Source organism: Micromonospora sp. NPDC049044, assembly GCF_040649215.1.
Lineage (GTDB): Bacteria > Actinomycetota > Actinomycetes > Mycobacteriales > Micromonosporaceae > Micromonospora.
The window spans coordinates 1-57671 of the sequence record NZ_JBEZFA010000019.1; the positions used below are offsets into that span (position 1 = coordinate 1).

The window sequence follows — 57671 nt, forward strand, 5'->3', positions numbered from 1 at the left end:
GTTCGAGGAACGGTCGACCCGCGACCGGCGGCCGGACCGACGTCAACGGCTCCGCCTTGGTGGACGGGTGGTCGTGCAGCCGCCGCCAGGACGCCCCGCTGGCCAGGGGCGAGGGCGGCGCGGCGTGCGGCCGCGGCCCGCCGGGTAGCCTCCCCCCATGGCGGACTCCTCCACCCAGTCGATCATCATCGGCGCCGCACCGGAACGGGTGACGGCGGTCATCTGCGACTTCGCGGCCTACCCGGAGTGGACCGACGCGGTCCGCCGTGCCGAGGTCGTCGAGGAGTACGAGGACGGCTACGCCAGTCAGGTGCGCTTCACCATCGACGCCGGGGTGATGGCCGACGAGTACGTGCTCGCCTACGAGTACGCCGAGGACGTCTCCCGGATCGAGTGGCACCTTGTCGCTCCCTCGAAGATGCAGAAGTCCCAGCGTGGTTCGTACGACCTGGTGGGTAACCCGGACGGCAGCACGACGGTGACCTACACGCTTGAGGTCGACCTGTCGGTGGGGATGCTCGGGATGTTTCGGCGCAAGGCCGAAAAGATGATCATGGACACCGCGTTGAAGCAGCTCAAGCGCCGGGTAGAAGCAACCGATGCGGCGCAGTGACGGGTCCGGTGGCACGGTAGAGGAGCCGAGGGTGGGCGGAACGGATCCGGGTTCGGCCCGGGAAGAGGCGGAGCGCTTGGTCGCCACGCTGCTCGCGGGGGCGCGACTGGCCTCCGCCGGCTCGGCGGGCGGCGCGTTCGGCTCGCTGGGCGGGGTGTTGGCCGGTGTCCTCGGTCACAGTGACGACGCGGACGGGCGGCGCGGCACCGGCGGCACTTTCGCCACCGGATCGCCCGAATGCTGCGTCTGCCCGGTCTGTCGGGGCATCTCCGCATTACGTGATCCGAGTCCAGAATTCGCCGAACGGCTCGCGACCGGCGCCGGTGATCTCGCGGCGGGCGTCGCCAGCCTGCTCCGCGCGTTCTCCCCGGTGTCGGCGCCCCCGACGAGCCCACCCGGTTCGGGCCCCGAGCCGACCACCGCGCGACCGTCGGCACCCGCCGCGAGCACCGAGGACGTGCTCTCCGAGCCAGCCCCCGACGACAGGTCCCGCGGGACCGGCGACGAACACGTGTGGCGCGATGCCACCCGCAGCGGGCATGATTCTCAGCCGGCGCCGGAGCGGGATGTCTGGTCGGTCGCCACCCGGACGGCGGACCCACTCGCCCCGGCCGCCGTACCACCCGTCGACGACGCCGGGCCGGCGACCGTACCGGCACCGACCACTCATCCCGCGGTGCCCGCTTCGCGGGTGCCGGACGACACCGGAGCGCAAGCTCCGGGCGACGGCGCCTGAGCGCGGGACATCCCGACCCGGACCGGCATGCCGCCGGGACACGGGCCGGACAGTAGAGGGGAGCGGCAGCGGTGACGCTGACCATCGGAGTCGACGTCGGTGGCACGAAGGTGGCCGGCGGTGTCGTGGACGACACCGGCACGGTCCTCGTGCAGACCCGACGGGACACCCCCGCCGATGACGTCGGCAAGACCCGCGACGTCATCATCGAGCTGGTCGGCGAACTGGCGGCCGGGCGGACGATCGAGGCCGTCGGCATCGGCGCGGCCGGCTGGATCGACGCCAGCCGCTCGACTGTGCTCTTCGCCCCCAATCTGGCCTGGCGGGACGAACCGCTGCGGGAGTACGTCAGCGAGGCCGTCGGCCTGCCGGTGATCGTGGAGAACGACGGAAACGTGGCCGCCTGGGCCGAGTTCCGCTACGGCGCGGCCCGCGACGCCGACGACTCGATGATCATGTTCACGATCGGTACGGGGGTGGGTGGCGGCATCGTCCTCGGCGGCGACCTGATGCGCGGCGCGCACGGCATCGCCGCGGAGCTGGGCCACATGCTTGCCGTGCCGGACGGGCACCAGTGCGGCTGCGGCCGGCTCGGCTGCATCGAGCAGTACGCCAGCGGCAGTGCCCTGGTGCGCTTCGCCCGAGCCGGCGCCCGGCAGGAGCCCAACCGGGCCACCGCGCTGCTCGACCTGGCCGGCGGTGAGGCCGAGGCGATCACCGGGCCGATGGTGACCGCCGCCGCGCAGGGCGGCGACCCCGTCTCCGCCGAGGCGTTCGCGCAGATCGGCCGATGGCTGGGCACCAGCCTCGCCGACATGGCGCAGATCCTCGACCCGCAGACCCTGGTGGTCGGCGGCGGTGTGATCGACGCCGGTGACCTGCTGCTCGGCCCGACGCGCCGCTCGTACCTCGACGCGCTCTCCCAGCGCGGTCGCCTGCCGGTGGCCGAGGTGCTCCCGGCCGAGCTGGGCAACAGCGCCGGAGTGATCGGCGCCGCCGATCTGGCCCGCCGGATCTGAAGCGGTCCGCGATGGGTGTGCCGCTGCGCGTGGTGTCGTACAACATCCACAGCCAACGCGACGACACCGCCGCGCTGGCGGCGGTGGTCCGGGCCGCGCGGCCCGACGTGGTGATCGTGCAGGAGGGGCCGCGCCGGTTCCGGTGGCGGCAGAAGTCCGCCACGCTGGCCGAGTCGTTCGGTCTGGTGGTGGCCGCCGGTGGGCTGCCCGCGCTTGGCAACCTGCTGCTGACCAGCCTGCGGGTGCGGGTGTCGGGCACCCGGTGCCAACGCTTCCCGCTGACCCCCGGCCGGCACCTGCGCGGCGCCGCGTACGCCGACTGCCGGATCGGCGACGCCCGGTTCACAGTGGCCGGCTCGCACCTGTCCACCGACCCGGCTGAGCGGTCCGCGCAGGCCGCCGAGTTCAAGCGCGGCCTGGACGCGGCGACCAGCCCGGTGCTGGCCGGGGCGGACCTCAACGAGGGCCCGGACGGGCCCGCCTGGGCCACCGTGTCGCGTGGGTTGACCGACGCCGCGGTGGCGGCCGACCGGGCCGAGCGGCTCACCTACTCCTGCGCCGACCCGCGCCGACGCATCGACGCGCTCTTCGTCGACCCGCGGATCACCGTTGTCGACTACGACGTGGTGGACACTCCGCAGACCCGCCGGGCCAGCGACCACTTCCCGGTCCTCGTCGACCTGCTGCTGCCCACCACCGGCTGACCCCCGACCGGCTCGACAGTCGACCCATCCGGGCCAGGACTGGACATCCGGCCCGGTTGTGGAGAGGATTTCGCGGCGACCGGCACGCCTGCCGTACCAAAAGGAGATGTCCCGGTGTCCACCTCCACCGACCACGGCCGGCCCGACCCGGAGGCGACCTTCTCCGCGCCCAGCGGCGACGGCCGCCCGATCTCCGACCGGGGCGACACGGTGTGCGTCATCGGGGCCGGGGCCAGCGGCCTGACGGCCATCAAGAACCTGCGCGAGCACGGCTTCGGCGTGGACTGCTACGAACGGGAGACGGGCGTCGGCGGCGCCTGGAACTGGCGGCACGACCGCAGCCCGGTGTACGCCAGCACCCACCTGATCTCGTCGAAGCCGTTCACCCAGTTCCCGGACTTCCCGATGCCGGACTCCTGGCCGGACTACCCGCACCACAGTCAGGTGCTGTCGTACTTCGAGCGGTACGCCGACCACTTCGACCTGCGCTCGCACATCTGGTTCGGCACCGAGGTGGTCCGGGTCGAGCCCGCCGAGGGGGAGCGGTGGGACGTGACCACCCGCTCCACCGGCGGATACGGCCCGGAGCGCACCTCCCGGTACGCCGCCGTGGTGATCGCCAACGGGCACAACTGGTCGCCGAAGCTGCCCCGCTACGAGGGCCTTGAGGAGTTCCGCGGCGAGATCATGCACGCCTCGTCCTACAAGGACCCGGCGCAGTTGCGCGGTAAGCGGGTGCTTGTGGTCGGCGCCGGCAACACCGGCTGTGACATCGCCGTCGAGGCCGCCCAGCAGGCGTCACGTTGCTGGCACTCGACCCGGCGCGGCTACTGGTACGCGCCGAAGTACGTGCTCGGCCGCCCGGCCGACCAGGTGAACGACAGCCTGCTGGCGCTGCGCGTGCCGCTGCGGGTGCGGCAGTGGCTCTACCACTGGACGCTGCGGTTGACCGTCGGCGACCTGACCCGCTTCGGCCTGCCCAAGCCCGACCACCGGGTGTACGAGACGCACCCGATCGCGAACAGCCAGCTCGTCTACTACGTGGGCCACGGCGGGATCGGCCCGGTGCCGGACATCGCCCGGTTCCACCCGTACGCCGTGGAGCTGGCCGACGGCCGCGAGATCGACCCCGAGGTGGTCATCTTCGCCACCGGCTACCTGCCGCGCTTCGAGTTCCTCGACGCGTCGGTGTTCGCCGACAGCGCCGGGGCGGGCCGGCCCACCCTGTGGCTCAACGCGTTCACCCCGGGGCACCCGACGCTTGCCGTCGCCGGCCTGGTGCAGCCGGACTCCGGGTTGTTCACCCTGTCGCACTGGCAGACGGTGCTCTTCGCCCGGCTCCTGCAAGCCCGCCGGGATCGGCCGGAGCGGGCCGCCGCGTTCGCGCGGCGGGTGCGGGAGCGGGCCGGGGAGCGCTACTCCGGTCAGGTCAAGGAGAGCAGCCGGCACTGGTTCGAGGTCGGTCACGCCGACTATCTGCGCGCGGTGCAGCGCGCGCTTGTCGAGCTGGAGGGCAAGTGAACCGGACCGGTAGTCGCGAACGAAGGGCAGACAAGTGACTGAGCTGCGGATCATGCGGGGCCGGGAGTGGTCTCGTCCGGTCCGACCGGCTCGGCGGGAGGTGCTCAGCGCCGTCCCCGAGGTGGAGCAGGGGCGACCTCCGCTGCTCTTCGTTCCCGGGTTCGGGCACGGCGCGTGGGTGTTCGCCGAGCACTGGCTGGGTCACGCGGCGTCGCGGGGCTTCCCGGCGTACGCGGTGAGCCTGCGCGGGCACGGGGGCAGTGAGCCGGCGCCGGAGGCGACGCTGCGCGCGTACGCGCACGACGTGGTTCAGGTGGCCGCGAGCCTGCCACGGCAGACGGTGCTGGTGGGGCACGGCGCCGGGGCGCTTGTGGTGGCGCACGCGATGGCCCGTTATCCGGCGCGCGGCGCGGTGCTCGTGGCGCCGGTCTTCGGCGGCTGGGGAGCGTTGGGTACGGCGTTGCGCCGCAACCCTGGGGGCACGTTGCCGGCGGTGTTCGGTGGGCCGTTGCGGCTCAACAGTGGGCAGTTGTTCAGCCGCGAGTTGCCCGACGAGGAGGCCCGGAGGTACGTCGGACGACTCGGTCGGGCGGGCCGGCGGGCGCAGTGGGAGCTGCTGGGCGAGCCGGCGGCCGAGCCGGCCGTGGGCAGCCCGCCGGTGCTGGTGCTGGGCAGCCCGGACGACCGGGTGGTGCCGGCGTCGACGTTGACCCGGGTGGCCCGCCGGTACGATTCGGCCCCGTTGCTCTTTCCCGGGATGGGCCACGACCTGATGCTCGACGCGCGGTGGGTGGAGCCGATCGACGCGATCCTGGACTGGCTGGAGAAGGAACCCACCGCGCACTGAGCGCACGGGCCGGTCAGCCGCTGCTCTGGCGGATGGCCGAGCCGGCGGTGGGGGTGGCGGGTCGGGGCACCACGGCGTCGCCGGCGGAGGTGGCGGCGTCCGGGTCGACGTCGCCGGGGATGACGCCGCCGGGATCGACGTCGGTGCTGGTCAGGCGGTTGACCAGGGCGCCGTGCTCATCCAGCGCGTGCAGGTAGGAGCGGGCCCAGGCCCGGATGTCGTGCTCCTCCAGGTGGGCGCGCATGGCCCGCATCCGTTGCGTGGTGTCGGCCGGGTCGGCCCGCAACGCCGCGCAGAGGCCCTGCTTGAGCCCCTCCAGATCGTGCGGGTTGACCAGGTACGCCTGGGAGAGTTCGGCGGCGGTGCCGGCGAACTCGCTGAGCAACAGGGCACCGGTGTCGTCCACCCGGGCGGCCACGTACTCCTTGGCGACGAGGTTCATCCCGTCGCGCAGCGGGGTCACCGCCATCACGTCGGCGACCCGGTAGAGCGCGGCCAACTCGGCTCGGTCGAAGGGCTGGGTGAGGTAGTGGATCGCCGGCTCGCCGACCCGGCCGAACTCGCCGTTGATCCGACCCACCTCGCGCTCGATCCGCTCCCGCAGGATCTGGTATTGGCCGACGCGTTCCCGGCTCGGCATCGCGACCTGCACCAACACCGTGTCGCGGACCTTGACGTCGCCGCTGGCGAGCAGTTCGCTGTACGCCTTGAGGCGCTGCTCGATGCCCTTCGTGTAGTCCATCCGGTCCACGCTGAGGATGACCTGCCGGGGGTCGCCGAGGTCCTGGCGTAGCCGGCGGGCGCGGGCGGCGACGTCCGGGCGGGCGGCGAGCGCACCCATCTCGGCGGTGTCGATGGAGACCGGGAACGCGCCGATGCGCACGACCCGGTCGTCGATGCCGATCCGGCGGTCGGTGGCCGGCAGCTCAAGCACCCTGGTCACCAGTTGGGCGAAGTTGTGCGCCGCCTGCACGCGCTGGAAGCCGACCAGGTCGGCACCGAGCATCCCGCGCAGCAGTTCGGCCCGGCGCGGCAACTGCATGAACAGCTCCGGCGGCGGGAACGGCACGTGCAGGAAGAAGCCGATGCGCAGGTCCGGACGGAGCGTGCGCAGCAGACCGGGGACCAGTTGCAGGTGGTAGTCCTGCACCCAGACCACCCCGCCCTGCTCGGTGACCTCGGCGGTCGCCTCGGCGAAACGTTGGTTGACCCGTTGGTACGCCTCCCACCACCGCCGGTGGTGCTGCGGCTGCTCGACGGCGTCGTGGTAGAGCGGCCAGAGGGTGGCGTTGGCGAACCCCTCGTAGTGGTCGCGGAGGTCTTCCGGGCTGAGTGCGACGGTGTGCATCCGGACGCCGTCGACGTCCGGTAGGGCGGGGGCCGGGCCGGTGCCGCCGGCCCAACCGACCCAGGTCGCCGGAGTGTGCCGCAGGAGTGGATGCAGCGCGCTCACCAACCCGCCGGGGCTGCGCCGCCACTCGCAGGCCCCGTCGGGTGCCTGGCTGTCGTCGATGGGGAGGCGGTTGGCCACCACCACGAGAGAACTCTGTCGCATCTCGGGCATTCCGATCAGCAGAGGACTGACCGCCACGAGGAAGGGAAAACCGGTCAGTCAGCGGGGGAAGTGACGTACAGCGGTATTCCTACTGACAGTAAGTTACACCACTGTTACGCGATCGGCGGGTCTGCGCCGTCCCGGGATGCGGGCCGGGATCAGACGACGGCGCCGTTGTCCGGGTCGTCCTCGTCCTCGTCGCCGGGGCGCAGCCGCCAGATCAGCGTGACGAAACCGGCCAGGATGCCGGTGAACCCGAACAGGGTGACCGCCGAGCGGTCCACCGGGAGCAGGCCCGGGAAGAGGAAGAGCACGAACCCGACGATCACGCCGAGCGCACCGACCACCGCGTACTTGCTGACCCGGGGCAGCGGCGGCGGCGGGGGCGGGTGGTAACCCTCGTCGTCCTCGTCGTCGGGCAGGTCGGCCCCGAAGGTGTCCAACCCGTCCAGCAGCGACGGCTCGTCCGGCCGGGTGCCGCGCCCCACCGAGATCCCGGAGATGTCGGTGGCGGAGGGCAGCCGGCGGGTGTCGGTGGCGGTCGGGCCGGGCTCGTCGGTCCCCGAGCGGGTCAGCGGGCCGGCGGTCGGCTCGTCCCGTTCGTCGACATTCTCCGCGGCCGGCCACGGGTGCTCGCCGGTGGTGGAGGAGGTGTGGAAACTCGCCACGATCCGCGCCCACTCGGCGTCGATGTCCGGTTCGTCGCGGGCGGGCGGCTGCTCGGGGGTGGTCTCGTCGGCGAGCTGGGAGAGATAGTCCCGGGCGGTGGTCAGGTGCGAGCGGTCGACGTAGAGCCTGTCGACCGGCCGGGCCGGCACTGTGGTGGTGCGGGTGACCGGATTGAGATCGGCCGAGGGTTGCAGGTAGGCGGCGATCCCACCGGCGGCCAGCACGTCGAGCAGGTGCTCACCGACGCGCGGATCGACGTCGCCGACGACGGCGTACTCGTTCGCGTCGAGCCCGTTGTCCCGCCGTCCCCGGCGGGCACCACCCGCTGACACCCGGACATCCCCCTTAACGCGCCTCGCGGCGCGACCCTCGACGCCCGTCCGCACGCCGTGCTCTGAATCGTGACACGTCAGGGCATGGTTCCGGGAGTGCGTTGTGTCGCGTCTTCCAAAGTCACGGCCGCCGCCGCAGGTCGTGACCGGGGTTCTTTGTCCGTTCTTGCGCGACCAGCGCCATCTCGGTGGCCGTTGGCATACCGGCGGCCGACGCCCCGTTCGACAGCTACCGGCGGGGCCGGGACCCGCCCGCTCAGCAGGCCAGCGCCGGTCCGGTCGGGCTGATCGGCCGACCGGCCAGGGCGAGCAGGCCGGGGGCGTCGTTACGCAGCGCGAAGGTGCGTACCTCCGCGCGGGTCGCCCGTGCGCCGGCCGGGTCGCCGGCACGGGTCAGCTCCGCCGCCGCGAGCGCGAGCGCCAACACCTGGTCGCTGACGTCCGGGATCCGCCCGTAGGTCTCGGCGGCGGCAAGGTGCAGCTCGGCGGAGCGCCGGTGGTCGCCGTCCGCCGCGGCCAGGGCCGCCGTCACGGTCCGCAACGCCGCCTCCGACCAGGGCGTGCGGTGCCCGACCCGGCCCAGCATCGTGCGGACCCGCACCGCCGCGCTCCGACCGCTCAGGGCGGCGGCGTACGCGGCCGCGGCGATCCACTCGCCACTGGCCAGGGCCGGCACCGCCGACCAACTCGTGTCCAGTTCCTCGATCAGCTCCGCCGCCTCGGCGTCGCGCCCCTGCAACGCCCGACACAGCGCGGCCATGCTCAGCATCGTCCAGAGCAGCCGGTAGAACCCGCTGCGCCGCGCGGTGTCCAACGCGTCGATCAGGTCGTCCGGATCCTCGTCGTCGCGCAGCACCAACAGACAGCAGCGCAACCCGCGCACCTGCATGTCCCAACTCCCGGTGGGCGTGTCCACGAACGCCTCCGCCGCGGCGAAGAGCCGACCGAAGTCGCCGTCGAACCAGGCCCGCATCGCCTCCGCCGAGTAACTGGTGGTCAGGGTCTGCCCGCTCGCGGTCCGCGCCGGCGCGGCCGAGAGCAGGGCGTTCGACCGCAGCCAGTCGCCCTCCTCCCGGATCGCCCAGGCGAGGTTCTGGGTGGCCCGGGGCAACGCCAGCAGTTGATTGGCCCGGGCGAACTCGACGATCGCGTGCAGCTCGTCCAGGCCGGCCCGGTCTCCGGACTGGTAGCGGGCGGTGGCCGCGGTGATCCGGGCGTTGGTCTGGGTCTCGGCCAGACCCAACTGCTCGGCGATCTCGGCGGCGGTGTCCGCCGCGGCGACGGCCGGGTCCCGCTCGTAGTTGAGCATGTGCAGCCGGCCCATCTCGGCGTACGCGTCCGCCTTCTGCGGACTGTCAGGTAGTGGCTCGAACAGCTGCACCGCGCGCTCCAGGCAGGCAAGCGCGTCGCCGCGGTCGGCGCGCAGCCAGGCGGCCTGGCCGAGCAGCGTCCACGCCCGCGCCGCACAGGCGTTGTCGCCGTGCGACAGCAGCCGGTCGGCGAGGGTGTGCACCTGCTCCGGCCCACCGCCGGAGAGGAACGCGTTGCCGTCCCGGTAGAACGAGATCTCCGTGCTGAGCAGCTCCAACTGGAGCCGGTCCACCGGGTCGCTGTCGTCGGCCAGGCCGAGTGCCCGCCCCGCGTGGCTGGCCGCCGCGTCCAACCCGTGCAGCGCGTACGCCCGGCGGGCCGCCCGGTGCAGCGCCTGCCGCGCCGGCCCGGCGTAGCGGCGCACCTGCATGCCCAGCGAGCGGGCGATCTCGTGCGCGGCCCAGCGGTGGTGCGCGAGCACCTCGGCCAGGTCGGTGTCGCGGGAGTGCGACAGCGCGTCGAGCCAGTCGGCGGCCCGCTCGTGCCGGGCCACCCGTTCGGTGCGCGGCAACCGTTGGTAGCAGACGTCGCGGACCAGCACGTGGCGGAACCGGAACTCCGCCTGCCCGGCCATCGTCGACCCGGCCTGCTCGTGCACGAAGTCGCGTTGTTCGAGTCGGCGCAGCGAACGCTCGACCGACTCGACCTGTTGCCCGAGCGCGGTGGCGACCGCGCCGGGCCAGAACTGCACGCCGACCACCGACGCGGCAAGCAGCACCGCCCGGTCCTTGGCGTCCAGCAGGTCCACCCGGTTGGCGATCACCGCGTGCACGCTCTCCGGCATGGCCAGTTCGAGTTGCTTGTCCAGCGACCACCCCCGCCCGGACTGGCGCAGCGCCCCCTGCTCGATGAGCATCCGGACGTACTCGTGTGCGTAGAGCGGGTTGCCGCCGGCCACCTCGACCAACGGGGTAAGCATGTCGGCGGAGAACGCCGCCTGGCCGAACAGGTGCGCGTACAGCGCGGCGATGCCGGTGTCCCGCAGGGGCGGCAGGGTGATGGTCACCGAGCCGGTGATGGTTCCGGCCCAGCTCGGGTCCCGGTCGACAAGCTCCGGGCGGGCGGTGCAGAGCAGCAGCAGCGGCACGTCGCGGGCCGCCGCCCCGAGCAGCTCCACGAAGCGCAGCATCGCGTCGTCGGCCCAGTGCAGGTCCTCGAAGACCAGCACTGTGGGACGCTGGGCGGCCAGCGCCAGCAGGAAGCGACGCCACGCCGACTCCGCCTCCTCGGCCGGCAGCGGCGTGCCGGGCAGCCCGACCAGCGGGCGCAGCGCGTCCACCACCCGGTCCCGCTCACCCGGGCCGACCAGCTCGCCGACGGCGGCGGTCAGCCGCTGCGCGGCGCTCGTCGCCGGGTCGGTGTCGAGGATGCCGGCTTCGGACTTCACGATGTCGGCGAGCGCGGCGAAGGTGACGTTCTCCCCGAACGGCGGGCAACGCCCGGTGCGCCAGGTCAGCGGCTCGTCGACCAGCCGGCCAGTGTGCCGGTAGAGCTCCCGCAGCAGCCGGCTCTTGCCGATGCCGGCCCGGCCGAAGATGGTGACCACCTGCGGTCGCCGGTCGCGCAGCGACCGGTGCAGGGCGTTGACGAGCATCCCCAGCTCGTGTTCCCGGTCGACAAGCGGTGTGGTGTCCGGCTCCCGGTCGGTGGGTTGGCGACGCAGCGGGGACAGGGCGAGCCACACCTCGGTCGGCGACGACCTGCCGCGCAGGGTGACCGGGGGCTGCTCCTCGTAGCGGATCGCGTCCTTGGTGAGCGCGTGGGTGGTGCCGCAGACCAGCACCCCGCCGGGTGGGGCGACCGACTGCATCCGGGAGGCCGTGTTGACCACGTCGCCGGCCACGATGGCCTGTCCGCCGTCGCGGGCGGCGGCCACGTCGACGAGCGCCTCCCCGGTGGACACCCCGACCCGGAACCGCAGCTCGGCGCTGCCGGTCGGCGCGAACCGGGTGAGCACCCGTTGCAGTTCCAGGCCGGCCCGTACGCAGCGCAGCGCGTCGGTCTCGGTGGCGATCGGGGCGCCGAAGAGCGCCATCACCGCGTCCCCGATGTACTTCTCCACCACCCCGCCGTACTGACTGACCACCCGCCGGGCGGCGGCGAAGAACCCGGTCTGCATGCCACGGACCTGCTCCGGGTCGGTGCGCTCGACGTACGGCGTGAAGTCGATCAGGTCCACGAAGAGCACGCTCACCCGGCGGCGGTCCTCCTGCGGGCTGACCGCGGCCGGTCGGTCCGCGCCCGGTCGCGGCGACCCGCAGGACGTGCAGAACGTGACGTCCGAGGCGAGCGGGCGCAGGCAGTGCGGGCACACCGCGCCCAGCTCGGCGCCGCAGCCGCCACAGAAGCGGTCTCCGTCGGCGGCCGTGCGTCCACAGCGTTCACACTGCGCGGCGATGACATCCCCCCGAGAGGAACGGGTCGACGCCGACGGCGTCCCCTGACCGGAATTATCGCCCCTCGGCCGTTGCCAGCCACCAGCCTGTTGGTTTGTGGACAGTCACCGACGGTGTTGACCGACTAGATTCAGGCGGCCAGATATCGATCAGGGACCGGAGGGGACAGGGCAATGGTGTACGTCAAGCTGGAAAGTGACTGGACCGACGGCAACGGGGTCAACCACTCTGCGGGCGACTCGGTGGACGTCGACGCCGCCACGCTCGCCACGTTGGAGGCCAAGGGCATCGTCAGCGAGCAGACCCACGGCCCGGGTGGCGACGGCAAGGGCCCGGACAAGTGGGCCGGGCCGGGCAGCTCCGGGGTGTGACAGTACGTCGATGACGCCGAACCGGCCGGGTCGCCAGCGGGCGGCCCGGCCGGTTCGTGGTGTCAGTGGGTGTCAGCGGTCGTTCATGCCGGCGCGGCGGCGCAGCGCGGCCACGTCGGTCACCACGATCCGGCGCCCCTCGGTACGCAGCCAGCCCCGGCTCGCGAACGAACCGATCGCCTGGTTGACGCTCTGCCGGGAGCCACCTGCCATCTCGGCCAGTTGACTCTGGTTGAGCTCGATCGTGATCATCGGTGCCTGGCTCTCGCCAGCCAACCGGACAAGCGTCTTGGCCACCCGGCCCGGCAGGTCGAGGAAGACGTGGTCGGCGTTCTGCTCGGTCAACCGACGGATCAGCCCACCCAGTGAGCGCATCACCGCGTCCAGGATGCGGGGGTTGGAGTGCACCAGCTCCATGAACGCGCCCCGCGACAGGGCGAGCGCCGCGCAGTCCTCGATGGCCTCGGCCGAGGCGGACCGGGTGGACGCGTCGAGCAGGGAGACCTCGCCGAGCACGTCGGGTGGACGGATTACCGACAGCACGGCCCGCTCGCCGGTGGGTGCGGTGCGGAAGACGGCCACCGCGCCGCGGCGCAACACGATGAGCGACTCACCCGGGTCGTTCTCCACGAAGAGCAGCTGGCCCTTGCGGTAGGTGCGCGGAACGGCGGCGGCGATGACGCGCTGCCGCACCTCGGGCTCCAAACCAGCGAACATCTCGACACCCGTGAGCGCGTCACCCGGCTCTGGCAGGCGCATCTCCACGGCCCAACCCCTCCCCGGTCATGGACCACAAACTCGCTCACCGGGTGAACCTGATGGCCCTGACAAGGTGAACTGACACCGATTCGGCATCCGGTAGCGGTACACATCAGATCATGACGGTCCGGTCGCTTGCTGTACACCCCTCGAAGCACTTCCGTAACCGTCGCGCGTCGCGGCGGCCCGTCACCAGCGGTTCGACGGCCCCCGCCGGGCGCGGCCGGGGGACGGTGGGCGAGGATGGCCGGAATGGTCTACCGCTATTTCTACGACTGTGAGTTCATCGAGGACGGCACGACAGTCGACCTCGTCTCGATCGGTGTCGTCGACGAGTACGGCCGCGAGTTCTACGCGGTCTCCACGGAGTTCGACGACTCCCGTGCCGTGCCCTGGGTCCGGCGCAACGTGCTCGACAAGCTGCCGTCCCCGGCGGACCGGGCGTGGCGCTCGCGTGAGCGCATCCGCGACGACCTGTACGACTTCCTCGTCGAGCCGATCCGGGACCGGCCGGGGGAGCAGTTGGAGCTGTGGGCCTGGTACGCCGCGTACGACCATGTGGTGCTCGCCCAGCTCTGGGGTGCGATGCCGGCGCTGCCCCGGGAGATTCCCCGCTACACCAAGGAGCTGCGGCAGCTCTGGGACGACCGCGGGCGCCCGACCCTGCCGGACGCGGACGCGGCCCGGCACGATGCGCTCGTCGATGCCCGGCACAACCTGGCCCGCTGGCGGGCGATGACGCCTGGCGGGCGGTGACGACCCGCTCAGCGGCGGCCGTACCGTCGCGGGTTTGACCGGTTCTGTCCCGGGCATCGGTTCGACCAGCCGATCCGAGGGAGAGTGCAATGAGCAACCAGCCGACAAGCGCCGCCGACGCTCGGGCCCGGGTCACCGAGCTGGCCCGGGCCGCGCGCATCTGCATGCTCACCACGACCGCGCTGGACGGGCGGCAGGTGAGCCGGCCGATGGGGCTCCAGGAGGCCGAGTTCGACGGCGAGCTGTGGTTCTTCGCCAACGCCGACTCGGCCAAGGTCCGCCAGCTCCGGGTCAACCCGGAGGTCAACGTCGCCTTCTCCGACCAGAAGCACAACGCCTGGGTGTCGATCTCCGGCACCGCCACCGAGGGGTTCGACCGGGCGCGGGCCGAGCGGTTGTGGAACCCGCTGCTCAAGGCATGGTTTCCTGATGGGCTGGACACCCCGGGCCTCACCTTGATCAAGGTGCACGCCAGCTCCGCCGAGTACTGGGACTCGGCCAGCAGTGCCGTGGTCAACCTGCTCGGCTACGCGAAGGCCGCCGTCACCGGCCGGCCGCCGGAGGGCGGCGAGAACCGCGAGGTGACGTTCTGAGCAGCGCTGGTCGGCCCGTCGACCCGGGGCGCGCTGTCGTCGCACCGGCGGGCCGACTACAGTGCGCAGTGACGGCCCGCCCCGGGCCGGCAACGGCGCCGATGGTCTGATCTGACACATATCCTGGGGCAATTCGGGCTTTACCTGATGCTCCAGGAGGATGAGCGGATCATGCGTATCGGCGTGCTCACCGGCGGCGGCGACTGCCCCGGTCTCAACGCGGTCATCCGGGCGGTGGTCCGCAAGGGCGTCGCCACCTACGGTCACGAGTTCGTGGGCTTCCGGGACGGTTGGAAGGGCCCGCTCGAGGGTCTGTCCCGTCCCCTGGGCATCGCGGACGTCCGTGGCATCCTGCCCCGTGGCGGCACCATCCTCGGTTCGTCCCGGACCAACCCGTTCAAGATCGAGAACGGCGTCGAGCGGATCAAGGACAACCTGGCCAGCCAGGGCGTCGACGCCCTGATCGCGATCGGCGGCGAGGACACCCTCGGCGTGGCCACCAAGCTCTACGAGCTGGGCGTGCACGTGGTCGGCGTGCCGAAGACGATCGACAACGACCTCGGCGCCACCGACTACACCTTCGGCTTCGACACCGCTGTCAACATCGCGATGGAGGCCATCGACCGGCTGCACACAACCGCGGAGAGCCACCACCGCACCCTGGTCGTCGAGGTGATGGGCCGGCACGCGGGCTGGATCGCCCTGCACGCCGGCCTGGCCGGCGGCGCCAACGTGATCCTGCTGCCCGAGCGGCAGTTCGACGTCGACCAGGTGGCCGGCTACGTCGAGAAGCGCTTCCAGCACCAGTACGCCCCGATCGTCGTGGTCGCCGAGGGCGCCCAGCCGCTGGACGGCCAGATGGTCCTCGCCAACCAGGAGCTGGACTCGTTCGGCCACGTCCGCCTCGGCGGCATCGGCCAGTGGCTCGCCGAGCAGCTGGAGGCCAAGACCGGCAAGGAGGCCCGCACCGTGGTGCTGGGCCACATCCAGCGCGGTGGCACCCCGACCGCCTTCGACCGGGTGCTCGCCACCCGCCTGGGCCTGCAGGCCATCGACGCGGTGAACGACGGCGACTGGGGCAAGATGGTCGCGATGCAGAGCACCGACATCGTCCGGGTGCCGCTGGTCGAGGCCACCCGCGAGCTGAAGACCGTGCCGCTGGAGCGGTACGCCGAGGCCGAGGTCTTCTTCGGCAGCTGATCGACGGTTGGTGGCACGGCGGGCCGGCGGGTCCGCCGTGCCACGAACCAGACGCGAGGGGGTACGGGCCGACATGTCCGCCGGGATGCACACTGTCGCGGTCATTGGCGCGGGCAAGATCGGCGAGCTGATGCTCTCCGGGCTGCTGCGCTCGGGATGGCCGGTGGACCGGCTGCTGGCCACCGCCCGCCGGCCGGCCCGCGCCGAGGAACTGACCGCCCGCTACGGGGTACGGGTCGTCGACAATCTGACAGCGGTGGACGAGGCGGCGGTGCTCGCGATCTCGGTGAAGCCGCAGGACGCCGCCGCGCTGCTCGACGAGATCGGCCCCAAGGTGCCGGCCGACAAACTCGTCATCTCGCTCTGTGCCGGCCTGACCAGCAGCTTCTTCAACCGCCGGCTGCCCGAGGGCACCCCGGTGGTCCGGGTGATGACCAACACCCCGGCGGTCGTCGACGAGGCCATGACGGCGATCTCGGCGGGCGCGTACGCCACCGGGGCCCACCTGGCGTTGGCCGAGGAGATGTTCAAGCCCCTCGGCCGGACGATCAGGGTGCCCGAGTCGCAGCAGGACGCGGTCACGGCGCTCTCCGGCTCCGGACCGGCCTACTTCTACCTGCTGGTCGAGGCAATGATCGACGCGGGAATCCTGCTCGGCCTGCCCCGACAGGTGGCCCACGAGCTGATCGTGCAGACCGCCATCGGTGCCGCCGTGATGCTGCGGGATTCCGGGGAGCACCCGGTCAAGTTGCGCGAGGCGGTCACCTCGCCGGCCGGCACCACCATCTCCGCGATCCGCGAGTTGGAGAAGCACGGCGTACGGGCGGCGCTGCTGGCCGCGCTGGAGGCCGCCCGGGATCGCGCCCGGGAGCTGGCGGCACAGGCCGACTGACTCCGGTCGCCGGGCCGGGGTGATTGGCCGCATTCCGCGTGGGTGGCCGTCGGGGTGCGTCGCGGGGCCGGGTGTGCCGCATACTTGCCCGGTGTTCACACTTGCCCAGGCCCGGCACCTGGTGGCCACCCTCCAGCCGCGCGTCGACGAGTTGATCCGGGTCCGGGCCGACCTGGCTGAGCTGCGCGTCGACCTGGCCGACCACGGGGTCAGCGCGCTCGGCGGGCGGGCCGAGGTCAAGGGGCTCGAAGCTCGACTGCACGCCATCGTCGACGAGCTGCACCAACACGACATCCAGGTCAAGGGCATCGCCCCGGTCCTGCTCGACTTTCCCGGCGAGCGCGCCGGCCGCGCCGTGCTCTGGTGCTGGCTGGAGGGCGACTCCGACGTGCGCTGGTACCACCGCGCCGAGTGCGGCTTCGCCGGCCGCCGCCCGCTCTGACGCCACCCGCCGCTCTGCCGCCGCCGGCCGGTCTGCCCGCCCCCGGTCTGCCGCCGCCGCCCGCTCTGCCGCCACCCGCCGCTCTGCCGCCACCCGCCGCTCTGCCGCCGCCGGCCGGTCTGACGCCGTCCGCCGCTTGGCGTCGGCGCGGTGGGGGCCCGGCTGAGCGCTCGATCCACTCGGGCTCCTGCAAGTCGCGGTATCAGAGCCCGCCGGACACCGCGACTTCTGGGAAACCGAGTTGATCAAGCCGTGCGGCGGGCGTCGGGGCGCCTGTCAGCCGGCGGCGGAGTCCGGCAACCCCGCACCGGCGGCCTCGGTGACCGCGAATACCACGATGTTGTCCCGGTAGTGCCCGCTCCGCCGATCGAAGTCACCCCCGCAGGTGATCAGGCGCAGCTCCGCGCCGGGCGTCGGCCCGTAGACCGCCGCCGTCGGGAAACGGTCTTTGCGGGTACGCAGCGAGCCGGTCACCCGGAACGGCAGCCGCTGCCCGCCGCGCCACACCTCGACCCGGTCGCCGGGGCGTAGCTCGCCGAGCCGGGCGAACACCGCGGGTCCGTGCCGCGAGTCCAGATGCCCGGCGAGCACTGCCGGGCCGGTGTCGCCGGGGGCCGGGCCGCCGCCGTACCAGCCGGCGGTGCCGAAGTCGACCGGCGGGATCAGCGCACCTGCTGAGTCCAGGCCGAGCACGGTGAGGGCGGAGTCGACACCGATGCGCGGCACGCGTACCCGCGTGGGTGGACCGTGTGGCGCGGGCGCGACGGCCGTCGGTGAGCAGTCGTCGGTGCAGCCGGGGTGCCAGGTCGTTACCGGCGGCGGCGGATCGACGTCGGCCAGCCCGACGCCGGCGCCGACGGCCAGGCAGACCGCCGCGCCGGCCGCGGCCAGCGCGGCCGGCGGTATCCGGCGGTCACGGTGCCGCCGGATCGACGGGTCCGGCCCGGGGTTCACCAGGTGGTGCGCCGCCGCCGGCGCCACAGCAGCAGGGTCACCGCGACGGCCGCCGCGGCAAGACCACCGGCCACCAGGGGGTACGCGCCGAGTCCGGCACTCGCGGTGCCGCCGGCGCCGGTGTCCACCCCGCCGGCGGGAACGACGGTGCCGCCCTCGGCGTCGCGGCGCAGCTCGGCGGTGAGTCCGCCCTGCTTCGCGTCGAGCACCAGCAGCGAGTAGACCGCACCGCCGGTGAGCCGCACCTCGGCGTCGGTGCTCGGCCCGTCGGCACCCGCCAGCCGCAGCCGCCAACTGCCCGGCTCGACCTGTTCGTAGTCGGTGGTGGAGGCGAACTGCACGTCCTCGGCGATCATCGGACCGTCCGCGGCGGCCACGTCCAGCACGGGGGTGCGCACGGAAGCCTGCACGACCCGCACCTTGGCCCGGCCCTGCGCGGGCGCGCTGAGGTCGTCGTTGAGCACCCGCAAACCCAGGTCCGCGTGCCGGCCCACACCGGCCACCGTGTACGCCTCCCCGCTGGTGACCGCGACCTCGGTGGTGAGCACCGGCGGGTCGTTGGCCGGAGCGCCGGCCTCCCGCATGGCCACCGCGTACCGGCCGGGCGCCAGTTCGAGGTAGTCGGAGACCACGCCGTAGCCGACCCCGGGGAAGACCCTCGGTTTCGCGGCATTCGGCGCGGCCAGGTAGACGTCGACGGCCGGGGTGTCCGGGGAGAGGTGGGCGAGCCGGACGTATCCGACGGTGTCCGCGCCGGTCGCGGCGCCAGCCGACATCGGCGTGCCGGCGACGAGGGCGGTGCTGAGGAGAAAAGCGCCGGAGCCGGCGAGGAGCCGGCGGGGGGCGGTACGGAGCGTCAACATGTCGCCTCCGGAGGCACGTTTGGTGAGCGGGCGGCAACCCAGAGAACAGGGTCCCGTGCGCGGGACTGCGAGGCAAGTTGCCGACGAGATGTTTCTCGACGTGTCGGCCGGCGAGCGCAGCGGCGGACGCCGGGTCCGTTCCCGCGAGAGCGGCTGCCACCGCCACGGGTCACCGCGGGCGATGGTGCCCGCATATCCTCGACCGATGCGGGATCGCCGGGTGACGCTGGTGTGGACGGTCTTCGTCGTCGTCGCGCTGGTGTCCTGCGGGCTCGTCCTGCGGCGCGCGGACCGCCTCTCCGACCTGCACATCTACTACGGCGCACTGTCCGATCTGCACGCTGGCCGCCCGCTGTACGAATTCCGGGCGGCCAACGGTGGGCCGTTCACGTATCCGCCGTTCGCCGCGCTCGTGCTGGGTCCGATCACCGTGCTGAGTGAGGGCGTACTGCAGGGGATCTGGCTGGTGGCGACGTGCGCGGCGGTCGTCGCCATCGCCGGGGCGGTCGGTGTCGCGCTGACCACCCGGCCGTCCCGCCGACCGCTGGTCGTGGCGGTGGCCGCCACGGTGCTGATGCTCTCCGCGCCGGTGCAGAGCAACCTGCGCTTCGGTCAGGTGAGCGTCTTCATCGTGCTGATGGCCCTGCTCGACGGGGTGGGTGTCGGTCCGCCCCGGCTGCGCGGGATGCTGGTGGGGGTCGCCGCGGCGATCAAGCTGACCCCGCTGCTGTTCGTTGTCTACTTCCTCGTCACCGGCCGCTACCGCGACGCCGGCCGTGCGGTGGTGACGTTCCTGGCCTGTGCGGGGCTCGCCGCTGTGGTGTTGCCCGCCGAGAGCTGGACGTACTGGACCGAGGCCGTGCGACAGACCTCGCGGATCGGCGATCTCGCCTCGCTTGGCAATCAGTCGGTGCACGGGATGTTGCTGCGCGTCGGCGTCGACGAGACGACACTGCCCCTGCTCTGGGCCGGCCTGGTGGCGCTCGTGTGCGCGGCGGCGCTGCTGCGCGCTCGCCAGCTGACCGTGGGTGGCCGCCCGGGGCACGCGGCGGTGCTCGTCGGTTGCGCCACCGTCGCCGCGTCCCCGGTGTCCTGGACCCACCACCAGGTCTGGCCGGTGCTCGCCGCGATGCTGCTGATCGGCGCGTCGGGTGTCACCCAGCGGGCCGCCGGTGTGGCGCTGCTCGCCGCCACTGTCGTCTCGTTGGGTGCGGTCCTCAGCCCGGTGTCGACCCGGCCCGGCGTGCAGTTCCTCTTCGAGAACGCCCGCGCGATCGGGGTGGGCCTGCTGTGCCTGGTCGGCTTCGGCGGTGTGGCGGTGGCCGCCAGCCGGACCGCTCGCCGACCGGCCGGCGGACGGGGCTGGTTGCGGGTGGGCGTCACCGCCACTGTGGCGCTGGCGTTCTTCGCCGTGCAGCCGTTGCCCGCCGGGGCGGACCCCACCTTCAAGGCGTACGCCCTCGACGACGTGGTCAACCCGCGCTACTTCTTCGTCTGCCGTGGCCCGGCCGAGTGCGCCGCCTACGGCACCGACGCGCCGGTCACCTTCGGCACCCGCGCCGAGAAGACCAAGGTCCGGGTCAACGGTGTGGTAGCCGCGCAGGTGACCCGGCTGGAGTACTATTCCGCGCCCGGCGGGGCGCCCCGGGCCATTCCGCTGCTCGACGCGTACCCGGGCAGCCGCACGTTCTCGTTCCGCTCGGCGAACATGGCACAGGGTCGGCTCGTCGCGTACGGCGCGGACGGCCAACCGATCGCGAGCTACGACGAGGAACTCGCCGCCGCCCTCCGGACGGCCACCCGGTAGGTGGTCGCGGGGAGGGCGGCGGGGATGTTCAGCGGGTCGCGGCGGCCAGCGCGGCGCGCAGTTTCTCCGCGCCGCCCGGTGCCGGGTGCTCCCAGTCGGTCGGGCTGGCGGAGTAGAGCACGCCGTACGCCGGGGTGTCGGGCTGGTAGCGCCACCCCTCGGCGAGCGGGCCGACATCCACCGCGTCGTAGCCGATGCGGTCCAGGAAGGCCGTCACCTCGGCCTTCGCGGCGGCGTCGTCGCCGGCGATCGCGAGGGCGCTGCGGTCGGCGGCACCGGTCGGCCGGGAGAGCGCGGCCAGGCCCTTGAAGTAGATGTTGTTGAAGACCTTGACGACCCGGGAGTCCGGCAGGTGCCGCTGGAGCAGCTCGCTGCTTGTGGTCTCGCCCGAGTCCAGTTCCGGGAAGGCCCCGTCGCGCTGCGGGTAGTAGTTGTTGGTGTCGATGACGATCTTGCCGGCCAGCGGCTCCACGGGCACCGCGCGGTACGCCTTCAGCGGCACGGTGACCACCACCAGGTCACCGACCTGCGCCGCGTCCTGTGCCGTGCCGGCGCTGGCGTGCTCGCCCAGCTCGTCGACCAGGTCCTTCAGCGTCTCCGGGCCGCGTGAGTTGCTCAGCACCACGTCGTAGCCGGCGTCCACGGCCAGCCGGGCCAACGTGCCGCCGATGTTGCCGCTGCCGATCAGTCCCACAGTTGTCATGCTGGTCCCAACTCCGTCCACCCACGACGCATTCCGACAGTGGTGGCGGTCATGTCCGGTTGCCCGGCCTCGATCGGCTGCGCGGACGTGCCGGGCCGCCGCCCGTCCGGCCCAACGTACCGCTCACGCCCGTCGCCGACCGGCTCCTCCCGCGAAGGCGACCCTTCCCGGCGACGAGCGGTGGTCCGTCCGCGGCATGTTGATCAAGAGGTTCGGGTCAGGGGCGGCCCCCGGACGGGGTGCATTGCGCGGATCAAGAAATCGAAACATGCGCATCTTGACGAAGTGATGACACGGTGAGTACCGTCTCACCATCTCTTTGGAAAGTTTCCTAACAGTTCGGGAGACGCCTTATGAAAAGATCGCTCCGCCGGGCCCTCTGGGCCGGTGCCGTGGTCGCCGTGACCGTCGCGGCGGTGCCGGTGACCACCGCGTTCGGCGCCGGCAGTGTCACCACCACGTTCACCAGAGCACAGGACTGGGGGACCGGTCACGAGACGAAGGTGACGGTCACCAACGGGTCGAGTGCCACCGTCGCCACCTGGCGCATCGAGTTCGACCTGCCGTCGGGCACCACCATCAGCAGCTCCTGGGACGCCGACGTGACAAGCAGCGGCAACCACTACGTCGCGGTCAAGAAGAGCTGGGCCGGTGGCCTCGCCCCGGGTGCCTCGTTCAGCTGGGGTTACAACGGCACCGGCGCCTACAAGGCACCGCTCAACTGCACTGTCAACGGCGCACCCTGCGGTGGCGGCACCCCGACCAGCCCGCCGACCACGAGCGCGCCGACCACGGCCCCGCCCACCACGGCCCCGCCCACCACCGCGCCACCCACCACGCCACCTCCGACCACCACCCCGCCGACCACCGGCGGCAAGAAGGTCGTCGGCTACTTCGCCGAGTGGGGCGTCTACGGGCGCAACTACCACGTCAAGAACATCCAGACCAGCGGGTCCGCCGCCAAGCTGACCCACATCCTGTACGCCTTCGGCAACACCACGGGTGGCCGCTGCACCATCGGTGACAGCTACGCCGACTACGAGAAGGCGTACACCGCGGCGGACAGCGTGGACGGCGTCGCCGACACCTGGGACCAGCCGCTGCGCGGCAGCTTCAACCAGCTGCGCAAGCTCAAGCAGCTGAACCCGCACCTCAAGGTGATCTGGTCGTTCGGCGGCTGGACCTGGTCCGGCGGCTTCACCCAGGCCGCGCAGAACCCGGCCGCGTTCGCCGAGAGCTGCTACAACCTGGTCGAGGACCCGCGCTGGGCGGACGTCTTCGACGGCATCGACGTCGACTGGGAGTACCCGAACGCCTGCGGTCTGAGCTGCGACACCAGCGGCCCGAACGCGTTCAAGAACGTGATCGGCGCGCTGCGCTCGAAGTTCGGCTCCAACGCCCTGGTCACCGCCGCCATCACGGCGGACGGCAGCAACGGCGGCAAGATCGACGCCACCGACTACGCCGGCGCCATCGGCAACCTCAACTGGCTGATGCCGATGACCTACGACTACTTCGGCGCGTTCAACGCCCAGGGCCCGACGGCGCCGCACTCCCCGCTCACCTCGTACACCGGCATCCCGCAGCAGGGCTTCAACTCCGACGCGGCGATCCAGAAGCTCAAGAGCAAGGGCGTCCCGGCAAGCAAGCTGCTGCTCGGCATCGGCTTCTACGGCCGGGGCTGGACCGGTGTCACCCAGGCCGCACCGGGCGGCAGCGCCACCGGCGCGGCACCGGGCACCTACGAGGCGGGCATCGAGGACTACAAGGTCCTCAAGAACACCTGCCCCGCCACCGGCACTGTCGCCGGCACCGCGTACGCCAAGTGCGGCAGCAACTGGTGGAGCTACGACACCCCGTCGACGATCAACGGCAAGATGACGTACGCGAAGAACCAGGGCCTCGGTGGCGCGTTCTTCTGGGAGCTCTCCGGTGACACCAGCAACGGCGAGCTCATCGGCGCCATCAAGGGCGGTCTCGGCTGAGTCGGAGGCCGGCGCACCACCTACCCGGCGGGGAGGGGCCCGCACCGCCCCTCCCCGTCCGTGATCCGACGGCCCGGTCGACGCCAAGCGTCGACCGGGCCGCCGTCGTTGGGGTCCGGTCGGCTCGATGTGGCAGACTCGCGGCTCGGCAGGTCCCGATCTCACAGTCGACGGAGGTGGTCATGCGTCCGACCCACCGCAGGCTGGCGGCGACCGCCGCCGGGCTGGTGCTGCTGCCGGTCGCCCTGGTCGGCTGCGGGATCGGCGACGACGCCAAGGACGAGCCGCCGGCCAAACCCGAGCGGGCCCCCGCCGAGGAGGCCGCCGCCCGCTCCCGGGAGCGCGTGCAGGCGTACCTCGACGCGATGACCGCGAAGGACGTCGCCGCCGGCCGGAGTCAGCTCTGCGCCCTCCTGCACGACGGCTTCGACCTGGCCGCCACCGGCCCCAACGGCGACTTCGCCGATCACTTCCAGGTGCCCGAGGCGGCCATCACCGACATCCGGTCCGGTCCGCTCGGCCAGGAGGTGAGCGTCTCGGTCTCGGTCACCGCCGGCAAACGCACAGTCGCCCGGCCGTTGGTGTTCACGGTGACCCGACAGGGCGGCGACTGGTGCATCGCCGGGGAGTCGCCGGGCGGTGACCCGCCCGCCAACCCGACGCCGAACGGAGTCACCCCCGCCCCCGCGTCCTGACCGGCGTCCGGCGCGTTGATCTCCCATCTGCCGGAACCGTCCCCCTCGCCGCCCGGGCACTCCGAGCGTCGCCGTACGCTTTCTGTCATGCGCCATGAGTGGCATCAGCTGAGCCATCCCGCGGTGGGCAGCCCGGGCCTGCAGACCAGTCGACCGACTGTCGACTCCGCCGAGGACGCCGCGCTCGGTCTGGACCGATGGCGGGAGTTGCCCCGCGAACAGATCCCGCCGTGGTCCGACCCGGCGGCCGTCGCGGCGGTCTGCAAGGTCCTCGACACCGTGCCGTCGGTCGTCGCGCCCTACGAGGTGGACCAGCTCCGGCAGAAGCTCGCCCTGGTCTGCGAGGGCAAGGCGTTCCTGCTGCAGGGCGGTGACTGCGCGGAGACGTTCGTCGACAACACCGAGAGCCACCTGCTGGCCAACGCCCGCACCCTGCTCCAGATGGCGATCGTGCTCACCTACGGCGCGTCGCTGCCGGTGGTCAAGGTCGCCCGGGTCGCCGGGCAGTACACCAAGCCCCGCTCCCTGCCCACCGACGCACGCGGCCTGCCCGCCTACCGCGGCGACATGATCAATTCGCTGGAGGCCGACCCGGCCGCCCGGGTCGCCGACCCGCAGCGCATGATCCGGGCGTACGCCAACTCGGCGGCGGCGATGAACATGCTCCGGGCGTACCTCGCCGGTGGGCTCGCCGACCTGCACGCCGTGCACGACTGGAACAAGGGCTTCGTGAAGACCTCCCCGGCGGGGGAGCGCTACGAGGCGATCGCCCGGGAGATCGACAGGGCGCTTGCCTTCATCCGGGCCTGCGGGATGACCGACGACGAGGCGCTGCGGACCGTCACGCTCTACTGCTCCCACGAGGCACTCGCCCTGGAGTACGACCGGGCGCTCACCCGGGTTTCCGACCGCCGGGCGTACGGGCTCTCCGGGCACTTCCTCTGGATCGGCGAGCGCACCCGGCAGATCACCGGCGCGCACATCGACTTCATCTCCCGGATCGCCAACCCGATCGGCGTCAAGCTCGGCCCGACCACCTCCCCGGACGAGGCGATCGAGCTGTGCGAGAAGCTCAACCCGGACAACATCCCCGGCCGGCTCACCCTGATCAGCCGGATGGGCAACCACCGGGTCCGCGACGCCCTGCCGCCGATCGTCGCCAAGGTCACCGCCGCCGGTGCGAAGGTGGTCTGGCAGTGCGACCCGATGCACGGCAACACGCACGAGTCGTCGAACGGCTACAAGACCCGGCACTTCGACCGCATCGTCGACGAGGTGCTCGGCTACTTCGAGGTGCACCGGGGGCTGGACACCCACCCCGGTGGCCTGCACGTCGAGTTGACCGGCGAGGACGTCACCGAGTGCCTCGGCGGTGCCCAGGGCATCGAGGACCTCGACCTGCCCGACCGGTACGAGACCGCCTGCGACCCCCGACTGAACACCCAGCAGTCGTTGGAGTTGGCGTTCCTCGTGGCGGAGATGCTTCGTGGCTGAGGTTGCGAGACCCGCGACCGGCAGTCGAAAGGATGACAATGGCTGAGCTGTTCGTGGACCTGCGGTCCGACACGGTGACCCGACCCACCGCCGGAATGCGGGAGGCGATGGCCACCGCCGAGGTCGGTGACGACGTCTACGGCGAGGACCCGACAGTCAACGCGCTGGAAGCCGAGGTCGCCGCGCTGTTCGGGCACGAGGCGGCGCTGTTCGCCCCGAGCGGGTCGATGGCCAACCAGATCGCCCTGCAACTGCTGGTGTCGCCCGGCGACGAGCTGCTCTGCGACGCCGACGCGCACGTGGTCACCTACGAGATCGGCGCCGCTGCCGCGTACGGCGGCATCTCCTCGCGGACCTGGCCCGCGGTCGGCGCGGACATCGACCCGGAGCGGGTGGCCGCGATGGTCCGACCGGACGGCTACTTCGCCGTCCCCACCCGGGCGATCGCCGTCGAACAGACCCACAACCGCGGTGGTGGCGGGGTGATCCCGCTGGCCACTCTGCGGGACCTGCGCGAAGTCGCCGACGACGCGGGCGTCGCGTTGCACTGCGACGGCGCCCGGATCTGGCACGCGCACGTCGCCGACGGGGTGCCCCTGATCGAGTACGGCCGGCTCTTCGACACGCTGTCGGTGTGTCTCTCCAAGGGCCTCGGCGCTCCGGTCGGCTCGCTCGTGGTGGGCAGCGCGGAGAAGATCGCGCAGGCCCGGATGATCCGTAAGCGGATGGGCGGCGGCATGCGGCAGGCCGGCATCCTCGCCGCCGCCGGCCGGTACGCTCTCGCGCACCACATCGATCGGCTGGCCGACGACCACGCGCGGGCGGCCCGGCTGGCCGAGGCGGTGGCGCCGTTCGGCGTGCTGGCCACCACGGTCCGCACCAACCTGGTCGCCCTGGACCTGACGAAGCACGCCCTGGACGCGCGTGCCCTGGCCGCCGCCGCGCGGGCCGAGGGTGTCCTCGTCTCGGTGCTCGGCCCCCGCACCGCCCGCCTGGTCACCCATCTCGGCCTCGACGACGCGGACATCGACCGCGCGGTAGCGGCCCTGCCCCGCATCCTCGCCGCGTCCTGACCTCCGGCCGGCGACCGACCACCACCCGGTGATCAGGAGGTTCGGGTCAGTTTCCGGCCTCCGGACGACGCAGCCCTCCTGATCACCGAGGTGGGGTCAGGAGGGTGGCGGTCAGGCGGGTGGGGTGAGGCGGGTCAGGGTGGCGATGTCGGCGGCGTGGCCCAGCTGCTTCTCGCTCGGGGTCTCCACCACGATCGGGACGCCCGCGGTGGCGGGGTGGGCCATCAGCTCGGCGAAGGCGGGCTCACCGATGGTGCCCTTGCCGATGTTCTCGTGCCGATCCCGGGTGGAGCCGCACAGATCCTTCGAGTCGTTGGCGTGGATCAGCCGCAGCCGGTCCGCGCCGACAGTGGCCACCAGGGTGTCAAGCGTCGCCGTCATGCCGCCCTCGGCCGCCAGGTCGTGGCCGGCGGCCCAGGCGTGGCAGGTGTCGAAGCAGACCCCGAGCATGGGGTGCCGGTCCACCGCGTCCAGGTACGGCCCGAGCTGCTCCACCCGGGACGCCAGTGACCGGCCGCCACCGGCGCTCGGCTCGACAAGCAGCATCGGCCCGCCGGCATCGGCGGCCCAGTCGAGCAGCGGCAGCAACTCCCGGCGGACCTGTCGCATCGCCGTCTCGGCGTACCCTTCGTCCACCGCACTGCCGGCGTGGAACACCACCGCCCGCGCGCCGGTCGCGACGCCCCGACGGAGGGCGTGGGCCAGGGTCTGCGCCGACTTCTCGACGGTCGCCGGGGTGGGCGAGCCGAGGTTGACCAGCAGCGAGGCGTGGATGAACGCCGGGATGCCCCGCTCGGCGCACCCGTCGCGGAACAGGGCGTCCTGCCCGGGGTCACCGTTGGGCAGCGCCCAGCCCCGGGAGTTGGAGACGTAGACCTGGATCACCTGGGCGCCTGTCGCGTCGGCGTACGGCAGGGCGGCCTTGGCCAGCCCACCCGAGGTCGGTGTGTGCGCGCCCACCGGACGCGAGGTGGCCGCCGACATCAGAAGCACGTGAGGGTGACCGGGGTGCCCGGCGGCACCTGCGAATTCTCGCCCGGGATCTGGATCCGGACTACGGCGTTCGGGTTGACCGCGACCGTCACCGGGAAGCCCTGACTCTCCAACGCCTGCTTGGCCTGCTGGCACGGCAGGTCGATCACCCGGGGTACGACGACCGCGGCCGGGCCCTTGCTGACGTCCACCTTGACCTGGGTGCCCTTCTCCACGCCGGCGCCGTCGGCCGGGCTCTGGCCAAGGATCTCATCCCTGGGTTTGTCGGAGTCCTTGTAGGTCTCCGCAAGCACCAGGTTGAGCTGGGCCAGCGCGGCCCGCGCCTCGTTGAGGTTCTTACCGACCAGGTTCGGCACCGTCACCGGTGCCCGGCCCCGGCTCAGAATGAGGGTGATCTTCGCGCCGGGTTTGACCTCGGTGCCCACCTTGGGGGAGGTGTCCAGCACGACTCCGGCCGGCAGGTTGTCGTCGTAGCGGGCGGCGCCCTTCGCGACCACCAGCTTCACGTTCGCCAGGTCCGCCTCGGCGAGCTCGAACTCCTTGCCGATCACGTCCGGGACGGGGAAGCGTTCCGGGCCGAGGGAGAGGGTCAGGGTGATCGTGCCACCCTTGACGATCTTGGTGGTGGACGCCGGGCTCTGCCCCAACACGCTGTCCTTCGGGGCCTGCTCGTCGAAGCGTGGCTCGCCGTACTTCAGGGTGAGCCCGGCGCGGTCGGCCCGCGCCTGCGCCTCGGCCTTGCTCAGGCTCACCAGCTGCGGGGCGTCCGTGTAACGGCCGACGCCGAACCACCAACCCCCGATCGCGGCCACCAGGCCCAGCGTCACCACCACCGCCGCGACGGCCAGCCGGCCGCGCGGGCTCGCCAGCAGCGTGCCGCGCAGCGCCGCGAGCCGGGACAGCAGCCCCGCCGCCGCGGGTTCCGGAACGGCCCGTCGCCGACCCGGCCCCTGGCTGGCGCCCTCGGGCAGCCGCGCCCAGGCCGGACGGTCGGCCGGGCGGACGGTCGCGACCATCATGGTCGGCTGGGCGAGTGGCTCGCCGCTCACCGGGCGGAGCACCGCGGTGTGGCTGTTGGCGTCACCCAGCCGATCCCGGGCGATCTGCACCTCGGCCAGCAGTGCGCCGGCGTCGGCGGGCCGCGCGTTGGGATCACGCCGAGTGGCGCGTTGCACCAGGTCGTCGAGGACCGACGGTAGGCCGGGCACCAGCGTCGAGGGTGCCGGCACGTCCCGGTCGACGTGCTGCCAGGCGACGTCCACCGGGCGGTCCCCGTCGTAGGGCACCCGGCCGACAAGCATCTCGAACAGCACGATGCCGGCCGAGTAGACGTCGGTGCGGGGATCGGCACGGCCCTCGGTGACCAACTCCGGGGCGACGTACGCCACGGTGGCCATCAGCTGGTTGCCCTGTTCCTCGTCGGCGCTCGCCTCGACCGCCCGGGCCAACCCGAAGTCGGCCACCTTGACGACGCTGTCGACCAGATTGGCGACCCCGCCGGTGGGGGCCTCGGCGACCAGCACGTTCTCCGGCTTGACGTCGCGGTGCACCAGCCCGGACCGGTGCGCGGCGGCGATCGCGGCGAGCATCTGCTCGGTGATGGCCAGCGCCTCGTCCGGGTTGAGCCGGCGTCGCTCGGCCAGCACGTCGCGCAGCGTACGGCCGCGCACGTACTCCATCACCAGGTACGGCAGACCGGCGTGCGTGCCCTGGTCGTAGACCGCCACCACGTTCGGGTGGGTCAGCCGGGCGATGGTTTTCGCCTCGTCGGTGAACCGGGCCACGAAGTTGGCGATCCGGGCCCTGGCCTCGGGGGCCTGGGTCGGATGAATGATCTTGACAGCGACGGTGCGCTCGAGGCGTTCGTCGGTGGCGGTGTACACGGTCGCCATGCCACCACGGGCCACGCGACCGCGAATGCGGTAGCGCCCGTCGATAAGCGAGCCAAGCAACGTGTCGGCGACCTGAGTGTCCATCGGCAGGGAGTCTATGTGTCCAGGGGGTGAAGGTTGAACCGGATGCTACAGCCGGACGCCGAACGGGTCCGCCCCGCTGCGCTCGCCGCTGCCTGATCCGCAGGTCGCGGCGCTCAGGAGAGTGGGCTCCGCCCGGTCGTACGGGGTGCCGGTGGCCCGTCGCCACTGTGGCGTGGCAGGGTGGTCGGGTGACCGAACCCGTACCCGACCAGGCCGCGCCCAGCCTGGAGCTCGCCGGACCCGCCGACCCGGCCGGTTGGCTGACTCTGCCCGACGTCGCCGAGCGCCTCGACGTGTCGATCAGCAAGGTGCACCAGATGATCCGTGACCGGGAGTTGCTGGCGGTCCGCCGCGACGGCGTGCGCCGGATCCCGGCGGACCTGGTCGCCAACCAGACAGTGCTCAAGCACCTGCCCGGCGTGCTCAACCTGCTCGCCGACAACGGCTACGACGACGAGGCCGCCCTGCGCTGGCTGTACGAGCCGGACGGCACCCTCCCCGGTGGCACTCCGGCCTCCGCCCTCTCCGGCGACCAGGCCCGCGAGGTAAAACGACGAGCCCAAGCCCAAGCCTTCTAACCCCAACCCCCCTGCCCCCGCCCCCCACCCTCTGTTCGTCGATCATGAAGTTGTTGTCACGACACGCCGATGCGAGTGGCAATAACTTCATGATCGACGCGGGGAAAGGGGGGTGGGAGGGGGTGGGGGTGGGGGTGGGGGAGGGGAGCGGGGGTTAGTCGGAGCGGCGGGTTGCGGCTATGGCCAGGTCCACCAGGGCTTGGCGGGCCTCGGTGTCGAGATCGACAGCGGTCAGCGCCGCGAGCGCGGCGTCGGTGAGCGTCACGATCCGCTGCTCGGTGCGGGCCAACGCCCCGCTCGCCGTGATCAGCTCGCGGAGCCGAGCCACGCCCCGCTCGTCCAGTTCCGGATTGCCGAGTTGGCTGAGCAGCAGCTCGCGGCCGGCTTCGTCGGTGGTCTCCACGGCCGCCGCCACCAGGTAGGTGCGCTTGCCCTCGCGCAGGTCGTCCCCGGCCGGCTTGCCGGTCAGCCCCGGGTCACCGAAGACACCGAGCACGTCGTCGCGAAGTTGGAACGCCTCACCCAGCGGCAGCCCGTACGCCGAGTAGGCCGCCCGTACGTCGGCCGTCGCGTCGGCCAGCGCGGCACCGAGCAGCAGTGGACGCTCGACCGTGTACTTCGCCGACTTGTACCGGGCGACCTTGCTGGCCCGTTCCACCGAGGTGTCGCCGGTGGCCTGCGTCAGCACGTCGAGGTACTGTCCGACGGTGACCTCGGTGCGCATCTCGTCGAAGACCGGCCGGGCCCGCGCCAACGACCACAGGTCCAGCCCCGCGGAGTGCAGCAACTCGTCGGACCAGACCAGGCACAGGTCGCCGAGCAGGATGGCGGCGGCGTCGCCGAAGCCGTCCGGGTCACCACCCCAGCCGGCCTCCCGGTGCCGTGCGGCGAACCGCCGGTGCACCGCGGGCTCGCCGCGTCGGGTGTCGGAGCGGTCCATCAGGTCGTCGTGGATCAGGGCGCTGGCCTGGACGAACTCCAGCGCGGCCAGGGCGGTGAGCACCTGGTCGCCGTCGAGCCCACCCGCGCCCCGGAAGCCCCAGTACGCGAATGCCGGTCGCAGCCGCTTGCCGCCCCCGAGCACGAAAGCCTCGATCGCCTCGGCCACCGGAGCCAGGGCGTCATCGACGGCGGCGAGCCGCACCCGTTGGCCGGTCAGGAACTCGCTGAGGGCTTTGTCGACCCGCTGCCGTAGGCCGGCACGGTCGACGGGAGATACGGGAGCAGCGTGGGTCACGCACCGACGCTAGCGGGTCGCCGTGGTCCGTGCCGTACCGCCACGCATAGTCCCGTCGGTGCGACCAGGGCCGCTGCGCCCCGCCGGTCGCGTACCGGGCGTCGCCGGGCGGCCCGACCCGGGGGCGGTACGCGTCGCGCCGGTCCGGCGGGCGCCCGCGGCGGCCTCGGTGAGCGTCACCAGCGGCACGTCCAGGACCACGGCGAGCCAGCCGAGCCAGAACGCGCCGGGAACCCGACGCTGTCGTTCCCACCGGGACACCTCGTGTCGGCTCAATGTCGGCACCCCGGCCGCGGCGCACAACTCGGCGGCGGCGCGCTGCTGGCTCCAGCCACGGGCCAGCCGGCACCGGGCCAGCAGCGGGCCGAGCTGCGCCGGGCGCGGCGATCGGGGCGGGGTCATCGGTCCTCCTGGCGGGCGTCGGCGCGGTGACGACCCACCCGCCCCGATCGGACGGGACCGGCGTCACCGCGGGTAGCTGACCCCCACGCGGGACCTGGGCGCCGCCCCCGCCGCCCCTCCCACGCCACCCAGTTCTACCTCCGGGGTACGACGCCGTCCGCCCGCCGGACCCGACGGACGGTGCGGGAGGGGACCGCGAGGTGGAAAGCGTCTGGGCCGCTGTGGTGTCGCCCGCTAGAGTCGGGTCGTGGCGCTCGGTCTTCCCTCGGTACTCCCCAATCCCCAGCCGGCGATCGGGGAGCTCATCCGTGAGCGCCAGCCGACCTTCTCGTTCGAGTTCTTCCCGCCCAAGACCGAGGCGGGGGAGACGCTGCTCTGGCAGGCCATCCGCGAGTTGGAGTCGTTGCGCCCGTCGTTCGTGTCGATCACGTACGGTGCGGGCGGTTCGACCCGGGACACCACAGTGGCGGTGACCGAGCGGATCGCCACCGACACCACCCTGCTGCCGATGGCCCACCTGACCGCCGTCAACCACTCCGTGGCCGAGCTGCGGCACGTGATCGGCCGGCTCGCCGGGGTGGGGGTGCGTAACCTGCTCGCGGTGCGCGGTGACCCGCCGGGCAATCCGGGCGGCGAGTGGGTCCGGCACCCCGAGGGCGTCGACTACGCCGAGGACCTGGTCCGCCTGGTCCGTGACGCCGGTGACTTCAGCGTGGGCGTGGCGGCCTTCCCGTACAAGCACCCCCGCTCACCCGATGTGGCGAGCGACACCGCGCACTTCGTCCGCAAGTGCCGGGCCGGGGCCGAGTTCGCGATCACGCAGATGTTCTTCGACGCCGACGACTACCTGCGGTTGCGGGACCGGGTGGCCGCCGCCGGCTGCGACACCCCGATCCTGGCCGGGGTGATGCCGGTGACCCAGATCGGCACTATCGAGCGGTCCGTGCAGCTGTCCGGTGCGCCCTTCCCGCCGGCGCTGGCGGCCCGCTTCGAACGCGTCGCCGACGACCCGGAGGCCGTCCGCCAGCTCGGTGTCGAGCAGGCCAGCGAGATGAGCCGCCGACTGCTGGACGAGGGTGTGCCGGGCATCCACTTCATCACCCTCAACCGGTCCACAGCGACCCGCGAGGTCTGGCAGAACCTGAAGGTCGGCGCGCGGGTGTGAATGCTGGTCCTGCGACACCTGATGCCCGGCACGACGGTTGATCCGTGGTGGGCACACAGCTGAACTGGGACCAGTACGCCACGGCATGGGCGCGGTTGCACGGCGGGTTCGACCCGCGGGCCGCAGCCCCGGTGGTCCGCGCCTGGCTGCGGTTCGCGTACCACGTGGGGTACGTGCTGGGGCGGCTGCGGGTCAGCCCCACCGCGGTCACCGTGGCCGGGGTGCTGCTCTGTTTCTGCGTACCGCTGCTCGTCACCCGGCCCGGCGACGGGCCGTTCCTCGGCGCGTTGTTCGTGCTGCTCGCCGCTGTCGCGGACAGCGTCGACGGGGCGGTGGCGGTCGCCACCGGCCGCACCACCCGGCTCGGCTACGTCTACGACTCGGTCGCCGACCGGCTCGGTGAGGTGGCCTGGCTGCTGGCGTTCTGGCTGGTCGGCGCGCCGGGCGCGCTTGTCGTCGCGGGCGGCGCGCTGTCCTGGCTGCACGAGTACGTCCGGGCCCGGGCGGTCGCCGCCGGCATGCGCGACATCGGCGCGGTCACCGTCGGGGAGCGCCCCACCCGGGTCTCGGTGGCGCTGGCGGGCCTGGTGGTCGCCGGCTTGGCCGGGCTGATCGAGACGGACCTGGCCGCCGGCACCATCACCATGGCCACCGCGGTGTGGGTGCTGCTGGCCGGCTTCGGCCTCGGGCAACTGCTCTCCAGCATCCGGCGGGCCCTGCTCGACGCCGGCTGAGCGGCCGGGCCAGCGGCCGCCGCGCAGAAACCGTCGCCGGCTGAGCGGCCGGCGCGCTACCAGGCCGGGCCGATCTCGTCGGCGACGATCTGCGCGGACAGGGTCACCATCGGCAGGCCGCCGCCCGGATGGGTGGAGCCGCCCACCAGCCACAACCCGTGCGCCGGGCCCCGGTTGGCGGGGCGGAGCAACCCACCGGCGGTGCCGTAGATCGAACCACCGGGTGCGCCGGTCGCCGCGCCCAGGTCGGCGGGGGTGCGCACCTCGCGGAACAGCAGCCGGTCGCGTACGTCCACGCCGCGCCGCGCCAGCACCTCCAGGATCCGGTCGGCGTACGCGTCGGCGAGCCCCGGACGTCGCCAGTCGACAGCACCCGCCGCACTGCCGTGGCGGGGTGCGTTCACCAGCACGAACCACGCCTCGTGTCCGGCCGGACGGACCATCGGGTCGTCGGCCACTGTGACGAACACCGTCGGGTCGACCGCCGGCCGGGCCCGTACGCCGCGGCCGGGGTTTCCGAAGACCGCGTCGAACTCCGCGTCGTAGTCGTCCGGGAAGAAGACGTTGTGGTGGGCCAGCCCGGTGCTGCCGGAGACACCGAGCAGCAGCACGAAACCGGCGAGGCTGCGGTCGGTGAGCCCGGCCAGCCGACCCGGGTGCGGCAGCAGGTCACGGTAGACGGTCAGCGCGTCCACGTTGGCCACCACCACGTCGGCGGGCACCGGCGCGGTGACACCGGCGAGGCGTACCCCGTGCACCCGGCCACCGGTGGCGTCGATCCGGGTGACAGTGGCGTCGGTCTGCACCACCACGCCGAGGTCCAGGCAGCGGGTCAGCAGCGCGTCGGCGAGGGTGCCCAGCCCGCCGCGCAGATACCAGCCACCGAAGGCCAGCTCGGCGTAGGGGACGGCGACAAGCGCCGCCGGCGCCCGGCGCGGGTCGGCGCCGGTGTAGGTGGCGTACCGGTCCAGCAGCATCCGCAGCCGCGGGTCGGACAGGTGCCCGCGGCCCAGGCCGCGCAGGGTGCGACCCGGGGCGATGGCGGCCAGGTCGCCGAGCCGCCAGGCCAGCGACGCGAGGTCGCGGGGTGAGTCGACGGTACGGCGCAGAATGTCGCGCTCGGAGGCCCGCCACACCCGTTCGGCGCGACGCCACAGCCGCTGCCAGTCGGCCGCCGCCCGGTCACCGAGGGCGGCCCCGATCCGGGAGGTGAACTCCACCGGGTCGGCGCACGAGTCAAGGGTCGGGCCGCCGCCGGGGAAGACGTGCCGGACGATCGGGTCCAGCGCGACCAGGTCCAGGTATTCGTCGAGCTTCGCCCCGGTCGCCTCGAACAGGTCGTGGAAGACCTGGGGCAGGGTGAGCAGGCTCGGCCCGGTGTCGAAGTGGAACGGGCCGGCCGGGGTGTCGTGCGCGTACCGACCGAGCTTGCCACCGACAGTGTCGGCGGCCTCGAAGACGGTCACCTGGTGCCCGGTGGCGGCCAGCCGGGCGGCGGTGGCGAGGCCACCCACCCCGGCGCCGACGACCACGATCCGCGCCATGCCGCGCCCTCCCTAGCTGACCGGACGGCCCCGCCAGGTCAGGCGGCGTCGCTTCCGCAGATGGTACGACCGCAGGGTCAACCAACCGAGGACCACGACCGACACGGGGTGTGCGAGCGCGTCGGGCCACCACCGGCCGCCGGTCGCCCGCGCGGTGAGCACCCGCCCGGCCACCCCGAGCAGGTAGCCGGCCAGGCCCACTGCGGCCACCCCCGGCGCGCCGGCCACCAGACCGGCCAGCGCGATCAGCGGCGGGGCGGTGTAGAGCAGCAGCAGCGCCGCCACCACTGCCGCCGCCGCGCCCGGGTGCCCGAACGACGCCCAGAGCGACTTCGAGTACCCGTCGCGCAGTTGCGGCCAGTCGTCGTACATCCGGCAGGTGGCCAGGCGCGAGCCGTCGGCCAGGGCGATCCGCCCACCGGCCCGCTTGACCGCCCGGGCCAGCTCGACGTCCTCCAGGATCTTGTCGGCGACCGCGGCGTGCCCACCCGCGGTGGTGTAGCCGGCCCGGTCCAGCGCCAGGAACTGCCCGCCCGCCGCGGCCAGTGACGGCCGCGCCGAGCGTTCCATCGCGCGCAGCGGCAGGAACGTCAACCAGAGCCACTGCAGCAGCGGCTGCACCAGCCGGTCGGCCGCCGTCGCCACCACGATCCGGGGGTACGGCGACAGCAGCGTCACGCGGGCGGCGCGCAGCTCGGTGACGGCCGCCGCTACCGCGTGCGGGGCGAGCACCACGTCGGCGTCGACGAAGACCAGCGCTGTGGCGTCCGGGTCGGCCCGGGTGGCCAACTGCCAGCAGGCGTGCGGTTTGCCCAACCAGCCCGGCGGTGGGGCGACCCCGGTGAGCAGCGTGACCCGGGGGTCGTCGCCGGCCACCGCGCGGACCACGTCGGCGGTGCCGTCGGTCGACCCGTCGTCGAGGACCACGATCCGCAGCCCCGGCACACCGCGTTGGGCGAGCAGGGCGCGCAGGCAGGGCGTGACCCGGGCGGCCTCGTCGCGCAGCGGCAGCAGCACGGCGACCGGCTCGTCGACCTCGTCGGGTCGGTCGGTGGGCCGGCGCAGCCATCCGGCGGCGTTGAGCCAGGTGTGCCCGGTCAGCGCGGCGACGGCGATCAGCAGGGCGAGCAGGACGGTCATCGGGTCGCGTCGACGCCGGGGCGGTGCGGCTGGTGGTCCTCCCGGCGGGAGTCCCGACCCCGGCGGGCCCGCAACAGGGTCACCGCCAGCGGGACGGCGGTCACCGACATGCCGGCGGCCCCCCAGAGCGCCGACGCGGGCAGGTCGAGGAAGACCGCGTGGGCCAGGATGCTGGAGAAGTACGTCCACAGGTAGAGCGCGACCATCGGGGCGTCCCGCCGGTCGGTGTGCGCGGCGGCCGGCCCGGCCAGCGGACGCAGGGCGCTCATCATCAGCACCGCGAAGAGCAGCCAGCCCAGGTAGTTGCTCACCGGAATGCCGGCCAGGCCGGGCAGTGCGGCGGTGACGTCGCGCCACCGCCAGTAGCCCTCGGCCACCATCTGCGGGTCGAGGAAGAGGTCCCAGGCGGCCAACCCCACGGTGGCCAGCGCGATCCGTCGTACCCACAGCCCGGCCGCCGACCCACCGCGGCCGGTCCGCGAGGCGCCGCCGCCGTTCGTCGCGCCGCTGCTGTTCGCGTCGTCGTCGGCCCGCGACGCGCCGCCGCCGGTGAGCCGGACCGCCGCCAGCCAGGCCGGCCAGGCCATCCAGGTCCAGGCCAGCGGAATGATCAGCGGCACGCCGGCCAGTTTGGGACCCAGCTCGCCGGAGTAGTCGTAGCTGCCGAACGGCACACCGGTGGCCACCCCGATCGCCTCGATCGCGAACCCACCGCCGGTGGCCACCGCCACCAGCGCCGCCGCGACCCGCGGGCCCCGGCTGAGCAGCGCGTGACCCACCGAGAGCAGCCACCCGAGCACGACTGTGGCCACGGTGAGCCCGGCCCTGGTGGCACCGGTGGTGAGCGGGTAGCAGATCTGGGCGAGCACCAGGACGGCGAGCAGCGTCCAGGAGATCCGTCGGGTCATGACGCCGGTGGCTCGAGCGGCAGGTCCCGACCGAGTACGCCGAACGGTCGTTCGTCACCGGGGAAGTGGAAGTTGCGCAGCACGTCGACGAAGCCGAAGCGCCGGTACAACCGCCAGGCCCGCGAGGTCTGCTCGTCGGCCTCCGGGGTGGACAACAGCGTGGTGTCGCCCTCGGCCATGCCGAGCAGCGCGCGCAGTTGGCCGGTGCCCAGACCGTGCCCCTGGGCCGGTGGCCGTACGTGCAACTCGACCACCTCGAAGCAGTGGGTGAGCCAGCGCTGGCGGGTCGGGGCGTCCAGCGCCCGGTGCACCTGGTCGTGCCACCACTGACCGGCGGCGCCCAGATAGCCGTAGCCGAAGCCGGCGAGGTGACCCTCGCTGGTCAGACTGGCGACCGCCCGGAAACCCGGCCGGCGGACGTGGGTGGCGATGTAGCCGCGCCGGGCCTCCAGCAGGTCGGTGCGGTATCCCATCGCCTCGCCGTAGACGGCCACCACGTCGTCCAGCCGCCGGACGAGATCGTCCGACGTCCAGCGCACCAACCTCATGCCCGTCCACCCTTCACCGTTTCCGGACCACCGTCGGCGGCCCATCCGAGCACCGACCGGTCACCGACCACGTCGCGCACCTCGAACCGGGCGAACAGCTCCTCGGCGTACCAGCCCGCGATGGGGGTTCGCATGATCGCCGCCCGATGCTCCGGGTGACGGTACGCGAACGCCACCAGGTCTGTCGGGTCACGCCACACGCTCACCGTGCCCTGCCAACCCAGCGGTGCCTCCCCGACCCCGAACCGGGCCAGCAGGCCGGGCGCGTCGCGCAGGGCGGCGGCCACCGGGGGGACCGCCCGCCAGAAGGTGGCCGCCCGGCGGACCCGCAACCGGGCCCGGGTCAGCGCCAGCACCGGGCCGGTGACCCGACCGCCGGCCGGGTCGCCGAACGGCAGCTGGCCGGACCACTCGCCCCGGCTGGTCAGCGGGCGCAGGTCGATCCGGGCCCGGGCGCGGGCGATGCCGGCCCAGGCGCGGCCGACCGGCGAGTCGTCGAAGCCGGCCGCAGCGGCGGGGGAGTCCCAGACGGTGAGCGCCGCCCACCGGGTCAGGTCGGCGTCGCCGGGGCCGAAGCCGGTGCCGGTCCCGGTGCCCAGCAGCTTGCCGAACCGGACGCCCGGAAGGGCACGCAGCCGGCGTGGATCCACCGCCATCCGGGTCAGCGCCCGGGGCAGCGCGCCGGGGGAGGTCCGCCAGACGTGCAGCGTGACCAGCTCCGGTACGGCGCTCGCGTCACCGCGCGGCGGCGGTGCGAGCGCCTCGCCGCTGTCCCCGCTGGTCCGCTCGCTCACGCCACCTCGGCCGGGCTGCCGGCGGTGACCCGCAGCAGCTCGGCGTAGGTGGTCGGGAAGACCGCCTGCGGTACGCCGCCCGCGGCCCAGATCTCGGGGTACGTCGCCAGTGCCGTGTCCACCAGGGTGCGCAGCGGGTGCGGGTGCCCGAGCGGGGCGACTCCGCCGATCGGCTGCCCGGTGTGCGTCCGGACGAACTCCGGGGTGGCCCGGCGCAGCCGGGTGACCCCGATCGACGCGGCCAGGCCGGCGGTGTCCACCCGGTGCGCGCCGGAGGTGAGCACGAGCAGCGGCGCGTCGTCCGCGATGAAGATCAACGAGTTGGCGATCTGGCCGACCTCGACATCGAGTGCCTCGGCGGCGGCTGCCGCGGTGGGCACCGCGTCGGGCAGCAGGCGGATCGTGCTTGGCGCACCGGTGCCGTCGAGCGTGCCGGCGGCGGTGAGCGCGTCCTGCACCGCCCGTACGTTCGGGTGTGGCTGCATCCCGCCATTCTTCCCGGTCCGCTGGTGCGCGGTTCAGCCGGCCGGCAGTTACCCGCGCGGCGGGAGCGCGTCCCCGGTCGGGCGGGTCACACGTTGCATTTTCGTCGGCGGGGAGGTGTACTGTCAGCAGCAGTTAGAACGAGTGTTCGATTGCCTCGAACGTCCGTTCCAACCAGCCGGAGTGCGGCGTTTCGCGGCGCCAACTCCGGGCGGTGCGGCGCCGCGGGCCGCACCTGGGTTTCCGGGCAGTCGCGAGCCTGGTCCCGACAGGCAGGAGCGTCGCCCGCCGCCCACGACCCCCGGGCAGCGGGCGACGCACCCGCCGGTACGCCGGCCGGGTGTGGTGTGGGGAAGCGTCCACACCCGGCCGGCCACACCCGGTGCGTCTTCCTCCGCACCACCCGACCTCGGCGTCTCGTCGGTGGCATCAGCCGCCGCAGTGACGCCTCGGCCACGTGGAGGAGAGACATCCATGCCGACCAACCCGGCTCAGGCACCGACGGTGCCGGCGCACGTGCTGCCGCACCGCACCCCCGTCCAACTCCTCACGTTGGCCCGCCGTGGGCTGGTCGAGGCCGGCCAGACCCGACCCGACGGCCTGCGTTACGCGGCTGCCCACCTGGCGGCGCTGCGGGCGGCGGCTGCCCTGCTCGCCGCCCGGGCCCGGCCCGCGCCGAGTCGTCGCAACCGGATCACCAGCGTCTGGGTCCTCCTCTGCGCCGTGGCGCCGGAGCTCGACGAGTGGTCCCGCTTCTTCGCCGCCGGGGCCAGCAAGCGCGCCGCCGCCGAGGCGGGCATTCCCCGGGTGGTCAGCGCCCGGGAGGCCGACGACCTGCTCCGCGCCGCCGAACAGTTCGTCACGGTGGTGGAGGCCGCGCTCGGCGTGGCCCACCAACCGACGCTGGACGGCCGCGCCGCCTGATCCCGCCGTGCCACCGGCCGTCCCGCGGGGGGAGCCGGGCGGCCGGTGGCACGGCGAGCCGGTCCGGAATGTGATCCACAGCAGCAGCAGTAACGACGGGGGGTTGGTCCAATGGCGGGCCGCATGGTGGTCGGTTCCGCCGCACTTGCCGATCTGGTGCGCCCGGCGAGCGCACCCGACCCGGTCGGTGGTCATCGGGTGCTGCCGGTGGCGCCCGAGCTGACCGGTCTGCTGCCCAACCGGGGCCTGCGTCGGGGGAGCACCATCGCCGTTGCCGCCGGCCAACCCCAGCGCAGCGGCGGCACCTCGTTGATGCTGGCCCTGCTCGCCGAGGCGTCCCGGGCCGGATCGTGGTGCGCCGTGGTCGGTGTGCCGACGTTCGGTGCGGGTGCGGCCGCTGAGCTGGGCATCGCCCTGGACCGGTTGGCCCTGGTGCCCAATCCCGGCCCCGAGTGGGCCACAGTGGTCGCCGCACTGATCGACGGGGTGGACGTCGTGGTCACCACAGTGCCGGCCACGGTCTCCGCCTCGGTCGCCACCCGGTTGGCCGCCCGGGCCCGGCAGCGCGGCAGCGTGCTCGTCCCGTACGGCCGGTGGGACGGCGCGGACGTGACACTGCGGGTGGTCCGGGGAGTGTGGGAGGGGCTCGGGCAGGGCCGGGGGCGGCTGCGTCGCCGGGAGGTCACCGTCTCGGCGCGCGGGCGCGGGGCGGCGGCCCGACCCAAGGAGATCAAGGTCTGGCTCCCGGGTGACGAGCTGACCCGGGTCATTCCCGGCCCGGTGCGCCCGACCGTGGGCCGACCTGCCGCACCGCTTGCCCTGGTCGGTCGGGGGTGACCGGTACGCCGCCACGCACCCTGCTGTTGTGGTGCCCGGACTGGCCGGTGCTCGCCGCCGAGATCGTCGACGGGGTGCCGGCGACCGGGCCGGTCGCCGTGCTGCACGCCAACCGGGTGGTCGCCTGCTCCGAGCGGGCCCGGGCCGAGGGGGTACGCCGAGGTCTGCGCAAGCGGGAGGCGCAGGGTCGCTGCCCGCAACTCACAGTGGTGGAGTACGACCCGGGCCGGGATGCGCGGGCGTTCGAGCCGGTGGTCGTCGCGGCGGAGGAGCTGGTCGCCGGCGTGGAGGTGGTCCGTCCGGGTGCCTGCGCGGTGGCCGCCCGCGGGCCGGGCCGTTACCTCGGCGGCGAGGAGGCGGCCGCCGAGCGGATCATCGAGCACGTCGCCCAGTCGTGCCTGGTGGAGAGCCAGGTAGGCATCGCCGACGGGGTGTTCGCCGCCGGGTTGGCCGCCCGCGCCGGCCGGGTGGTGGCACCGGGCGGGACACCGGAGTTCCTGGCCGGGTTGCCGGTCGAGGCGCTCGGCCGGTCGGCGTTGGCCGACCTGCTGCGTCGGCTGGGAGTGCGTACCCTCGGCGACTTCGCCGCGTTGCCGGCCGGCGACGTGTTGGCCCGGTTCGGGTTCGACGGAGCGCTGGCCCACCGGCTCGCGGCCGGGCGCGACCACCGTCCGCTTGCCGTCCGGCAGCCACCTACCGACCTGACGGTGACCGCCGGGTACGACGAACCGATCGACCGGGTCGACGCGGCCGCGTTCGCGGCCCGCGCGCTGGCCGAGCAGCTGCACGAGGGGCTGGCCGGGCACGGGCTGGCCTGCACCCGGCTCGGCATCGAGGCGGTCACCGAGCACGGTCAGGAGCTGCACCGGGTGTGGCGCCACGATGGCCTGCTCACCGCCGCGGCCATCGCCGACCGGGTGCGCTGGCAGCTCGACGGTTGGCTCTCCGGCAGCAGTGGCCGTACCGGCGCCCGCCCGGCCCGGCCGACGGCCGGCATCATCCGGTTGCGGTTGGTCCCGGACGGGGTGATCGCCCAGGCCGGTCTACAGGCCGGCCTGTGGGGGGAGGCCGGCGAGGAGCGGGAACGGGCTCACCGGGCGTTGAGCCGGGTGCAGGGCATCCTCGGCCCGGAGGCGGTGGTCACCGCGGTGCTCGGCGGTGGTCGCTCCCCGGCCGACCAGGTGCGACTGGTGCCGTGGGGCGACGAACGCCTCCCGGCCCGCCCCGGCCCCGCACCGCTGCCCGGCGAGCCGATCACCGGCGGTGCCGACCGGGTCGCCGGTGCCGGTCGGTCCGCGGACCGCGGTGGCGGAGCGGTTCCGCCGTGGCCGGGCCGGCTACCGGCGCCCGCGCCGGCGGTGGTGCTGCCCAGCCCGCTCGCGGCGACGGTGCACGACGCCGCCGGTGAGCCGGTGGTGATCAGCGCGCGGTTGGCGGTGAGCGCACCACCTGCCCGGTTGGTGGTCGGTGCCGGCCAGCCGACGGAGATCGTGGGCTGGGCTGGCCCGTGGCCGGTGGACGAGCGCTGGTGGGCGCCGGCCGAGGCCCGCCGTCGGGCCCGGTTCCAGGTCAGCCTGGCCGGTGGCGCCGCTCTGCTGCTGGCCGTCGAGGCCGGGCAGTGGCTGGTGGAGGCGATCTATGACTGAGTCGGTGCTTTCCAGGTCGGAGCCGGATGTCCCGACGAGCGACATGACCGTCGGGCACATGTGTGACTCTCCGGTATGTCGCTCGCCGGCGGATCCGGCCGTCGGGGTCCGGCCCGTCCCGAGGGCGGCTCGATGAGCTTCCACAACCCGAATATGCCCTGGTCGGAGCTGGAGCGGGTGCTCTCCGGTCGGGGCGACGACAAGCGGGGGAGCCGGGGCGAGCGGCACCTGCACGTGGTGGACCCGCTCGCCGTGGACGCCGACGGGGGTGACTCCCCGGCGTGGAGCCGTAAGCGCCAGCAGTACGAGCCGCCGGCGCTGACCCGCCCGGACGGCGTGGTGCCCTACGCGGAGCTGCACGCGCACACCAACTTCAGCTTCCTCGACGGCGCCAGCCACCCGGAGGAGCTGGCCGAGGAGGCGGCCCGGCTGGGGCTCACCGCGCTCGCCGTCACCGACCATGACGGCTTCTACGGGGTGGTCCGGTTCGCCGAGGCGGCCCGCACGCTGGGCCTGCCGACCATCTTCGGCGCCGAGCTGTCCCTCGGGCTGCCCGGCCCACAGAACGGCGAACCCGACCCGCACGGCGCGCACCTGCTGGTGCTCGCGCACGGCCATGAGGGGTACGCCCGGCTGGCCACCACCATCGCCCGCGCCCAGCTCCGCGGCGGGGAGAAGGGCCGCCCGGTCTACGGGGAGCTGGAGGAGGTCGCCGCCGAGCTGCGTGACCACGTGCTGGTGTTGACCGGCTGCCGCAAGGGGCACGTGCCGGGCGCGCTGCTCACCGAGGGGGTGGACGCGGCGGCCCGCGAGCTGGACCGGCTGACCGCGCTCTTCGGCGCGGAGACGGTGGCGGTGGAGCTGACCGACCACGGGCATCCCGTCGACGCCGACCGCAACGACGCGCTCGCCGAGCTGGCCGCCGCGGCCGGGTTGCCGACGGTGGCCAGCAACAACGTGCACTACGCCAGCCCCGGCCGGCGTCGGCTGGCCACCACCGTCGCCGCCGTCCGGGCCCGCCGCAGCCTGGACGAGATCGACGGCTGGCTGCCCGCGGCGGCCACCGCCCACCTGCGCAGCGGCGCGGAGATGGCGGCCCGGTTCGCCGCGTACCCGGGTGCTGTGGCGCGGGCCGCCGAGTTCGGCGCCGAGCTGGCCTTCGACCTGCAACTTGTCGCGCCGCGGTTGCCGGCGTACCCGGTGCCGCCGGGGCACACCGAGATGAGCTGGCTGCGCAAGCTGACCGCCGACGGCGCGCGGGAACGCTACGGGCCGCCGCAGGCGCATCCGGCCGCGTACGCGCAGCTTGACCACGAGCTGAACATGATCGAGGAGCTGGGTTTCCCCGGCTACTTCCTGGTGGTCTACGACATCGTCGCGTTCTGCCGCGAGCAGGACATCTACTGCCAGGGCCGGGGCTCGGCGGCCAACTCGGCGGTCTGCTACGCGCTGCGTATCACCAACGTGGACGCGGTGCGGCACCGGCTGCTGTTCGAGAGGTTCCTCGCCCCGGAGCGGGACGGCCCACCGGACATCGACGTGGACATCGAGTCCGACCGCCGGGAGGAGGTGATCCAGCACGTCTACACCCGCTACGGCCGGGAGCACGCCGCCCAGGTCGCCAACGTCATCTCCTACCGGCCCCGGTCGGCGGTGCGGGACGTGGCCAAGGCGTTCGGTTTCTCACCCGGTCAGCAGGACGCCTGGAGCAAGCAGATCGACAGGTGGGGTTCGGTGGCCACTGTCGACGTCGAGGGCATCCCGGAGCAGGTGGTGGAGTACGCCAACGAGTTGCAGACGTTCCCCCGGCACCTGGGCATCCACTCCGGCGGCATGGTGATCTGCGACCGGCCGGTGATCGAGGTCTGCCCGGTGGAGTGGGGGCGGATGCCCGGGCGCAGCGTGCTCCAGTGGGACAAGGACGACTGCGCGGCTGTCGGCCTGGTCAAGTTCGACCTGCTCGGGCTCGGCATGCTCTCCGCCCTGCACTACGGCTACGACATGATCGGCGAGAGCCTCGACCTGGGTGACATGACCCTGGACGACCCGGAGGTCTACGACATGCTCTGCCGGGCCGACTCGGTGGGGGTGTTCCAGGTGGAGAGCCGCGCCCAGATGGCCACCCTGCCCCGGCTCAAGCCCCGCGAGTTCTACGACCTGGTGGTGGAGGTGGCGTTGATCCGGCCCGGCCCGATCCAGGGCGGTTCGGTGCACCCGTTCATCAGGCGCAAGAACGGCCAGGAGGAGGTGACGTTCGCGCACCCGTTGATGCGCAACGCCCTGGAGAAGACCCTTGGTGTGCCGCTGTTCCAGGAGCAGCTGATGCAGCTCGCCATCGACCTGGCCGGCTTCGACGCGGCCGAGGCCGACCAGTTGCGCCGGGCGATGGGCGCCAAACGGTCGGTCGAGCGGATGACCCGCATCGCCGACCGGCTCTACGCCGGGATGGCCGAGCGGGGCATCACCGGTGAGCTGGCCGACGACGTCTACCGCAAGCTCACCGCGTTCGCCAGCTACGGCTTCCCGGAGAGCCACGCGATGAGCTTCGCCTACCTGGTCTACGCAAGCTCCTGGCTCAAGCGCTACCACCCGGCGCCGTTCCTGGCCGCGCTGCTCAACGCCCAGCCGATGGGTTTCTACTCGCCGCAGACCCTTGTCGACGACGCCCGCCGGCACGGGGTGGAGGTCCGTCGCCCGGACATCAACGCCAGCGGGGCGTCGGCGGTGCTGGAATCCACAGCGGACACCCGGTGGGGCAGCGGGCCGGGTGAGCCACCGCACGCCTGGGGGCTGGGCGGCCCGGCGGTCCGGCTGGGGCTGTCCAGCGTGCGTACCCTCGGCGCCGACGTGGCCGAGCGGATCGCGGCCGACCGGGACTCCGGTGGGCCGTACCGGGACATGCCTGATCTGGTCCGGCGGGTCGGTCTCACCGCCGCGCAGCTGGAGGCGCTGGCCACCGCGGACGCCTTCTCCTGTTTCGGGCTGACCCGGCGGGAGGCGCTCTGGGCCGCCGGCGCGGCGGCCCAGGACCGGCCGGGCCGGCTGCCCGGCACGGTGACCGGCGCGGCGGCGCCCACGTTGCCCGGAATGGAGGCGGTGGACCGGCTGGTGGCCGACGTGTGGGCCACCGGGCTGTCGCCGGAGAGCCACCCGGCCCGGTTCATCAGGGGGCAGCTCGACGTGCTCGGCGCGGTGCCGATCGCCCGGTTGGGGCGGGTGGAGCCGGGGCAACGGATCCGGGTCGGTGGCATCGTCACCCACCGGCAACGTCCGGCGACCGCGGGCGGGGTCACCTTCCTCAACCTGGAGGACGAGACGGGGATGCTCAACGTCACCTGCTCGCCGGGGCTGTGGCAGCGCTACCGGCGGGTGGCCCGGACCAGCGCCGCGCTTGTGGTACGGGGGCGGCTGCAACGGCACGAGGGGGTGACCAACCTGGTCGCCGACCGGTTGGACGCCATTGATCCACCGGTGCGTCCCGCGTCCCGTGACTTCCGCTGATCGAGTGATCCACATTACGGTTTCCTGAGCCGTCGACCGGGAGACTCGTCCCGAGCGGGCAGAGCGGCCCGCGATCCGTAAGGGGGAAGACAGTGACGGGTAATCACGCGTACACCGGTGGAATCGCCAACGCCCGGCGGACCCGACTGGGCACCGGCTGGGTGCCGTCGCACCTCGCCGACCCCCGCGAGTACGAGGTGACGAACGGCCCGGTCGCGAACGAGCGCCGGTCCCGGGCGGAGGACGAGGCCGAGGGCACCGAGGCCTGACCGACCGCCGTACCACGCACCGAGCGGGCGTGTGGTGGGCCGGCCCGCCCGCCACACGCCCGCACCCTCAGCGGAGCGGGTGACTAGGCTCGTCCGGGTGGAGCAGACCCCAGGCCGGTTCGCCGGGCCGCCGCTGACCCCCCGTACCGCAGTGATCTGGTCGGTGCTCCGCGCCGAGTTGGAGCGGCGCGGCGACGCCGAACTGACAGTGCTCGACGTGGGCGGCGGCACCGGCGGTTTCGCCGTCCCGCTGGCCCGAGCCGGGCACCGCGTCACAGTGGTCGACGCCAGCCCCGACGCCCTCGCGGCGCTCACCCGCCGGGCCGCTGAGGCCGGGGTGGCCGACCGGATCGCCGCCGTGCAGGGCGACGGTGACGCCCTCGCCGGGCTGGTCGAGCCGGCCGGCGTCGACCTGGTGCTCTGCCACGCCGTGCTGGAGGTGGTCGACGACCCGACGCCTGTGGTGTCCGCGCTGGCCACCGCGTTGCGCCCCGGCGGCGCGGCAAGCGTCCTGGTGGCCGGCCGGGCCGCCGCCGTGCTGGGCCGGGCGATGAACGGGCACCTGGACGTGGCGACCGCACTGGCCGCCGATCCGGCCGGCACCGCCGGGGCACGCGACACGCTGCGCCGACGCTACGACGCCCCCGACGCCGCCGCGCTGCTCGCCGCCGCCGGGCTGGTCGTCGAGGAGATCCACGGGGTACGCGTCCTGGCGGACCTGCTGCCGGCCGCGGTCGCCGACGGGCAGCAGGCCGCGCTGGTGGCGCTGGAACGCGTCCTGGCCGCCCAACCGCCGTACCGGGATCTGGCCGCCCAACTGCACCTGTTCGCCCGCCGCCCGGCATGATCACCGCGCCGGATGGCCCGCCGACGCCGCTGGCGGTGCTCGGGCCGGACCACGGCGGCGGCCGGCTCGCCGAGGTGCTGCCCAGCGCCCTCGCCGTGCTGGGCGTGCCCGGCTCGGCCGACCCGCTCGGGCTGGCCCCCAGGCTCGCCGGGGTACGCCGGATCGCCGTGCTGCTTGTCGACGGGCTCGGCTGGTACCAACTGCCGACCGCCGCCCCGCACGCGCCGACGCTCGCCGGGCTCGCCGCGACGGTGGGCCGTCCGCTCATCGCCGGTTTCCCGTCCACCACCCCGACCAGTCTGGTGTCGCTGGGCACCGGCGTGCCGCCCGGCGCGCACGGGGTGCTCGGCTTCACCGTGCGGGTGCCCGGCACGGACCGGGTGCTCACCCACACCGACTGGGCCGGGGATCCGTCCCCGCTGACCTGGCAGCCGGTGACCACCCAGTTGGAGCGTGCCCGAGCCGCCGGCGTGACGACGACAGTGGTGAGTAGGCCGGAGTTCGGCGGCAGCGGGTTGACGCTGGCCGCCAACCGGGGCGGCGACTTCCGGGGCGCCGCCGGCGGGGACGCGGTGGCAGCCGCCATGCTGGCCGCGCTGGCCACCGGCGCCGGACCGACCCTGGTCTCCGGTTACCACGCCGACCTGGACCGGTACGGCCACGTCTACGGTGTCGACTCGGAACCCTGGCGGATCGCCGCCACCGAGGTGGACGCGCTCGTCGCCCGCCTTGTCGACGGTCTCCCGCCGGACGCGGCGCTGCTGGTGACCGCCGACCACGGCCAACTCGACATTCCCGCCGCACACCGTTTCGACCTGGACGCCGACCCCCGCCTGCGCGCCGGGATCCGGGTGGTCGCCGGGGAGGCCCGGGTGCGGTACCTGCACGTCGCACCGGGTGCGCTCGACGACGTGGTGGCGGCCTGGTCGACAGTGCTCGGCGCCGCCGCGCGGGTACGCACCCGCGACGAGGTGGTGGCCACCGGCTGGTTCGGTCCGGTGCCCGAGGAGCACCTGGGCCGGATCGGTGACGTGGTGGTGACCTGCAACGACACCTACGCGGTAATGGCCAGCCGGACCGAGCGGCCGATGGCGTCGAAGCTTGTCGCGTACCACGGGTCGGACACCGCGGCCGAGCTGACCGTGCCGCTGCTTGTCGTACGCGGCTGACCGGCGTGCGGTCTGGCCCGGTGGCGGCTGGTGGTGTCGTACCTCCGGGTTAACCTGCCGGGATGGGCCGCAGTCAGTCGTTGCCCCGGGGCGGTGATCCGCGCTTCGGGCCGGATGCCGACGACTCCGGCAGCCCGATCCTGCACGTCGACATGGACGCCTTCTTCGCCGCCGTCGAGGTGCGCCGCCGCCCCGAGCTGCGGGGCCGGCCGGTCATCGTCGGCGGGGTGGGGCCGCGCGGCGTGGTCAGCTCGGCCAGCTATGAGGCCCGCCGTTACGGCGTACGCAGCGCGATGCCGACCAGCCAGGCTCGGGCGCGCTGCCCGCACGCTGTCTATCTGCCACCGGAGTTCAGCGCCTACACGGCCGCCTCCCGGGCGGTGATGCAGATCTTCCGGGACGTCACCCCGCTGGTCGAGCCGCTCTCCCTCGACGAGGCGTTCCTCGACGTGCGCGGCGCCCGCCGACTCTTCGGCTCCCCGGCCGCCATCGCGCGGCTGATCCGCCAGCGGGTCGCCGACGAGCAGGCGCTCACCTGTTCGGTAGGGGTGGCGCCGAGCAAGTTCGTGGCCAAGCTGGGTTCCACCCGGGCCAAGCCGGACGGCCTGCTGGTGGTGCCCTCGGGGCAGGTGCTCGACTTCCTGCACCCGCTGCCGGTGGACGCGCTCTGGGGGGTGGGGGAGCGGGCCGCCGAATCGCTGCGCCGGCTCGGCCTGGCCACCGTCGGCGACCTCGCCGAAGCCCCCCTGGGCCTGCTCCGCAAGGCGGTCGGCGCGGCGTCCGCCGCCCACCTGCACGAGCTGGCCTGGGGACGGGACCCGCGCCGGGTCAGCCCCGAACACGTCGACAAGTCGATCGGCGCCGAGGTGACCTTCGACGTCGACGTGGCCGACCCGATGGAGATCCGCCGCGCGTTGCTCGCGCTCAGCGCCAAGGTCGGCGTCCGGTTGCGCGGCTCCGGGCAGGTCGGGCGCACCGTCGCCCTGAAGGTCCGGCTGGCCGATTTCCGGACCGTCAGCCGTTCCCGCACCCTGGATGTGCCCACCGACACCGCCCGCGAGATGTTCGACACCGCCTGGGCGCTCTACACCGCACTGGACCCGGGCGAGCGGATTCGACTCGTCGGTGTCCGGGTGGAGGGGCTCGCCCCGGCGCAGGGCGCGCCACGGCAGCTCACCCTCGGCGCGCCCGAGCGCGGTTGGCGGGAGGCGGAAGCTGCCGCCGACGCCGCCGCTGCCCGATTCGGGCGGTCCGTCATAGGTCCGGCCAGTCTGATGGGCGACCGTGACGCTCAACGAAAGGAAAATCCACAGCACCCGTAGGTCGTCCCGCTTTCCGACGCGCGACCCCCCTCGTAGACTTGCGGGTAAGCAGTCGGATGGCTGCCACGGTCTGTCGGCCCGAGTGGGCCCGACCAACGTGACCGGGGAGGAGTGCCGTGCCGCTCTCGGAGCACGAGCAGCGGCTGTTCGAGCAGATCGAGCGGTCGCTTGCCGAGGACCCCAAATTCGCCTCGGCCGTGCGCGCCAGCGATCCGCGCTTCCATGCGCGGCGTCGCCTGCTCGTCGCCGCCGGCGTCATCATCGCTGGCCTGGCTCTACTGGTCTACGGGGCGGTGATCAAGACTCCACCGCTGGCGGTGGCGGGCTTCGTCGTCATGCTGGCCTCGGCCGCGTACGCGGTCCAGTCCCACCGGCGAGCGCAGTCACCCGACCTGCACGTGGTGGGCGGCACGACAAGTCGTCGTCGTTCCCGCGGTGGTCGGTCCGGTCGCCGGTCGTCGCTGCTGGACCGCATGGAGGACAGGTGGCGGCAGCGCCCGGAGGGGCACCGCTGAGGCGGCCCCGCCGCTGAGGCGGGCCGAACGCCGCGATGAGCGGGTCGCCGGGCACGCACTCCCGGCGACCTTCGTCGTATCCGCGTGCCCAGTGCCGATCCGCGTGCCCAGTGCCGTATCCGCGTGTCCGGCGCTGCCGGGGTGCTGACCCGGTGCTGCCCGCTGGCGGGCGGGGCGGCGGTTGGTGCACCGCCACCCCGGCCCTCCCAACGGGCGTCGGTCAGCTGACCAGGTCAGCGGGCCCCTCGGTCCGCCAACAGCCGTCGAGGGTTCCAGCGCAGCAGCCGATACCGGGCTCGCCCGGTCAGCGCCACCATCCGGCCGGACGTGTCCGCCATGGTGGTCCGCCACCGCAGCAGCACCGACGGCGGCAACACGGCGGCGACCAGGCGGGTACGTCGGTCCGCCCGGGCGGCGAGCGCCCCACGGACCGCACGTAGCGCCGGCAGCAACCGCTCACCGGTGAGCGGGTCCCGGGCGTAACGGGCCCGCTCCTCTGCCTGGCCGAGCAGCAACGCCGACCCGGTCGCGGCCGTGTCGTCGCCGAGAGTGTCGCGGACCAGCCGGTCCGCGGTCGCCCGGGGCGTCTCGGTCAGGTCGACCGGGACCCGGAAGTCCACCATCGTGTCGAGCAACTCCGCCCAGGCCGCGTGCGCGTCCGCGCGGGCCCGGTCGGCGTCCACGCCGACCACCACCACCCGCGCCCCCGGCTCGCCACCGCCGGCAGCGGCGGTCACCGCGGCGCTCGCCGGTTGGCCACCCCGTCGGCGGCGCAGCGCCATCCGGCGCAGCGCGGGAATGGCGAGCAGGGCGAGCAGGGCCAGTAGGCCGGCCGTCCACCACGGCCAGACCGGTGGCTGTTCGGCAGGCCTGGTGCCGTCCAGGGACAGCCCGTCGTCGACGTCCCGGTCGGCGTTGTCGGGCCCGGCCGGACCGGCCGACGCCTCGGGGCCCGTGGGAGTGTCCGCGACGCCGCTGCCCGGGGTGGACGGTTCCGGCGCGTCAGTGTCCGGCGCCCAGGCCGAGCGGGTGGATCCCGGCACCCCGTACGTCGGGGTGGCGTCGAACGGCACCCAGCCGACCCCGTTGAAGAAGACCTCGGTCCAGGCGTGCAGGTTGAGGTTGGTGAGCGTGAACGTGTTGCCGTCGCGCTTGCTGCCGTTGGTGAACCCGAACGCCACCCGGGCCGGGATGCCCGCCGAACGGACCAGCCAGGCCATCGCGGCGGCGTACTGCTGGCAGTAGCCGACCTTGTTGGTGAGGAAGTTGACGATGTCCTGCCCGCTGCTGCCGCTCTCGGTGCTCAGCCGGTACCGGAACCCGTTGTCCGCAGAGAAGTGCCGGTAGATCGCCAACACCCGGTCGTAGTCGGTGCGCTTGTCCTGGGTCAGTCCCTTGACCAACTCCTCCACCTCGGGCACCGACCCGGGGGTGGCGGTCATCTGCCGGCGGACCGGGTGCTCGGTCGGCAGCGGTTGGGTGCTCCGCAGCGTCGCCGGGGTGTACGTCGAGCGGACATAGTCGAAGGAGTACTTGCGGCCCCGGGAGTTTTCCCGGTTGGAGAAGATGACCTGCTGGTTGGAGTCGTAGAGCCAGTTGCCGCTGAGGTCGTCGGTGTTCACCGGCTCGGCGTACACCGGCATGAGCGACATGCTCAGGCTCTTGGTGACCTCGACGGTGGCCCGGTAGGTGGTCTGCTGCACGCCCGGGCGGGCCCGCTCGGCCGGGTCGGGCAGGTCCCGGTTCGCCGGCTGGCCGCTCGGGTTGCGGGCCTGGAAACCGGTCGGACGCAACTCGTCGGCGACCGCGTAGCGCAGGTAGAACGGGTCGGGCTCCGATGTGGTGACCTTGACCAGGTCGGCCACCTGGGACTGGTTGAGCTGCCCGGCGAGCGAGGCGAACAGGTCGATCCGACCGGACGTGCCGCCCGAACCGGAGCCGTTGCCGGTGCCGTTGCTCGGACCCCGACTGAGCGAGTCGAGCAGCCCGCCCCGCATGCCCGGCACCGCCAACGGCAGCGCCACCGCCAGCACCACGCCGACCACCGCGAGCCGACGGCCGGCCGACGCCAGCGGCGAGGCCTCCCACACGTCAACGTCGCGGCCGTCGCCGGTGAACCGACGCCCGAACCTGCGTACCCGGTCGACGTTGTCGGTGACCAGCAGCCAGAGGTAGCCGGCGGCGCCCACCACGAACGGCGTCGCGGGGACGCTGTCCACGTAGACGGCGACCGGCACCGAGTAGATGGCGAGCATCGGCAGCCCCGCCAGCGCGGGCCGGCGCAGCCCCACCGCCAGGAAATCCACAAGTACGGCTACCGCGCCGATGCCGAGCACGGCGATGAACAACAGCGGGTCGGTGTCCGGGACCTCGACGCCGTAGGAGCGCATGTCCTGCATGGAGCCGTTGAGCAGGGCGCCGAAGTGCGCGAAGGTGCTCGGCGTGGGCAGGATGGCGAGCAGTTCCTGGTTGCTGGGGAACAACCAGGTCAGGGCGAGGAGCAGACCGGCGAGCATGCCCAGCATCTGGCCCCACAGCGGTGCCCGGACGAGCCTGGTCAACGCCGCCGCACCGGCCACCACGGCGACCGCGACGATCGACTCGAACAGCCATGTCCAGCTCTGGAAGATGGCCGACAGCGGCGCGGCGGCCAGCAGCGTGGCCGCCGCCGCCACCAGGCCGATGTTCCGACTGGCGTTCATGAGGGGACCCTTCCGTTCATCGCACGCCGCCGGCGACCGTCTCCGCCAGCGCGGCACGCAGGGCGAAACCCTGCGAGCCCCGGCCGGCCTGCGGCCACAGCGTCGGCAGTCGGGCACCGTGGTCGACGCCGACGACGCGCCAACCGCTCTGCACCATCGCGAGGACGGCGGCTGCGTGCGCGTGCTCCGCCTCCGCCCGGGCCTTTTCCGGCAGGCTGAGCCAGGTGGAGCTGTTCAGCAGGAAGCCGATGCAGGTGGCGCCGTTGCCCCGCAGCCCGGCCAACAGCTCGGCCTCGGCCACGCTCACCGTGCCGAACAGCCCGATGATCAACCCGCCGTCGGCGCGCTGGCGGACCCGCTGCACGAGCCCTGTCACCTCGGCCCGCTGATCCAGGCGCACCTCCGCGAGGTGGTCGAGCAGCACCCCGTCACCACCGGCCTCCGAGGCGTCCACATCGGCGCCCGAGCCGGTGACCAGGCGCAGCTTGTAGCCGGCCTGGCGGAGGTGAACGGCGACGCTCGCGGCGGCGGAGACGGCCCACTCGAAACTCGCCGTCGGCCCCTCGCCGCGGTGGCCGTACGCCCGGGTGTCCAGGACGACGGTGGCCCGGCTCTCCCACGGCTGTTCCTCGCGGCGCACCATCAGCTCGCCGGTGCGCGCCGTGGACTTCCAGTGCACCCGGCGCAGGTCGTCACCGCGCCGGTACTCCCGGGTCGCCGCGTCGTCCTCGCCGTGCACCGCCACCGACCGGGCCCGGCTGTCGCCGCTGCCCGCGTACTCCCCGGGGAGCCGGACCGACGGCAGGGGGGCGACCTGCGGGATGACCGTCAGGTGGTCGGTGCTGGGGAAGGACCGGGTGAGCTCGCAGAGGCCGAACGGGTCGGTTATCCGGACCACGAGCGGGCCCACGTCGTATCGGCCCCGCACATCGGCCCGCACTGTGTACGCCACGGAAGTCGCCTGGTGCGCGCCGAGCCGCTCCAGCACCACCCGAGGCCGGCTGCCCAGCGCGTAGGGCAACCGGTCCTCCAACAGGAGGGTGCCGGTTGGCAGCCGGGAGAGGTTCTGGAGCCGCAGCACCACCCGGGAGTTGGCGCCGACCGGCACCCGGTGCGGGTCCAGGGACCGGTTGCAGGCCAGTTTGTACCGGCTGCGCCCGACGTACGCCGCGGCCAGCAACGGCAGAATGGCCAGCAGCACCGCCACCCGGAGCAGATCCCGCTCGCCGAGGATGCCGGACGAGATCGCCGCCGCGACGGCGGCGGCGAGGAAGGAGCGCCCGCGGGTGGTCAGCCCGCGCAGCCCGGCACGCACGTCATGGCCTCCGCGGCTCGTAGGGCGCGCGGCCGTTGCCGGTAGCGGGCCGGGTGTCGTACGGGTTGCGCTGCCGGTCGTGCGGCAGCGGCAGGCGGTGCACCAGCTCGGAGACGATCGCGTCGGTGGTGCGCCGGGCGAGCTGCGCGTCGGCGGTCGGGATGATCCGGTGGGCGAGCACCGGCACCGCCAGGGCCTGCAGGTCGTCGGGGAGGACGTAGTCGCGGCCCTCCAGGGCGGCGACCGCCCGGGCGGTGCGCAGCAGCTGCAGGGTGGCTCGGGGGGAGGCGCCGAGCCGCAGGTCGGGGGCCTCGCGGGTGGCGGTGACCAGGTCGATCGCGTACTGCTTGACGGCGTCCGCGACGTGCACCTGCCGGACGGTGGCGATGAGCTGCCGGACGATCGCCGCGTCGGAGACCGCGCGCAGCTCGTTCAGCGGATCGGTGGCACCGTGGCCGTCGAGCATGGCCAGCTCGGCGTTCGAGTCCGGGTAACCCATCGCGATGCGGGCGGTGAACCGGTCGCGCTGCGCCTCGGGCAGCGGGTAGGTCCCCTCCATCTCGATCGGGTTCTGGGTGGCGATGACCATGAACGGGGTCTGGAGCTGGTACGTCACACCGTCGACGGTGACCTGCCGCTCCTCCATGCACTCCAACAGCGCCGACTGGGTCTTCGGCGAGGCCCGGTTGATCTCGTCGCCGACCACCAGGTTGGCGAAGACGGCACCCGGGCGGAACTCGAAGTCGTGCGTCTCCTGGTTGTAGACGCTGACCCCGGTGACGTCGCTGGGCAGCAGGTCCGGAGTGAACTGGATCCGTCGTACCGTGCAGTCGATGGACCGCGCGAGGGCCTTGGCCAGCTTGGTCTTGCCGACGCCTGGAACATCTTCGATAAGGAGGTGACCCTCGGCGAGCAACACGGCCAGGGCGAGCCGCACGGTGGCGGTCTTACCCTCGATGACCTGCTCGATGTTGGCCACGATGGCCTCGCTGGCGGCGCGGAACTCGTCGTGCGGCAATAGACCGCCCACCTCGTCCCAGGTCTGTTGTGTCACGGGCCTCCTCCTCGTCGCCGTCACGGCAGCTCTCTAGAGAGCACCTGGACCCGCCGTTGGGTTCGCGACGCCGAGCCTCGTTTGCCGCAGGATTCTCACTAGCCTCTCAGGCTAACCATGTTTGTCGTTATCGCCGACCCCCGCAGGTAGTCCGTCGGTTACGCCCCGAATTCGCCGCCTCGGGGGACCCGGCCCGACGCACCCCGGTGGACAGCAGGCCGAACCGGCGGCGAGGTACACTGCGGGACATGGCCGGAGTCTTCCTGCTTCTTACCGGGCCGTGCTGATGCGCTGAACGCGCGACAGCACGGCGGCCCCTCCTGTGCGAGGGGCATTTTTGTGCCCGCCGCCGGCCCGGCCCGGCGATGCCGAGACGAAGCGAAGCGAAGCGAGGAGAGACGATGAGTGAGGCAGCCGCACCGGCGGGCGACATTCCCCCGTTCCGGTACACCGCGGCCCTGGCCGACGAGATCGAGATCCGTTGGCAGGACACCTGGGCGCGCGAGGGCACCTTCCACGCACCGAACCCGACCGGCCCGCTGGCCGACCCGACCCACCCCCGCGCCGGCGCGGAGAAGCTGTACGTGCTGGACATGTTCCCGTACCCGTCCGGCGCCGGCCTGCACGTCGGCCACCCGCTGGGGTACATCGGCACCGACTGCTACGCCCGCTACCAGCGGATGGCCGGGCGCAACGTGCTGCACGCGATGGGCTTCGACGCCTTCGGCCTGCCCGCCGAGCAGTACGCGGTGCAGACCGGCACCCATCCCCGCACCACCACTGTGGCGAACATCGAGCGGTACAAGGCGCAGCTGCGCCGGCTGGGCCTGGCGCACGACGAGCGCCGCTCGGTGGCCACCATCGACACCGACTTCTACCGCTGGACCCAGTGGATCTTCCTGCAGATCTTCAACTCCTGGTACGACCGGGACGCCGGCCGGGCCCGCCCGATCGCCGAGCTGATCGCCGAGTTCGAGGGCGGTAACCGACCCACCCCGGACGGCCGGGCCTGGGCCGAGCTGAGCGTCGCCGAGCGCCGTCAGGTCGTCGACGACCACCGGCTGGCGTACGTCTCGCAGGCCCCGGTGAACTGGTGCCCAGGGCTGGGCACCGTGCTGGCCAACGAGGAGGTCACCGCCGACGGCCGCTCCGAGCGGGGCAACTTCCCGGTCTTCAAGCGCAACCTGAAGCAGTGGATGATGCGGATCACCGCGTACGGCGACCGGCTGCTGGACGACCTGGACAGCCTGGACTGGCCCGAGGCGATCAAGCTGATGCAGCGCAACTGGATCGGCCGATCCACCGGGGCGCACATCGACTTCGCCACCGCTGGCGAGCCGATCCGGGTGTTCACCACCCGTCCGGACACCGTCTTCGGCGCGACCTACATGGTGCTGGCCCCCGAGCACGAACTGGTCGACGCGCTGGCGCCGACCGCCTGGCCGGACGGGACGAGGGACGCCTGGACCGGCGGGCACGCCGGCCCCCGGGAGGCCGTCGAGGCGTACCGTAAGGCCGCCGCCGCCAAGACCGACGTCGAACGGCAGGCCGACGCCAAGGAGAAGACCGGCGTCTTCATCGGCGCGTACGCCACCAACCCGGTCACCGGCGGGCAGATCCCGATCTTCATCGCCGACTACGTGCTGGCCGGCTACGGCACCGGCGCGATCATGGCGGTCCCCGCCCAGGACGAGCGGGACTGGGCGTTCGCCGAGGTCTTCGAGCTGCCCATCGTGCGTACCGTGCAGCCGTCGGAGGGCTTCGCCGGCAAGGCGTACACCGGGGACGGTCCGGCGATCAACAGCGCCGCGCCCGAGCGCGGCCTGGACCTGAACGGCCTGGGGGTCGCCGACGCCAAGGCGGCGATCATCGCCTGGCTGGAGGCCAACGGGCACGGCACCGGCGCGGTCACCTACCGGCTGCGCGACTGGCTGTTCTCCCGGCAGCGTTACTGGGGCGAGCCGTTCCCCATCGTCTACGACGAGGCCGGCGCGGCCATCGCCCTGCCGGAGGAGATGCTGCCGGTCGAGCTGCCCGAGGTGGACGACTTCTCCCCGAAGACGTTCGCCGCCGACGACGCCGACAGCAACCCGGAGACGCCGCTGTCGCGGCGACGGGACTGGGTCGAGGTCGAACTGGACCTGGGCGACGGGCCGAAGCGCTACACCCGCGAGACCAACGTGATGCCGCAGTGGGCCGGCTCCTGCTGGTACGAGATGCGCTACCTGGACCCGACCAACAGCGAGCGGTTCGTCGACGCCGAGAACGAGCGCTACTGGATGGGCCCGCGCGCCGACGGCGACTGCGGCGGCACCGACCTGTACGTCGGCGGGGCCGAGCACGCCGTGCTGCACCTGCTGTACGCGCGCTTCTGGCACAAGGTGCTGTTCGACCTGGGCCACGTGTCGTCGTTCGAGCCGTTCCGCAAGCTGTTCAACCAGGGCATGATCCAGGCGTACGCGTACACCGACTCGCGCGGCAGCTACGTGCAGGCCGAGGACGTGGTCGAGCGCGACGGCGCGTACTACCTGGAAGACCTGGTGGTCAACCGCGAGTACGGCAAGATGGGCAAGTCGCTGAAGAACGTGGTGACCCCCGACGACATGTGCGCCGCGTACGGCGCTGACACCTTCCGGGTGTACGAGATGTCGATGGGGCCGCTGGAGGTGTCCCGCCCCTGGGAGACGCGGGCGGTGGTGGGGTCGTACCGGTTCCTGC

At 73.1% G+C, this 57671-nt stretch carries 48 protein-coding genes and 2 pseudogenes (1 of these 50 running past the window's edge); 30 read left to right on the forward strand and 20 right to left on the reverse strand.

The features are described from left to right. Positions 1–157 precede the first annotated feature (157 nt). The 6 genes from AB0B85_RS17460 (at position 158) to AB0B85_RS17485 (ending at position 5440) form a co-directional block, all read left to right on the forward strand. Positions 158–613: an SRPBCC family protein gene (locus AB0B85_RS17460; protein ID WP_357408369.1), complete on the forward strand. Its 456-nt coding sequence runs from the start codon at positions 158–160 to the stop codon at positions 611–613. A gap of 31 nt (positions 614–644) precedes the next feature. Then, positions 645–1349 (forward strand): hypothetical protein, encoded by a 705-nt coding sequence (locus AB0B85_RS17465; protein WP_357408371.1) that lies wholly within the window; start codon positions 645–647, stop codon positions 1347–1349. A 71-nt stretch (positions 1350–1420) separates the two neighbouring features. Next, positions 1421–2368: an ROK family glucokinase gene (locus AB0B85_RS17470; protein ID WP_357408373.1), complete on the forward strand. Its 948-nt coding sequence runs from the start codon at positions 1421–1423 to the stop codon at positions 2366–2368. An 11-nt stretch (positions 2369–2379) separates the two neighbouring features. Beyond that, positions 2380–3072, forward strand: a complete 693-nt coding sequence (locus tag AB0B85_RS17475; RefSeq protein ID WP_357408375.1) for an endonuclease/exonuclease/phosphatase family protein — start codon at positions 2380–2382, stop codon at positions 3070–3072. Positions 3073–3186: 114 nt separating this feature from the next. After that, positions 3187–4593: an NAD(P)-binding domain-containing protein gene (locus tag AB0B85_RS17480; protein WP_357408377.1), complete on the forward strand. Its 1407-nt coding sequence runs from the start codon at positions 3187–3189 to the stop codon at positions 4591–4593. Positions 4594–4645: 52 nt separating this feature from the next. After that, on the forward strand, positions 4646–5440 hold the full coding sequence (locus AB0B85_RS17485) for an alpha/beta fold hydrolase (protein WP_357408562.1): 795 nt from the start codon (positions 4646–4648) through the stop codon (positions 5438–5440). Positions 5441–5582: 142 nt separating this feature from the next. On the opposite strand, the pseudogene AB0B85_RS17490 reads toward AB0B85_RS17485, so the two are convergent. The 3 genes and pseudogenes from AB0B85_RS17490 to AB0B85_RS17500 form a co-directional block, all read right to left on the reverse strand. Then, positions 5583–6995, reverse strand: a pseudogene (locus tag AB0B85_RS17490) (trehalose-6-phosphate synthase); the annotation flags it as partial. A 158-nt stretch (positions 6996–7153) separates the two neighbouring features. Then, entirely contained in the window at positions 7154–7996 is an 843-nt protein-coding gene (locus AB0B85_RS17495; RefSeq protein WP_357408379.1) for a DUF308 domain-containing protein, read from the reverse strand. Between the two features lie 256 nt (positions 7997–8252). Beyond that, the gene (locus AB0B85_RS17500; RefSeq protein WP_357408564.1) at positions 8253–11765 is read right to left on the reverse strand and encodes an adenylate/guanylate cyclase domain-containing protein; all 3513 of its coding nucleotides are present in this window, start codon (positions 11763–11765) and stop codon (positions 8253–8255) included. A gap of 171 nt (positions 11766–11936) precedes the next feature. Between AB0B85_RS17500 and AB0B85_RS17505 the strand changes: the two genes are divergently transcribed. Beyond that, entirely contained in the window at positions 11937–12134 is a 198-nt protein-coding gene (locus AB0B85_RS17505) for a hypothetical protein (protein ID WP_357408381.1), read from the forward strand. A gap of 72 nt (positions 12135–12206) precedes the next feature. On the opposite strand, the gene AB0B85_RS17510 is transcribed toward AB0B85_RS17505, so the two are convergent. Next, complete coding sequence (locus AB0B85_RS17510) at positions 12207–12899, reverse strand: Crp/Fnr family transcriptional regulator (RefSeq protein WP_007463121.1); 693 nt, start codon at positions 12897–12899, stop codon at positions 12207–12209. 246 nt (positions 12900–13145) lie between these two features. On the opposite strand from AB0B85_RS17510, the gene AB0B85_RS17515 reads away from it, so the two are divergent. The 5 genes from AB0B85_RS17515 to AB0B85_RS17535 all read left to right on the forward strand — a co-directional run bounded on the left by AB0B85_RS17515 (position 13146) and on the right by AB0B85_RS17535 (position 16776). After that, entirely contained in the window at positions 13146–13649 is a 504-nt protein-coding gene (locus tag AB0B85_RS17515) for a polyadenylate-specific 3'-exoribonuclease AS (RefSeq protein ID WP_357408566.1), read from the forward strand. A gap of 89 nt (positions 13650–13738) precedes the next feature. After that, positions 13739–14242, forward strand: coding sequence for a pyridoxamine 5'-phosphate oxidase family protein (locus AB0B85_RS17520; RefSeq protein WP_357408383.1), 504 nt, complete (start codon positions 13739–13741; stop codon positions 14240–14242). Positions 14243–14413: 171 nt separating this feature from the next. Then, the gene (locus tag AB0B85_RS17525) at positions 14414–15442 is read left to right on the forward strand and encodes a 6-phosphofructokinase (protein WP_357408568.1); all 1029 of its coding nucleotides are present in this window, start codon (positions 14414–14416) and stop codon (positions 15440–15442) included. Positions 15443–15515: 73 nt separating this feature from the next. Next, positions 15516–16334 carry a pyrroline-5-carboxylate reductase gene (gene proC / locus AB0B85_RS17530; protein WP_357408571.1) on the forward strand — a complete coding sequence of 273 codons (819 nt, stop codon included), beginning with the start codon at positions 15516–15518 and terminating at the stop codon, positions 16332–16334. Positions 16335–16425: 91 nt separating this feature from the next. After that, positions 16426–16776 carry a DUF2203 domain-containing protein gene (locus AB0B85_RS17535; protein ID WP_357408385.1) on the forward strand — a complete coding sequence of 117 codons (351 nt, stop codon included), beginning with the start codon at positions 16426–16428 and terminating at the stop codon, positions 16774–16776. A 276-nt stretch (positions 16777–17052) separates the two neighbouring features. On the opposite strand, the gene AB0B85_RS17540 is transcribed toward AB0B85_RS17535, so the two are convergent. Next, the gene (locus tag AB0B85_RS17540; RefSeq protein WP_357408387.1) at positions 17053–17757 is read right to left on the reverse strand and encodes a class F sortase; all 705 of its coding nucleotides are present in this window, start codon (positions 17755–17757) and stop codon (positions 17053–17055) included. Beyond that, positions 17727–18593 (reverse strand): DUF4397 domain-containing protein, encoded by an 867-nt coding sequence (locus AB0B85_RS17545; protein ID WP_357408389.1) that lies wholly within the window; start codon positions 18591–18593, stop codon positions 17727–17729. Before AB0B85_RS17545 ends, AB0B85_RS17540 begins: the two co-directional genes overlap by 31 nt. Before the next feature lie 205 nt (positions 18594–18798). On the opposite strand from AB0B85_RS17545, the gene AB0B85_RS17550 reads away from it, so the two are divergent. Beyond that, complete coding sequence (locus AB0B85_RS17550) at positions 18799–20400, forward strand: glycosyltransferase 87 family protein (protein ID WP_357408391.1); 1602 nt, start codon at positions 18799–18801, stop codon at positions 20398–20400. A 28-nt stretch (positions 20401–20428) separates the two neighbouring features. Here AB0B85_RS17550 and AB0B85_RS17555 read toward each other — a convergent pair. Beyond that, a pseudogene (locus AB0B85_RS17555) lies at positions 20429–21190 on the reverse strand (NADPH-dependent F420 reductase); the annotation flags it as partial. Positions 21191–21456: 266 nt separating this feature from the next. On the opposite strand from AB0B85_RS17555, the gene AB0B85_RS17560 reads away from it, so the two are divergent. The 4 genes from AB0B85_RS17560 (at position 21457) to AB0B85_RS17575 (ending at position 26350) form a co-directional block, all read left to right on the forward strand. Next, positions 21457–23088 (forward strand): glycosyl hydrolase family 18 protein, encoded by a 1632-nt coding sequence (locus AB0B85_RS17560; RefSeq protein ID WP_357408393.1) that lies wholly within the window; start codon positions 21457–21459, stop codon positions 23086–23088. Positions 23089–23270: 182 nt separating this feature from the next. After that, positions 23271–23783, forward strand: a complete 513-nt coding sequence (locus tag AB0B85_RS17565; protein WP_357408395.1) for a nuclear transport factor 2 family protein — start codon at positions 23271–23273, stop codon at positions 23781–23783. Between the two features lie 87 nt (positions 23784–23870). Then, a complete protein-coding gene (locus tag AB0B85_RS17570) occupies positions 23871–25277 on the forward strand; it encodes a class II 3-deoxy-7-phosphoheptulonate synthase (protein ID WP_357408397.1) in 1407 nt (468 codons plus the stop codon). Positions 25278–25315: 38 nt separating this feature from the next. Then, positions 25316–26350, forward strand: a complete 1035-nt coding sequence (locus AB0B85_RS17575) for a GntG family PLP-dependent aldolase (protein ID WP_357408399.1) — start codon at positions 25316–25318, stop codon at positions 26348–26350. A gap of 111 nt (positions 26351–26461) precedes the next feature. On the opposite strand, the gene AB0B85_RS17580 is transcribed toward AB0B85_RS17575, so the two are convergent. After that, positions 26462–27334: a deoxyribonuclease IV gene (locus AB0B85_RS17580; protein WP_357408401.1), complete on the reverse strand. Its 873-nt coding sequence runs from the start codon at positions 27332–27334 to the stop codon at positions 26462–26464. Further along, the gene (gene pknB, locus AB0B85_RS17585) at positions 27334–29319 is read right to left on the reverse strand and encodes a Stk1 family PASTA domain-containing Ser/Thr kinase (protein WP_357408403.1); all 1986 of its coding nucleotides are present in this window, start codon (positions 29317–29319) and stop codon (positions 27334–27336) included. Before pknB ends, AB0B85_RS17580 begins: the two co-directional genes overlap by 1 nt. A gap of 188 nt (positions 29320–29507) precedes the next feature. Between pknB and AB0B85_RS17590 the strand changes: the two genes are divergently transcribed. Beyond that, on the forward strand, positions 29508–29897 hold the full coding sequence (locus tag AB0B85_RS17590; protein WP_357408405.1) for an Rv2175c family DNA-binding protein: 390 nt from the start codon (positions 29508–29510) through the stop codon (positions 29895–29897). Positions 29898–30051: 154 nt separating this feature from the next. On the opposite strand, the gene AB0B85_RS17595 is transcribed toward AB0B85_RS17590, so the two are convergent. Next, complete coding sequence (locus tag AB0B85_RS17595) at positions 30052–31134, reverse strand: polyprenyl synthetase family protein (RefSeq protein ID WP_357408407.1); 1083 nt, start codon at positions 31132–31134, stop codon at positions 30052–30054. A 9-nt stretch (positions 31135–31143) separates the two neighbouring features. Continuing rightward, positions 31144–31536, reverse strand: coding sequence for a helix-turn-helix domain-containing protein (locus AB0B85_RS17600; protein WP_357408409.1), 393 nt, complete (start codon positions 31534–31536; stop codon positions 31144–31146). A 247-nt stretch (positions 31537–31783) separates the two neighbouring features. Here AB0B85_RS17600 and metF point away from each other — a divergent pair, with 247 nt between their 5' ends. Beyond that, positions 31784–32701 (forward strand): methylenetetrahydrofolate reductase [NAD(P)H], encoded by a 918-nt coding sequence (metF, locus tag AB0B85_RS17605; protein ID WP_357408411.1) that lies wholly within the window; start codon positions 31784–31786, stop codon positions 32699–32701. 44 nt (positions 32702–32745) lie between these two features. Then, a complete protein-coding gene (locus tag AB0B85_RS17610) occupies positions 32746–33435 on the forward strand; it encodes a CDP-alcohol phosphatidyltransferase family protein (protein WP_357408413.1) in 690 nt (229 codons plus the stop codon). A gap of 56 nt (positions 33436–33491) precedes the next feature. On the opposite strand, the gene crtI is transcribed toward AB0B85_RS17610, so the two are convergent. From crtI to AB0B85_RS17640, 6 genes are all read right to left on the reverse strand, one after another. Then, positions 33492–34979 carry a phytoene desaturase family protein gene (gene crtI, locus AB0B85_RS17615; protein ID WP_357408415.1) on the reverse strand — a complete coding sequence of 496 codons (1488 nt, stop codon included), beginning with the start codon at positions 34977–34979 and terminating at the stop codon, positions 33492–33494. A 12-nt stretch (positions 34980–34991) separates the two neighbouring features. Continuing rightward, complete coding sequence (locus AB0B85_RS17620) at positions 34992–36119, reverse strand: glycosyltransferase (RefSeq protein ID WP_357408417.1); 1128 nt, start codon at positions 36117–36119, stop codon at positions 34992–34994. Next, a complete protein-coding gene (locus AB0B85_RS17625; RefSeq protein WP_357408419.1) occupies positions 36116–37027 on the reverse strand; it encodes a carotenoid biosynthesis protein in 912 nt (303 codons plus the stop codon). Before AB0B85_RS17625 ends, AB0B85_RS17620 begins: the two co-directional genes overlap by 4 nt. Beyond that, the gene (locus AB0B85_RS17630; protein WP_357408421.1) at positions 37024–37575 is read right to left on the reverse strand and encodes a GNAT family N-acetyltransferase; all 552 of its coding nucleotides are present in this window, start codon (positions 37573–37575) and stop codon (positions 37024–37026) included. The genes AB0B85_RS17625 and AB0B85_RS17630 overlap by 4 nt, the downstream gene beginning before the upstream one ends. Then, positions 37572–38291: a monooxygenase gene (locus AB0B85_RS17635; protein ID WP_357408573.1), complete on the reverse strand. Its 720-nt coding sequence runs from the start codon at positions 38289–38291 to the stop codon at positions 37572–37574. The genes AB0B85_RS17630 and AB0B85_RS17635 overlap by 4 nt, the downstream gene beginning before the upstream one ends. Before the next feature lie 74 nt (positions 38292–38365). After that, on the reverse strand, positions 38366–38854 hold the full coding sequence (locus AB0B85_RS17640; protein WP_357408423.1) for a YbaK/EbsC family protein: 489 nt from the start codon (positions 38852–38854) through the stop codon (positions 38366–38368). Between the two features lie 472 nt (positions 38855–39326). Between AB0B85_RS17640 and AB0B85_RS17645 the strand changes: the two genes are divergently transcribed. The 9 genes from AB0B85_RS17645 to AB0B85_RS17685 all read left to right on the forward strand — a co-directional run bounded on the left by AB0B85_RS17645 (position 39327) and on the right by AB0B85_RS17685 (position 49882). Then, on the forward strand, positions 39327–39776 hold the full coding sequence (locus tag AB0B85_RS17645; RefSeq protein ID WP_357408425.1) for an SAV_6107 family HEPN domain-containing protein: 450 nt from the start codon (positions 39327–39329) through the stop codon (positions 39774–39776). 111 nt (positions 39777–39887) lie between these two features. After that, positions 39888–40613, forward strand: coding sequence for a hypothetical protein (locus AB0B85_RS17650; RefSeq protein ID WP_357408427.1), 726 nt, complete (start codon positions 39888–39890; stop codon positions 40611–40613). After that, complete coding sequence (locus tag AB0B85_RS17655; RefSeq protein WP_357408429.1) at positions 40610–42259, forward strand: DNA polymerase Y family protein; 1650 nt, start codon at positions 40610–40612, stop codon at positions 42257–42259. Before AB0B85_RS17650 ends, AB0B85_RS17655 begins: the two co-directional genes overlap by 4 nt. A gap of 132 nt (positions 42260–42391) precedes the next feature. Beyond that, positions 42392–45760, forward strand: a complete 3369-nt coding sequence (locus AB0B85_RS17660; protein WP_357408431.1) for an error-prone DNA polymerase — start codon at positions 42392–42394, stop codon at positions 45758–45760. Between the two features lie 92 nt (positions 45761–45852). Continuing rightward, entirely contained in the window at positions 45853–46029 is a 177-nt protein-coding gene (locus AB0B85_RS17665) for a hypothetical protein (RefSeq protein ID WP_167492956.1), read from the forward strand. Between the two features lie 79 nt (positions 46030–46108). After that, positions 46109–46876 (forward strand): methyltransferase domain-containing protein, encoded by a 768-nt coding sequence (locus tag AB0B85_RS17670; protein ID WP_357408433.1) that lies wholly within the window; start codon positions 46109–46111, stop codon positions 46874–46876. Continuing rightward, complete coding sequence (locus tag AB0B85_RS17675) at positions 46873–48045, forward strand: nucleotide pyrophosphatase/phosphodiesterase family protein (RefSeq protein WP_357408435.1); 1173 nt, start codon at positions 46873–46875, stop codon at positions 48043–48045. The genes AB0B85_RS17670 and AB0B85_RS17675 overlap by 4 nt, the downstream gene beginning before the upstream one ends. A 62-nt stretch (positions 48046–48107) precedes the next feature. Further along, positions 48108–49367: a DNA polymerase IV gene (locus tag AB0B85_RS17680; protein WP_357408437.1), complete on the forward strand. Its 1260-nt coding sequence runs from the start codon at positions 48108–48110 to the stop codon at positions 49365–49367. A gap of 116 nt (positions 49368–49483) precedes the next feature. Beyond that, on the forward strand, positions 49484–49882 hold the full coding sequence (locus tag AB0B85_RS17685; RefSeq protein ID WP_357408439.1) for a DUF3040 domain-containing protein: 399 nt from the start codon (positions 49484–49486) through the stop codon (positions 49880–49882). A gap of 233 nt (positions 49883–50115) precedes the next feature. Here the strand turns inward: AB0B85_RS17685 and AB0B85_RS17690 are convergent, their stop codons facing one another. The 3 genes from AB0B85_RS17690 to AB0B85_RS17700 are packed head-to-tail and all read right to left on the reverse strand — an operon-like array spanning position 50116 to position 54953. Further along, a complete protein-coding gene (locus AB0B85_RS17690; RefSeq protein ID WP_357408441.1) occupies positions 50116–52584 on the reverse strand; it encodes a DUF3488 and transglutaminase-like domain-containing protein in 2469 nt (822 codons plus the stop codon). Positions 52585–52600: 16 nt separating this feature from the next. After that, a complete protein-coding gene (locus AB0B85_RS17695; RefSeq protein WP_357408443.1) occupies positions 52601–53899 on the reverse strand; it encodes a DUF58 domain-containing protein in 1299 nt (432 codons plus the stop codon). A 1-nt stretch (position 53900) separates the two neighbouring features. Continuing rightward, entirely contained in the window at positions 53901–54953 is a 1053-nt protein-coding gene (locus AB0B85_RS17700) for a MoxR family ATPase (RefSeq protein ID WP_357408445.1), read from the reverse strand. Positions 54954–55354: 401 nt separating this feature from the next. Between AB0B85_RS17700 and leuS the strand changes: the two genes are divergently transcribed. After that, positions 55355–57671 carry the 5' portion of a leucine--tRNA ligase gene (leuS, locus tag AB0B85_RS17705; protein ID WP_357408447.1) on the forward strand. It continues 524 nt past the right edge of the window, so only the first 2317 of its 2841 coding nucleotides appear in the window; the start codon lies at positions 55355–55357; the stop codon falls past the right edge of the window.

Bases quoted from the DNA above. Each gene is read 5' to 3' on its own strand.
- AB0B85_RS17575 (WP_357408399.1), top strand. From the start codon at position 25,316: ATGGCTGAGCTGTTCGTGGACCTGCGGTCCGACACGGTGACCCGACCC.
- AB0B85_RS17550 (WP_357408391.1), top strand. From the start codon at position 18,799: ATGCGGGATCGCCGGGTGACGCTGGTGTGGACGGTCTTCGTCGTCGTC.
- AB0B85_RS17475 (WP_357408375.1), top strand. From the start codon at position 2,380: ATGGGTGTGCCGCTGCGCGTGGTGTCGTACAACATCCACAGCCAACGC.
- AB0B85_RS17460 (WP_357408369.1), top strand. From the start codon at position 158: ATGGCGGACTCCTCCACCCAGTCGATCATCATCGGCGCCGCACCGGAA.
- AB0B85_RS17505 (WP_357408381.1), top strand. From the start codon at position 11,937: ATGGTGTACGTCAAGCTGGAAAGTGACTGGACCGACGGCAACGGGGTC.
- pknB (WP_357408403.1), bottom strand. From the start codon at position 29,319: ATGGACACTCAGGTCGCCGACACGTTGCTTGGCTCGCTTATCGACGGG.
- AB0B85_RS17680 (WP_357408437.1), top strand. From the start codon at position 48,108: ATGGGCCGCAGTCAGTCGTTGCCCCGGGGCGGTGATCCGCGCTTCGGG.
- AB0B85_RS17660 (WP_357408431.1), top strand. From the start codon at position 42,392: ATGAGCTTCCACAACCCGAATATGCCCTGGTCGGAGCTGGAGCGGGTG.
- AB0B85_RS17545 (WP_357408389.1), bottom strand. From the start codon at position 18,593: ATGTTGACGCTCCGTACCGCCCCCCGCCGGCTCCTCGCCGGCTCCGGC.
- AB0B85_RS17675 (WP_357408435.1), top strand. From the start codon at position 46,873: ATGATCACCGCGCCGGATGGCCCGCCGACGCCGCTGGCGGTGCTCGGG.
- AB0B85_RS17580 (WP_357408401.1), bottom strand. From the start codon at position 27,334: ATGTCGGCGGCCACCTCGCGTCCGGTGGGCGCGCACACACCGACCTCG.
- AB0B85_RS17515 (WP_357408566.1), top strand. From the start codon at position 13,146: ATGGTCTACCGCTATTTCTACGACTGTGAGTTCATCGAGGACGGCACG.
- AB0B85_RS17625 (WP_357408419.1), bottom strand. From the start codon at position 37,027: ATGACCCGACGGATCTCCTGGACGCTGCTCGCCGTCCTGGTGCTCGCC.
- AB0B85_RS17645 (WP_357408425.1), top strand. From the start codon at position 39,327: ATGCCGACCAACCCGGCTCAGGCACCGACGGTGCCGGCGCACGTGCTG.
- AB0B85_RS17650 (WP_357408427.1), top strand. From the start codon at position 39,888: ATGGCGGGCCGCATGGTGGTCGGTTCCGCCGCACTTGCCGATCTGGTG.
- AB0B85_RS17630 (WP_357408421.1), bottom strand. From the start codon at position 37,575: ATGAGGTTGGTGCGCTGGACGTCGGACGATCTCGTCCGGCGGCTGGAC.
- AB0B85_RS17690 (WP_357408441.1), bottom strand. From the start codon at position 52,584: ATGAACGCCAGTCGGAACATCGGCCTGGTGGCGGCGGCGGCCACGCTG.
- crtI (WP_357408415.1), bottom strand. From the start codon at position 34,979: ATGGCGCGGATCGTGGTCGTCGGCGCCGGGGTGGGTGGCCTCGCCACC.
- AB0B85_RS17640 (WP_357408423.1), bottom strand. From the start codon at position 38,854: ATGCAGCCACACCCGAACGTACGGGCGGTGCAGGACGCGCTCACCGCC.
- AB0B85_RS17520 (WP_357408383.1), top strand. From the start codon at position 13,739: ATGAGCAACCAGCCGACAAGCGCCGCCGACGCTCGGGCCCGGGTCACC.
- AB0B85_RS17620 (WP_357408417.1), bottom strand. From the start codon at position 36,119: ATGACCGTCCTGCTCGCCCTGCTGATCGCCGTCGCCGCGCTGACCGGG.
- AB0B85_RS17565 (WP_357408395.1), top strand. From the start codon at position 23,271: ATGCGTCCGACCCACCGCAGGCTGGCGGCGACCGCCGCCGGGCTGGTG.
- AB0B85_RS17560 (WP_357408393.1), top strand. From the start codon at position 21,457: ATGAAAAGATCGCTCCGCCGGGCCCTCTGGGCCGGTGCCGTGGTCGCC.
- AB0B85_RS17570 (WP_357408397.1), top strand. From the start codon at position 23,871: ATGCGCCATGAGTGGCATCAGCTGAGCCATCCCGCGGTGGGCAGCCCG.
- AB0B85_RS17485 (WP_357408562.1), top strand. From the start codon at position 4,646: ATGCGGGGCCGGGAGTGGTCTCGTCCGGTCCGACCGGCTCGGCGGGAG.
- proC (WP_357408571.1), top strand. From the start codon at position 15,516: ATGTCCGCCGGGATGCACACTGTCGCGGTCATTGGCGCGGGCAAGATC.
- AB0B85_RS17525 (WP_357408568.1), top strand. From the start codon at position 14,414: ATGCGTATCGGCGTGCTCACCGGCGGCGGCGACTGCCCCGGTCTCAAC.
- AB0B85_RS17600 (WP_357408409.1), bottom strand. From the start codon at position 31,536: ATGACCCCGCCCCGATCGCCGCGCCCGGCGCAGCTCGGCCCGCTGCTG.